Below are 57671 nucleotides of genomic sequence, written 5' to 3'. Positions count from 1 at the left end.
GCTGGATTTAATCAATTTAGGCATTCCGGAACTAACCAAGCAGAAGTAAATTATTTTCAAGAAATTAGGAGATCACATGAGTAATATCCAACAACAAATTAGTGCAATCAACCAAAGCTTTGACCATGCGTTCAACACCAAAAATGCTGCCGCGATTGGCGCACTGTATGCTGACAGTGCGGTGGTGATGCCAGCGCCAGCAGGCGAGCCTGTGGTAGGCGCTGCTGCAATCCAAACGTTTTTTGCTGGGCTGATTGATGCGGGTGTCATTGAGCATCAACTCACTTTGGCCGATGCCGTAGAAGATGGCAATTTGGCTTATCAACGTGGTAACTGGGCCGGTGCAATGTTGAATGCACAAGGCGAAAAACAAACTTTTGGTGGCAACGTGCATTTGGTTTATCGTAAACAAGCGGATGGCACATGGAAAGCAGTTACGCATATTTGGAACTAAGCAGTTTGTGCAAGCAAATTGATTAAGGCATAGAAAACAGATGGAAAATAGTACAAAAAAAATCATTAGCGCATTTGTTGCGCTAATCGTACTCACCATTATTTGGGGCTACAACTGGGTGGTGATGAAAAGCGCGCTGCAATATGCAGGCCCGTTTCAGTTTGCTGCCTTGCGTGTGTTCTTTGGTGCGGTCGTGCTTTTTGTTGTCATCTATGCCACCAAGCGCCCGTTGGGCCTTAAAGAGTTCCCTACCATGTTGGTATTGGGTTTACTGCAAACGGTAGGTTTTACTGGCTTATTGATTTGGGCGTTGGTGGAGGGTGGCGCAGGTAAAACGGCGGTGCTCACTTACACTATGCCGTTTTGGGTGATGCTGTTTGCTTGGCCGATGCTGGGCGAAAAAGTGCAAGGTTGGCAGTGGTTGGCTGTAATCTCTGCCGTGTTTGGCATGTTGCTGATTTTTGATCCGTTACATATCAAAGCCGATGGTTTCAGTATGTTTCTGGCTATTATTTCAGGGGTGTCTTGGGCGCTGTCTGCCATTATTTCTAAAAAGCTACATCAGCGCAGCCCGCATCTGGATTTATTAAACCTGACAGCTTGGCCGATGTTGCTAGGCTCTGTGCCTATGCTGGCGATTGCCTTTGTCGTACCGGCACAGCCGATTCAATGGACTGGTTATTTTATCGGATCCGTATTGTTCAATGTGTTTCTGAGCGGTGCGCTGGCTTGGTTGTTATGGCTGTATGCTTTGCAGATTTTGCCTGCGGGTGTAGCCAGTATGGCATCTATGCTGGCACCTGTGATTGGCGTGCTGGCGGCATGGATACAGTTAAATGAAGTGCCTAATCGTATGGAGTTGATTGGCATGGTATTGATCGCGTTATCCTTAGTGATTATCTCTTTCGTCAGCATTAAAAAGCACGCCCCTGTTGACCCGGCAATCGGACAAGAGTAAACGTGAGTGAGTAGTATCTAAGCATTTAGTGCTTAGATACTATTGACCTAAGACATTTCCCTAAGCCCCCTCATTTAAAAGCCTGTAATTTGGGTAAACGCATGTGATAAAATTCGCCTTATTTAGTTGGAAATTAGGATCTAAACATGGCAGGTCATAGTAAATGGGCAAATATTCAACACCGCAAAGGTCGCCAAGACGCAAAGCGCGGTAAGATTTTTACTAAAATCATCAAAGAAATCACAGTGTCAGCTCGTTTGGGTGGCGGTGATCCTAATATGAACCCACGTTTACGTGCGGCCGTTGCTTTGGCAAAAGAAGAAAACATGCCGTCGGATAACATTACACGTGCGATTAAAAAAGGTACGGGTGAGTTAGAAGGCGTCAGCTACGAAGAAATCCGCTACGAAGGCTATGGCATCAACGGTGCGGCTATCATTATTGATTGCTTAACCGACAATAAGCAGCGTGCGGTGATGGATGTACGTCATGCATTGAGCAAGCACGGTGGCAATCTGGGTACCGATGGATCTGTGGCTTTTATGTTTAAACACTGTGGTAGCTTGGTGTATGAGCCAGGTACCTCAGAAGATAAAGTAATGGAAGTCGCACTGGAAGCTGGCGCAGAGGATGTGCTGACTAACGATGATGGCAGTATTGAGGTGATTACACCGCCAGCTGATTTTGTGGCGGTTAAAGAAGCGCTGGAAGCAGCAGGCCTCAAGGCTGTGATGGGTGAGGTCACCATGAAGCCTGATGCTGAGGTGATCTTTACCGGTGACGATGCCGTAAAAATGCAAAAAATTCTGGACGCGTTGGAAGACTTAGATGACGTGCAGGATGTTTATACATCTGCCGTGATTGAAGAATAAGTCTGCATGACTAAACCCACTAAGGGCATGCTGTGAGTGTTACACGAATTCTCGGCATTGACCCGGGTCTGCGGTTAACAGGCTTTGGCGTGATTGAAAAAGTAGGTGAGAAAATCACCTACGTTGCCAGTGGTACTATCAAAACCGCCAGTGGCAAAAAAAGCAAGGTCGAGGGTGACCCTGAACGTGAAGAGTTGCCTGCTCGCCTCAAAATCATCTTAGATGGCTTGTTTGAGGTGATCGATACTTACCAGCCTAATCAGGTAGCGATTGAAAAAGTATTTGTGAACGTTAACCCGCAGTCGACTTTGCTGCTTGGGCAGGCGCGTGGTGCTGCCATCAGTGCTGCCGTTATCCGCAATTTGAGTGTTGCCGAATATACTGCGCTGCAGGTGAAGCAGGCGGTTGTTGGTAATGGGCATGCGCAAAAAGAGCAGGTGCAGGAAATGGTGAAGCGATTGCTCAAGCTACCTGCTGCGCCCAAGCCAGACTCTGCAGATGCGCTGGCCTGTGCCATTTGCCATGCGCATGGTGGTCAAGGGTTGGGGTTGATGGCAACTGCCGGTTTCCGTGTGCGAGGCGGGCGCCTGGTTGGCTGATTACTCGTTTGGATAATCACTTGGTTGGGCTGTCGCCCTCGCGACTATCTGGTTCATTTTTCTCGTTTCATTTCTCCCTATTTACGCTGTGTAGTCAGTAGATATTGGCTGTGTGCGGGCTTGGTTTTAAGATGCTGACTAGTATGCTTAAATCTACGCTTGCTGGGATACGTAGCCATGCGTTATTGTTCGTTATTATTTTGTAATGGAATGCCAGATGATTGGTCGATTAAGCGGTACCTTATTAGAAAAAACGCCTCCATTGGTGTTGATTGATTGTAATGGGGTGGGTTACGAGTGCGAAGTGCCAATGAGCACATTTTATAACCTGCCTGCTATCGGCGATAAGGTCGTCATGCTCACCCACTTTGTGGTGCGCGAGGATGCGCAACTGTTATATGGCTTTGGTACCAGTCAAGAGCGTGCCACATTTCGACAATTGCTAAAAGTTAATGGCATTGGCGCTAAATCAGCGTTATCTATTTTAAGCGGATTGTCCATTGATGATTTGGTGCAAGCGGTGGCCTTGCAAGAGCCCAGCATGCTAACGCGCGTGCCTGGTGTCGGTAAAAAAACAGCAGAACGTTTATTGTTAGAGTTAAAAGATAAGTTCACGATTGATGGTGTAGCTGCCATGAACGAGCACCAGCCTAAATCTGCCACCAGCGATGTGCTGAATGCCTTGTTGGCGCTTGGCTACAACGAGCGCGAGGCGGTTGCTGCTGTGAAATTGCTAGATAAAGAAATCAGTGTGACAGACGGCATTAAGCAAGCATTAAAATTACTTTCAAAGTAGGATGCAGTATGATGTAGTGGCGTGTGGCTTTAATAGGTAGGCCACCCACAATTTGAGGGCTCTGCATGATTAACACTAACCAAATCGCCCGTATCACCACGATATCGCTACTGATAGTAGGCTGTGTTTTTGTGTTGTATCCATTTATGGCCGCAATGCTGTTTGCTGCCATCATTTGTGTGTTTACTTGGCCGCTATACCAGCGCATATGGGAGCTGCTCGGTAAACGCGATATGCTCGCTGCCGTCACCATGACGCTGCTCTTGCTGTTTGCAATGATTCTGCCCATGGCCTATTTGGCAATGAATCTTGCAGACTCTGCTACGTTGTTGCTAGATGAGGCACAGGCTGTGTTGCAAAGTGTGCAGCCAGTTGCGCCATCATGGCTAAAGAACCTACCAATTGTTGGCACTCCCTTAGCTGAATCTTGGCAGCGTGTCGTTGTGAGCCATGAAGAATTAATGCATCTGCTTAACCAGTATGCAGATCCGATTCGTGAGTTTTTGTTGAAGGTCGTGCAGGTCGTCATGGGTGGGTTTGTGCAGTTAGTGCTCGTGGTATTCGTTGCATTTTTCTTTTATCGCGATGGCACAAAGCTGGCAGCCGCGATAACGGCCATAGTACAGCGCTTGGGTGGCGAACTGGGGCAGGAAATGCTGGTCTTGTCATGTAATACGGTGAAGGGTGTGATGCTGGGCGTGTTTGGTACTGCGCTGGCACAAGCCAGTGTCGGACTGTTTGGCTTTTGGCTGGCGGGTGCGCCTGCGCCGTTATTATTAGCGCTGGCTACATTTTTCTTATCGGTGATTCCAGTCGGTCCGCCATTGGTATGGGGCGGAGCCTCATTGTGGCTGTTTAATCATGGCGATCAAGGGTGGGCAATCTTCCTGTTGGTTTACGGGTTGCTAGTGATTAGCATGGTAGATAATGTTGTTAAACCCATTTTGATTAGTCACTCATCACATTTGCCCTTGTTACTGGTTGTGCTGGGCGTATTAGGTGGCATTCTGATGTTTGGTTTTATCGGTATTTTTTTAGGGCCAACCCTGTTAGCGGTTGGATTTACACTGGTTTCACATTGGGTAGTTTTGCAAAATAAGAGAGCAGATGAAGTTGTATGATAGAAACTGATCGTTTAATCGCTCCGGATGTCGTGAGCCCGCAGGAGGATGCGCTAGAACGTGCACTCCGCCCCAAAGTGCTGGATGAGTATATTGGTCAAGAAAAAGCCCGGGCACAACTAGAGATATTTATCAATGCTGCGCGTGGTCGTGGTGAGGCGCTGGATCATGTGTTGCTGTTTGGTCCGCCTGGCTTGGGTAAAACCACGTTGGCGCATATTATTGCTAAAGAAATGGGCGTCAATATGCGCCAAACCTCGGGGCCTGTGTTGGAGCGAGCGGGTGACTTGGCTGCGTTGCTGACTAATTTAGAGCCAAATGATGTGTTGTTTATTGATGAAATACACAGACTGTCCCCAGTGGTGGAAGAAATTCTATATCCCGCGATGGAGGATTACCGCCTGGATATCATGATTGGTGAAGGGCCGGCTGCCCGTAGTGTACGTCTGGATTTGCCACCATTTACCTTGGTGGGCGCCACTACACGTGCTGGCATGCTGACCAATCCGCTACGAGATCGCTTCGGCATTGTTTCCCGGCTAGAGTTTTATACCTCAGATGAACTGGGTCGTATTGTGCAGCGCTCGGCTGGTTTGTTAGATGTGGAAATGGTCGATACTGGCGCTCTGGAGATTGCCAAGCGCTCCCGCGGCACCCCGCGTATTGCTAACCGCTTATTGCGCCGTGTGCGTGACTATGCCCAAGTTAAAGCAGATGGCAAAGTCAGTGCCAATATTGCCGATGCTGCATTGAAAATGCTTGATGTGGATAAGCTTGGTTTTGATGTGATGGATAGAAAGCTGCTGCTCGCGGTGTTGGAGAAGTTCGGCGGTGGGCCTGTGGGTTTAGATAACTTAGCTGCTGCGATCGGCGAAGAGCGCGATACGATTGAAGATGTGCTCGAGCCGTATTTAATTCAACAAGGCTTCTTGATGCGCACACCACGCGGCAGGGTTGCCACCAGCCAGTCATACCAGCACTTTGGTTTGCCAGTACCGGGCGCGATTGCCAGTGGCGAGTCGTGGCAGGAGCCGTGATGCCTCTAGCTAAATTTACTTGGCCAGTGCGGGTGTATTATGAAGACACCGATGCTGGTGGCGTGGTTTACCATTCTAATTATTTGAACTTTATGGAGCGTGCGCGTACTGAGTGGTTGCGCGCTTTAGGTTTTGAGCAGACCGAACTGAAAGACAGCCATGGGGTGATTATCGTGGTACATAGTCTGTCTATTAGCTTTAAGAAACCTGCATATTTTAATGATGTGCTTGAAATCCATTGTGATATCGTTAAAATTGGACACGGTAGTATCGAATTGGCGCAAACGATTACGCGTAATGGCGAGTTGTTGATTAACGCGCATGTGAAAGCGGCTTTTGTGAATGCCGCAACCTTCAAGCCTCTAGGGATTCCAGCACAAATTAAACAAGCGATGCTTAATTAACGTTGTTAACGGCGTGCAGTTTGGCGTGGTTAATAGATTAAAATCATGGCAACAGCCTCTCAGCAATGCCTATAAGCACATTGCTTAACAGCTATTAGATCAAAAGAGCGGTAGATAAAAAGTGGAGAAGTTATGAACGCTAGTAGTGATATGTCTTTTTTCAGCCTAGTGGCAGGTGCAAGTTTACCAGTGCAGTTGGTGATGCTTATTTTGATTATCACCTCTTTATTTTCTTGGTGGTATATTTTTATCAAAGTAGCCACCGTCAAACGCGCAGAGCGGGATGCTGAAGATTTTGAAGATACGTTCTGGAGCGGTGGCGATCTTAATAAACTGTACGATAGCATCACCTCTCATCGCCGTAAACCGCAAGGCATGGCAAGTATTTTTGAAGCAGGTTTTAAAGAGTACGCGCGCCACAAGCAGCAGACACGTATGGATGTATCCGATGTAATGGAAGGCGCACGCCGTGCGATGCGTGCCGCTTACAACCGTGAGATGGATGAGCTTGATGCACACTTACCTTTCCTTGCGTCAGTAGGTTCTGTCAGCCCGTATATTGGCTTGTTTGGTACTGTGTGGGGCATTATGAATGCGTTTAGAGGCTTATCCAGTGTTGGGCAGGCAACTCTCACCCAAGTGGCGCCCGGTATTGCTGAGGCATTAGTAGCCACAGCGATCGGCCTGTTCGCAGCGATTCCAGCTGTGATTGCTTATAATCGTTTTGCCAGTTCTGTGGATAGACTCTCCGTGCGCTACGAAAGCTTTATGGAAGAGTTTACGAATATTTTGCAGCGCAAGTCTTAAATGGCGGCGCGTTTGATGGTTACTTTTAAACTAATTTCAACAGGAGTTGCGTGATGAGCAGAACACGTAAACGCCGGATGATGAATCAAATCAACGTCGTGCCGTACATCGATGTGACCTTGGTGTTGTTGGTTATTTTTATGGTTACCGCACCCATGACCAATCCTGGTATTGTTGAATTGCCGGGAGCCGGGCAAGCGCTCAGTCAGCCTAAATTGCCACCAGTGGTAGTGACTGTGAAAAAAAATGGCAGTATAGAGCTAGATAGTAAAGCCATGCAGCGTGATGAGTTGTTGGTGGCAGTACAGGCTACGCTTACAAAATCTCCGGAACGTTCTGTGGTGATTGCTGCGGATAAAAACGTTAAATACGAAGATGTGATTGGTATTATGGATCTGCTTAAAACTAACCATGTCAATAAAGTTGGTTTGCTGCTAAAACCGGCTTAAGGTGTGCGGTTAGCTCTTAATTACACTATGTTACGTCAGCGCGAAAATCCAGACTCATTCAAAGCCGGTGTGCTCTCTATCACTGTGCATGCCATATTACTGGGTGCTTTGTTGGTCTCATTTAACTGGAAAACGACTCACCCTGTCAGTATTGCCGAGGTTGAGTTATGGGATAGTCTGCCCGCCGTTAACGTGCCCAAGCCTGAAGTGACACCGCCAGTGCCTGTGGTCAAAGAACCCCCTAAGCCAGAAGCGAAGCTGGAGCCAAAACCTGAGCCAGTGGTTGAGCCCAAGCTAGAACCTAAGCCAGAGCCGGAAATTGCGATTAAACATGAGGCGCCTAAAAAGCCGATTAAGAAAGAACCAATTAAAGAGCCGCCAAAAGAGCCAGTGAAGCCGGTCAAAAAAACTGATCAGCTAGCGGAGCTACAAAAGCAGCTATTGCAAGAGCCGGTGGAAAAGCCTAAGAAGCCGCCAGTCAATGATGCTCTGAAAAAGCTACAACAAGAAAGCCTGAGTGATTCTGGTACATCAGCCGAGCCTAAAGTCAGCGCGGCCAAAGCCGGTGTAGTGGATGAGTTTAAGGCCAAGATACAAACTAAAATCCGCAATAACGTGAATAAATCCCTATGCGGTGATGGCAACCCAGAAGTGAAGTTTGAAATCGCTCTCTTGCCTACTGGTGAGTTGGGTGCAGCGCCTAAGCTTACCAAGTCTAGCGGTATTGCTGGTTGCGATGATGCTGTCGAGCGCGCGATCCGTGCCTCCGAGCCTTTGCCGCTACCTGAAGATAAAACTTTATTTCCACAGTTCAGGACATTAAAGCTGACGTTCCACCCCAGCAAAGACTAAGTGCTGTATGGCTGAAATGTAAGCAAGTGTAAATGCGCTGGCATCTATTGCAGATTGCAGTAAAATTTCATGAACTTTTTAAGACCTTACTGACCATACGCTATATGAAAAAAATGCCTAGTTTATTTCAGACTGTGTTGTTTGTTTGCACAGTCGCCGTATCTGCAATGATGACTTCAGTAAGCCATGCCGCCTTGGAAATTGAAATCAGTGGTGGTAATGCGCAGCAGTTGCCTATCGCCATTGTGCCGTTTAATCAGGATGCAGTTAAGAACCAAGAAAATATCGCTAATATCATCAGTGCTGACTTGCGCCGTAGCGGCATGTTTCGTGTGTTAGAAACTGCTGGTGTCGCGAGCAAGCCTAGTGCGATGTCACAAGTGAAGTATAGTGATTGGGCTAGCTTGCAGGCGCAGGCCATTGCCGTAGGTAAAATTGAGGCATTGCCTGGTAACCGCCTTAAGGTAAGTTTCCAGTTGGGTGATGTACTCAAGCAAACCCAGTTGGCCGATATGGACTACAACATCACGCCTAGTCAATTGCGGATGACAGCGCATAAGATTGCGGACGTGATTTACCAGAAGCTAACTGGTGAGTCGGCGATATTTGCTAGCCGTATTGCTTACATTAATAAATCTAAAGGACGCTATGCGCTGCAAGTGGCTGATGCTGACGGGGTTAACCCACAAACGGTAGTGTCATCTAATGAGCCGATTATTTCTCCGGCATGGTCACCAGATGGCACTAAAATCGCTTACGTTTCATTTGAGAAGAAAAAGCCTATTATCTTTGTGCAGTCTTTGATGACTGGGCAACGCATTACCTTAGCCAGCTTCAAAGGCAATAATAGTGCACCTGCATGGTCGCCAGATGGTAGTAAACTTGCTATCGTATTAACGCATGCTGCAAATTCACAGCTTTATTTAATTAACGCTGATGGCAGTGGCTTGAGGCAACTGACCAAAAGCAATGCGATTGATACTGAGCCAGTGTGGTCACCGGATGCTAAATGGGTTTATTTCAGCTCTGATCGAGGCGGCAGTCCGCAAATTTACAAAGTGTCATCTATCGGTGGTGACGCACAGCGCGTTACGTTTGATGGCCCTTACAATTTAAGCCCGCGTTTTTCACCGGATGGTAAGTCATTGGCGATGATTCGTAATGACGGTGGAAGATATCGCGTCGCATTACAAAATTTAGCAACTGGGCAAGTGCAGATTCTAAGCGAAGGTAATCAGGATGAGTCACCTAGCTTTGCGCCTAATGGCCGTGTGCTGCTTTATGCGACCAGAACTGCGGGTCGTGGTGCACTTGCTGCCGTGTCTGCAGATGGTCGCGTGAAGCAGCGTCTGAGCGAGTCTGGCGGAGATATCCGTGAGCCAGCTTGGGGCCCGTTACTGAATTAGTAGTATGTAATAGATAGATTTGTTTTTACTAAAGGAGAGTGTAATGAATAAGGGAATGTTTAATAAAAAAGTATTGGGTGCATTAGTGTTAGCAGCATTATTGTCAGCTTGTAAAAGCACACCAATGACAGATAAACCAGCTGGCGTACAAGATAAAAGTCCAGCAGGTGCATCAACACAATCATCTGCTAACGGTTCAGCAGACACTTCTGGCGTTAAAGAAGTAGTGATTGATAGCAATGCTAACAATGGTAACAACCCATTGAAAGATCCAAACAATATCTTGTCAAAAAGAAACATCTACTTTGACTTTGATAGCGACGCAGTAAAAGCGGAGTTCCGTCCACTAGTGGAAGCGCACGCTAAATACTTGCTAGCTAACAGCAACGCTAAAGTAGTATTGCAAGGTAATACGGATGAGCGCGGTACACGTGAGTACAACGTTTCATTGGGTCAACGCCGTGCAGTAGCAGTTAAAAAATCATTGAACTTGTTAGGCGTGCAAGATAAGCAAATCGAAACAGTAAGCTTGGGTGAAGAAAAAGCAACAGCAAATTGTGCAGATGAAGCTTGCAACCAACAAAACCGTCGCGTAGATGTAGTTTACGAAAACGATTAATTTTTTAGGTATTACGTTTAAAAAATGATGAAAAACCTGATTCTGTCTAGCGTGTTTTTAGCAACGCAATTATTTTCTATTAGCGGCCATTCGGCATTGTTCGATGACGATGAGGCACGAAAGAAAATACTGGAAGTTGAGAAGAACTTGCAAACTCAGAATCAGGCTACGCAATCTGCGATCCGTGATTTAAAGCAATCAAATGAGCAGCGAGATGCTGTCACAAGAAATGGTTTGGCTGATATGCAATCGCAACTAGATGCATTGAAGCAAGAGAATGCAAGATTGAAAGGCGAGCTGGAAGTCGCTAATCATAAAGCTGAAACCGCACTTCAACGCCAAAAAGATTTATATACCGATATCGATGAGCGCTTACGTAAGTTAGAGGCAGCTCCAGTTGCTGAAGCTGTGGCACCTGTGCCAGCGGTGGCTGAGAAAAATACACAAGAATACCAGCTGTTGGAATTAGCCAATGGCCTATCAAAAGAGTCTAAGCATAAAGAGGCTTTTAAAGAGTATGACAAGTTTTTAAAAGACTATCCTAACAGTGCGCAGGCAGCTGATGCGATGTACGGTTTAGGTTACTCGCAATTTGCGTTAAAGAACTATAAGTCGTCCGTCGCTACACAGCAAAAGCTGATTGATACTTATGCGGATAGTCCTAAGGTGCCTGATGCGATGTTTAATATGGCCAATAGTCAGATTCAACTAGGTTTAGTGCCGGGTGCTAAAAAAACATTGCGTGATTTAATCGCCAAATTCCCAAATAGTGAGCTGACGCCAACTGCGCAGAAGCGCCTAAAAGCACTAGAGGCGATTAGATAAGCAATTCAGAAAGTTGTTTATTTGCCTATATTTAGGTAAATAAAGCTTTTAAGTTAAAATAGCGCCCATTCATTATTGGCGCTATTTTTTTGCGTGATTCATTGTTGATGTGCAAAGTATTAGATGAAACTTAAAATCCATGAAATTTTTTATTCGCTGCAAGGCGAGTCCTCACGTGTAGGGCTGCCTACGGTATTTGTGCGTCTGACTGGCTGTCCAATGCGCTGCGTATATTGCGATACTGCCTATGCATTTAGCGGTGGCAGTAATATGGAAATTGATGACATCCTCGCTAAAGTTGCGGAGTTCGGCACACCATATGTCACTGTGACTGGCGGCGAGCCACTTGCACAAAAGGATTGCCATGTGTTGCTCAAAGCTTTGTGTGATCAGGGTTATAGCGTTTCGTTGGAGACGGGTGGCGCCATTGACATTAGCCCAGTAGATGCCCGTGTATCGGTCATTTTAGATATCAAAACACCAGACTCTGGCGAGCTAAAGAACAATGTATGGGGTAACTTAGCCCATCTTAAAAAAGCTGATGAAGTAAAGTTTGTGCTGTGTAGCCGTGCAGATTATGAATGGGCAAGGGATTTGCTGGTGAAAGAACATCTCACAGCAAAGTGCTCGGTACTGTTTTCACCGGTCTACAGTCAGCTGGCGCCTGCAGATTTGGCGGATTGGGTGCTGGCAGATAAGTTGCCGGTGCGCATGCAATTGCAGTTACACAAGATTTTATGGGGCGAGGTGCCTGGAAAATGACGAAGAACGCAGTTGTACTCCTCTCTGGCGGGCTGGATTCCGCCACTGTACTTGCCTATGCACGTAGTCAGGGTTTTGAGTGTTATTGCCTGAGTTTGGATTACCACCAGCGACATATTGCAGAGTTGCACGCCGCTAAAAATGTAGCGAAGGTGATGGGCGCAGCTGCACATAAAACGGCACAGCTAGATTTGTCGCTATTTGGCGGCTCTGCGCTCACTGACGATGCCATCGCCGTGCCGGAAAGTGCAACCGAAGGCATTCCCATTACCTATGTACCAGCACGCAATACGATCATGTTGTCGCTAGCGTTAGCCTGGGCTGAAGTATTACAGGCTCAGGATATTTTTATTGGCGTGAATGCTTTAGATTATTCTGGCTATCCTGATTGCCGCGGTGAGTATGTGAAGGCGTTTCAGGCGATGGCCAACCTCGCCACTAAAAGTGCAGTGGAGGGAAAAACTATTACGATTCATGCGCCATTGATTGATATGACCAAGGCGCAAATCGTAACGCTAGGCACTGAATTGGGTGTCGATTATGCCATGACGGTTTCATGCTATCAGGCTGATAGTGAAGGTGAGGCTTGTGGTTTGTGTGACTCGTGCCGCTTGCGGCGCGATGGCTTTTTAGCCGCAGGGTTAGCGGACCCTACTCGTTATAAAATGCATTTGTAAACTTGGTAGGCAGGCGATTTTTATATAAATCGATTGGTAGATAAGAAATATCGATAAATAGCTTGCCAAGTGGTGCATAAATAACGTAAAATCCGCGCCTTTCTGCTTTAAATTTTTCAAAAGAGAACAAAGATTATGGTTATTATTCGTTTAGCTCGTGGTGGCGCGAAAAAAACTCCTTTCTACAACGTGGTTGTAGCTGATTCACGCAATCGTCGTGATGGCCGCTTTATTGAGCGTGTTGGTTTTTATAATCCATCAGCTAGCGCAAATGCTGAAGGTTTACGTATTGATTTAGCTCGTGTTACTCACTGGCAAAATAACGGCGCACAATTGTCAGAGACAGTTGCACGTTTGGTTAAATTCCACGCTAAAGGCCCAGAAGCTGCTATCGCTGCTAAAGCAAAAGATGCTGCTAAAGTTGAAGCTGCTAAAGCTAAAGCTGCTGCTGAAGAAGCTGCAAAATTAAAAGCAGCTGCTGACGCTGCTAAGGCAGAAGCTGACGCTCAAGCCGCAGAGGCTGCTGCTGCAGCTAAAGCTGCCGAAGCTGCGGCTGCTGAAACACCAGCTGCTGACGCTTAATTTAAAAAGCTTAGGTAATTTACCTAAGCAATTAAAATGGCTGTGAATAACATGGTGGTAATGGGGCGCATTGTTGCGCCCTACGGCGTTTATGGTTGGCTCAAAGTAGTGCCGGACACAGAAGCGATTGATGGTCTGTTTGATTATGACACTTGGTGGCTAGGTAAAGGTGACGACTGGCGCGAAATGGTGGTAGAAACCGCTAAAATTCATAACGATGTGATTGTTGTGAAGTTAGAAGGGATTGATGACCGTGACGCTGCGTTTGCTTGCAAAGGTAAACAAATTGCTGTGCCTAGAGCGCAGTTGCCAGAGCCTGACGAGAATGAATATTACTGGTCAGACTTAGTCGGTTTGCGTGTTACCAACAGTCAGGGTGTTGATTTTGGCTTAATTACTGAAGTGTTTGAAACCGGTGCAAATGATGTGCTAGTGGTTAAACCGGATAATGTAGTTAAGACTGATGTAGCGCCGGCAGATGCAGGGAAAGGTAAGCCGCAAGAGCGCCTGTTGCCGTTTGTTGCAGACGTTGTATTGGCGGTTGATTTGGACGCTAAAACCATGTTAGTTGATTGGGACGAAGACTTTTAGTCTTGGTTAAAATCAACCCATACAAATTGAATCATGGCGTTTAAATTTGACATAGTGACCCTGTTTCCTGAGATGTTTGATGCCATCACTAAGCATGGCATTACCAGCAGGGCGATGCAGCAGGGTATTTATGAGGTTGGCTTCTGGAATCCGCGTGATTTCACTAGTGACAATCATAAGACTGTGGATGATAGGCCATATGGTGGTGGTCCTGGCATGGTGATGCTGGTGCAGCCTCTTGAGCAAGCGATTGGCGCAGCTAAGGCCGCGCAAACCGTAGAGCAAGCCGATAGCTGGGTGGTGCATTTATCTCCTGCAGGTAAACCGCTGACCCATCAAAAGGTCATGGAGTTAAGCAAGAAGCAAGGCTTGGTATTGCTTGCCAGTCGATACGAAGGTGTCGATCAGCGTCTGATTGATGCTGAGGTGGATGAAGAAATATCAATTGGTGATTATGTGTTAAGTGGCGGCGAGCTGCCTGCGATGGCGTTGATGGATGCGATTATCCGCCAGCTGCCAGGTGCATTGGGTGATAGTGATTCTGCGATTGAAGACTCATTTGTAGATGGTTTGTTAGATTGCCCGCACTACACAAGACCAGAAGAATATAACGGTGTGAAAGTACCAGCGGTGTTGATGTCTGGTAATCATGCCAAGATTAAGCAGTGGCGTTTGAAAATGTCATTGCACAGAACCCGGGATCAACGTCCCGATTTATTGGCCGCAAGGCCGTTGACGAAAGAGGAAACACGGCTGCTACAAGAAGATTAGTAGCAGGAACAAGTTTCTTCACAATTAAAAGGAACTCCGACGGGCAACCTGAAGAGATAAAGAAGATGGCAGATATTATTAAAATGTTAGAGCAGGAAGAAATTGCCCGCCTAAACAAAACAATCCCTGACTTTGCACCAGGCGACACAGTAGTAGTTGGCGTAAACGTAGTTGAAGGTACACGTAAACGTGTGCAGTCATACGAAGGCGTTGTTATTGCTAAGCGTAACCGTGGTTTGAACTCATCATTCATCGTGCGTAAAATCTCTTCAGGTGAAGGTGTTGAGCGTACATTCCAAACTTACTCACCATTGATCGCTTCAATCGAATTGAAGCGTCGCGGTGATGTACGTCGTGCGAAACTGTACTACCTACGTGAGCGTTCAGGTAAATCAGCACGTATTAAAGAAAAATTAGTAGCACGTGACAGAGACGTTTTAGCGCCAGTAGAAAAAGCGTAAAACCTAGTTCTGGTGTTGTAAGACACAGCAAACCCCAATTGATGAAAATCATTGGGGTTTTTTGTTATGTGCGTGCGTCAGGTGTCAATTATTGTTAGCTGAGGTATGCACTATCAATATAAGCATTTTGCGGTGGGCAGATTTTTTCTTGCCTGACATTAAGTTGGTGTGGTTGCGCAGGGTTAGCTTGCTTTAGTTTAACTTTGCTTTGGTTTACTATGGCAAGATGAATATTAAGCTCCAAACCGTATGTAATGATACCTTTATTAAAGCGCCTTTTGGTCGGGTACGTATTGCTATACATGATCATCAGCTAATGATTGAACTGTTAGCGCTGCCAGCCGATGTTAAGGTGTTGCCATCGCATGCTGAGGTAACGCTAGAGGCTGCGTCCACTCATCCGCTACTTATCCTCGTCTCTCAGCAGGTTCTGCAATATTTACAGCACGCCAGTTCGACTTTTGACTTAGCGACACAGCAAGACGGCACTGCTTTTCAAAAAAAGGTGTGGCAGGCAATTGCTGCTATTCCATGTGGGCAAACTCGCACTTATAGTGAGTTAGCGCAGCAAATTGGCTCTGGCCCACGTGCGGTCGCCAATGCTTGTGGAGCCAATCGTTTGCCATTGTTGATACCATGCCATCGCGTGGTGGCTAAAAGCGGCTTGGGCGGCTTTATGCAAGGTACACACAATGGGCTGCTTATTAAGCAATGGTTGTTGCAGCATGAGTCATCCATGTCTGGCGGAGGTAGGCATGAGTGAGCGTACGGTTGCACCAGAAGATGCGGCAAGTATTGATGCGTTTATCGATGCCATATGGCTAGAAGATGGTTTATCTAAAAATACATTAGAGAGTTATCGGTTAGATTTAACCGCCTTTGCTATCTGGGCATCGTCACAAAGTCGGCAGTTGCTCAGTGTTGACAAAGCGGATGTTCAGCAATATTTGGCGGTTAAGTTTCCGCTCAGCAAGCCGCGTAGTATCGGTCGCCTAATCGCTACGCTTAGGCGATTTTATCGTTATAGCTTGCGTGAGAACCAAATCGCGATAGATCCCACCCTCCAGATTGAGTCCCCAAAGCTACCGCGTAGTTTGCCTAAGAGCCTAAATGAGGAAGAGGTGGAGGCGCTACTTAATGCGCCGAATGTTGATGATGCACTAGGCTTGCGCGATAAAGCGATGCTTGAGTTGTTGTATGCCAGTGGGTTGCGTGTTTCAGAGTTGGTTTCGATTAAAATAAGCGAAATTAGCATGAGCGACAGCGTAGTTCGTGTGACAGGTAAAGGTAGTAAAACGCGTTTGGTGCCGATGGGTGAAAATGCGGTAGAGTGGATTTCTCGCTATTTAAAAGCAGCGCGACCGCATATTTTGCAAAATCGTTTGTGTGATGCGGTGTTTGTAACAAACCGTGGCGATGCCATGACGCGTCAAACGTTTTGGTACATGATTAAGCGTTATGCCTTGCTGGCTGGCATCACTAAACATATGTCACCGCACGTGTTGCGTCATGCGTTTGCTACGCATTTGCTCAATCATGGAGCGGATTTAAGGGTGGTGCAGATGTTGCTTGGGCATTCTGACATTTCAACGACGCAAATTTATACCTATGTGGCACGGGAGCGATTGAAGCGGTTGCATAGTGTGCATCATCCGCGGGGCTGACGTTTTCTCCCTTTCCGATGGATGCTCCCTCTCCATTTAAGGGAGAGGGTTGGGGTGAGGGTAAAGAGGTGGGGTTTGAGATATGTCGGGGGTAGCCCGACAGCTAGTTACTTTCTTTTAACTGCCTGAAAAAAAAGTAACCAAAGAAAACGGCACCCCACACCACGGGCTACGCCTTCCCTGCGCTACTCAACATAAAGGGCAGCAATCGGAAACTCGCTACGCTCAAACAGCCGATTACTGAAAACTCCCTTTATGTCTGTGTTGCTCGACGTGGCACAAGGGGATGAGTCGGTTACGTAATGTCGAACCTATGAATTTTGCAGAATTTTGATATATTTCCAATTTTTAACTTTTTTTCAGGGTATTTATCCCTGATTTTATTAACTCGATTACCACCGAAATCAATAGCTTGTTTTGTATTGCTCATATGCCAAGCATTATTAATTGCAAAAGCAAATCTGTATTCACTTTGATTTCGATAGCAATCAAGTTTCGATAGAGCAATTTTTTCTGGCAGTGCCCAATCAATAATTGGAGGATTATTGATTGAATAGTAGTTAATCTCACCAAAAATAAGTTGTTTGTCTTTAATGCTTGGCCGTATCGATAAAGCTCCTCGAATGCCTGATATAAATTTCGCAATGTTGGTTATCTCAACACATACATTGCTTTTGAAATTAGTCGCCAATTCATTGCTGAGTTTATTGCTGGTACAAAATATGAAAATATCATCGGTACTTATATGTGATTTAAAAGTAGCTTCTGGTAACAAAATTTTTTCACCTGTCTCAGACTTAGTAATCTCTAAACCAGTTGTGGGCTTATACAGCCTCGCACCTTCAAACATATCTCCTCGGTCTGTATCTTCATAATCTTGAAAGTACGATAAGGAGCGAAATAGCAACTCACCATTTTTTAAAAAGCCATTTAAATATTTCTCAGGCATGTATTTAAATAAACTTGTCAATTTAAATTAACTCAATTTTCTTTCAATCACCACCCCCAAAGCCTTCAACCCTGGCAATATCGTAGGCTTAGCTACTTTAATCTTCACGTTCAATGCGTTAAATTCTTTCAATATCAATTGGCATAGGTGTTCTGCAAGTTTTTCTACTAGTTGGAAACTATTTTCTTGCAGGGTTTCACGTACACGGCTAACCACTGCGCCGTAGTCGATGGTGTCGTTGACATGGTCGCTTTGGCAGGCCTTGCTGAGGTCGTAGCCGATTTCTATATCCAGGATAATGGTTTGCTGTGTCATGCGCTCCCATTCGGGCACGCCGAGCTTGGTTTGTACTTTAACTTCACTTAAAAAAATGGTGTCCATAATGCCTTATTTGTATGTCGTCGTTCCCGCCAAGGCGGTAATCCAGTAATATCTTGAATATTAAACCACAATTTATTGTGGTGTTGCGCTAATAAAAAATGGATTCCCGGTTACATCGGGATGACAATTGGAGAGAGTGTTTAAATGAATGAGTTAGGTTTTATTCCTGTTACTTTGGTGCCTGCTGTGTGGATAGTTGCGGCTTACCTGCTGGGATCTATTGCTTTTGGTATTTTGGTGAGTAAGTTGTTTGGCTTGCCTGACCCACGCACAGTGGGGAGTGGCAATATCGGTGCCACCAACGTTGCGCGTAGTGGTAAAAAGTCAGCCGCCATTCTCACTTTGCTAGGCGATGTGTTTAAAGGCTGGTTTCCTGTCTGGCTGGCTTTGCAGTCTGGTATGACTATGTGGGTAGTAAGCGCTGTAGGCTTGGCGGTATTCTTTGGTCACTTATACCCAATTTACTATGGTTTTAAAGGTGGTAAAGGGGTGGCGACTGCACTAGGCGTGATGCTGGCGATTGATCCTATACTCGCTTTGGCGGCGGTACTAACTTGGATTGTGGTGTTTGCGGTGTCGCGTTACTCGTCGCTTGCGGCACTAGTGGCTGCCGCGTTGGCGCCAGTGTATGCATGGTACTTGCTGGCTAATGCAGATAATGCGCTTGGCGTATCAGATTATGTGCAGATGGTATTGGTGATGTCCGTATTCCTAATATGGCGCCATAGAAGCAATATCAAAAAACTATTGGCTGGTACGGAGTCAGGCTTCGGTAAAAAGAAATAAGCGTGCTTTCATCATGCCTTGCTTGCAAGGCATGATGGTTAAGGTGCTTGTAGCTCGCTTAAGTTCCAGCGTGGTTTCACGCTAAAGCTGTAATTTTTATCCGTATTGCTTTGCATATCTTTCAGGCGCATTGCGCCTGCAAATGCGATCATGGCACCGTTGTCTGTGCAAAATTCTAAACGTGGATAACTGACTTTACATAGCTTGCGTTTGGTAGCGGCGTTGAGTTTCTCGCGCAGTTTTGCATTTGCGCCAACGCCGCCAGACACAATGAGATTATCTAACCCGGTCTCACGTAGTGCACTCATGCACTTGATGGTGAGTACCTCCGTCACGGCTTCCTGAAACTCATAAGCAATATCGGCTTTGGTTTCATCATCCAGTGGTTGATGTTGGTTTACTAATGTTAATACCGAGGTTTTAAGTCCGCTGAAACTGAAGTTCAAGTCACCGCTATTGAGTAATGGACGGGGTAATTTAAAACGCGGTTTACCTGTTTTTGCTAAGTTGGATAGTGCAGGGCCGCCAGGGTAGCCTAGCCCTAATAATTTGGCAGTTTTATCAAATGCCTCGCCAGCAGCATCATCCAAAGTGTCACCAAGTAATTCGTACTGGCCGATGCCATCAACACGCATGAGCTGGCTATGGCCGCCAGAAACTAATAAAGCAACAAATGGAAACGCTGGTGGGTTGTCTTCTAGCAATGGTGCTAATAAATGACCTTCAAGGTGATGGACATTAATAGTGGGAATTTGCAGGCTAAATGCTAATGACTCGGCAAAGCTGGTGCCTACAAGTAGTGCACCAGAAAGACCAGGGCCTTGCGTATAGGCAATCGCATCGATGTCTTGTAATGTTTTATTGGCATCTTTTAAAGCAAGTTCGGTAAGTGGTAATACGCGGCGAATATGGTCGCGCGATGCAAGTTCCGGCACTACACCACCATACTCTGCATGCATTTCCACTTGTGAGTGTAAGGCATGTGATAATAAGCCGTGGTCTGTGTCATATAAGGCGATGCCGGTTTCGTCACACGATGATTCAACGCCTAAAACTAACATTTATTTTGTTCCATTTTTGTCATAAAGTGCATTTTTATAACACAAAGCTATAAAAGTAATTGAATAAAAGTAATTATACGATTAAAATGGTGGACTTTTCTCAAGTTTATGAGCCTTTGTTTGGCGAGCTTGAGCATCACCTAATTAAATTGTTGCAGATAAGAGAGAATAAATGTCTAGTGTACGCGTAAAAGAAAATGAGCCGTTTGACGTTGCTCTACGTCGCTTTAAGCGCCTAATTGAAAAAACTGGTTTGTTGAATGATCTTCGCGCTCGCGAATTTTACGAGAAGCCAACATGGGAGCGTAAGCGTAAAGCTGCTGCTGCTGTTAAGCGTCAATATCGTCGCTTGATGAAGCAAACATTACCAGCAAAATTGTACTAATAGTCTCTAAGTAGAGTTATTAGCATGTCGTTAAAAGCTCAGATATCTGAGGACATGAAAACCGCGATGCGCGCTAAAGATAGCGTGCGTTTGGGTGCAATACGTTTATTACAAGCGGCTATTAAGCAGCGTGAAGTGGATGAGCGTATTGAATTAGATGATAGCAATGTGATTGCTGTGATCGAAAAAATGCTCAAACAGCGTCGCGATTCTATTGCTGCGTATGAGTCAGCAAATCGTCATGATTTAGCTGATGTAGAAAAGTTTGAAGTTACTGTGTTGCAAACGTATTTGCCGCAGCAGCTGACTGAAGATGAGATTAAAGCCATCTTGGAAAAAGTTGTGGTTGATACAGGCGCTTCTGGTATTAAAGACATGGGCAAGGTAATGGCAGAGATTAAGCCGTTAGTCGCTGGCCGTGCTGATATGGGTAAAATATCCGGATTGATTAAAACTCGTCTAGGTTAACCTGTAGCGATAAATGCAAGTAGACATTATAAGGAGCGATATGCTCCTTTTTTGTTTTGAAATTCGCTAGAATTGCTAGCAAATTCTATTCACGTAGTTATTTTTAGCTAAAGCAGACACTTTGATACCTGAGAGCTTTATTCAAGAGTTGCTAAATCGCGTTGATATTGTCGATGTGATTGATAAAAGCGTACCGCTCAAAAAAGCCGGTGCCAATTATTCTGCCTGCTGCCCGTTTCATAATGAAAAATCCCCTAGTTTTACCGTAAGTCCTACCAAGCAGTTCTATCATTGCTTTGGCTGCGGCGCGCATGGCACTTCCATTGGTTTTATTATGGAGTATCAAGGGGTTAGCTTTGTTGATGCGATACATGATCTAGCTAAAATGGTCGGTATGACGGTGCCGCAAGAGGTGCGCGATAACGACAAGCCTGCGCCTAAGGTGGTGGTGGGTTTGCAGGAGGCGCTACAGCAGGCGGCTAATTTTTATAAAGCTGAGCTAAAAAAATCCCCGCGTGCCATTGAGTATTTGAAGGCGCGTGGCTTGAGTGGTCAAGTGGCTGCCAAGTTTCAGGTAGGCTACGCCCCTGCGGGCTGGCAAAATTTACAGAGCGTTTTCCCGCATTATGAGAATGAGGCGCTGAATGTTGCCGGCTTGGTGGTGGAGAATGATCAGGGCAAGCGCTATGACCGCTTTCGTGATCGCATCATGTTTCCGATTCATGATCAAAAAGGGCAGGTGATTGGCTTTGGTGGTCGGGTGATTAACCCGGAAGACACCCCTAAATATTACAACTCGCCAGAAACGCCGTTGTTTCAAAAGGGTCATGAATTGTATGGCTTGTTTTTGGCGCGCAGGGCAATCCGCGATGCAGGCCGTGCTCTAGTGGTTGAGGGTTATATGGATGTGGTGGCACTGGCGCAATACGGCATTGAATATGCAGTAGCAGCGCTTGGTACCGCGACAACGCCTTACCATATTACGAAATTAATGCGCCAAGCAGATGAAATTGTATTTTGCTTTGATGGGGATAATGCCGGCCGCACCGCAGCGTGGCGTGCAGCAATGAATGCCTTGCCAGCATTGACGGATGGCTTGAAGCTTTCATTTCTGTTTTTACCTAAAGAGCATGACCCAGACTCATATGTGCGTGAATTTGGTAAAGAAAAATTTGAAGCTGAAATTAATTCGGCCATGCCGTTGTCTCAGTACATACTGCAGCACTTGAGTGAAGATAATCCTCTGCAAAGTCAGGAAGATCGCGTGCGATTTTTGAACGAGGCCGAGCCTATCATGCAGCAAATCAATGCGCCACGTAGTGCGATGTATTTGCGCAAAAAAGTGGCTGAGCTGGCGCAGCTGTCGCAAGATGAAATGCAGGCGTTGTTAAAATTGCCTAACCTGAATAAGGCGCCGGTAAAGGCTAAGCCAAAATTGACGCGCACCACGATGTCATTGCAAAAGCGCTTTGGCTTGATGCTGCTGATGCATCCAGCGCTGGCGCAACAGGATGATCTAGCTTTGTTGGATGAGCGGGATGATGTAGATGCTTTGTTGCGGCAGGTGATTGAAATCTGCCTGCTACATCCCCATTCTAAACCTGCGGTGCTGTTGCGTGAGTTGGAGAGAAGGGTTGATGTTGGTGTCCTGCAAGAGTTGCAGCGTGAACTAACGTTGCTGGATGATACGCTGGATCAGGCGCAAGAGGTTGCAGGTGCTCGTCAGCAGTTGCAAGCAGTACATACGCAGCGACAAGGTGCCTCGCTGTTAGCGCGAATTAGCGAAAAACCTTTAAGCGCTTTAACGGCGGATGAAATCGCATTATTGAAATCTGTAGGCAATAAACCCCAGCCAAAATAAGGCTATATTCTGTTATAATGCACGGTTACGGTAATCTTATTCACCATATGTGATGTAGGCATCATGGCTGAGCTAAAATTTTAGAGGTAAGACATGGCAAGACCAAAGAAAAGTGATCAACAAGCTGAAAAAAATGCAGAAGACTACGTTCGTCCAGAACAGTTGCAAGAAGTCAGTGCTGAAGAGCGCCGCATTCGTCTAAAAAGCTTAATCGTATTAGGTAAGGAGCGCGGCTACCTCACTTATGCAGAGATTAACGATCACTTGCCAGATGATGTTCAAGGATCTGAGCAGATTGATGGCATCATCGGCATGATTAACGACATGGGTATTCAGGTGTACGAAGAAACGCCTGATGCTGAAGCGTTGTTAATGTCTGATGCACCTCCAGCGGTAACTGATGACGATGCGGTGGAAGAAGCTGAACAAGCGCTTGCCACGGTAGACTCAGAGTTTGGTCGTACTACTGACCCAGTGCGTATGTATATGCGTGAAATGGGTACTGTAGACTTGCTCACACGCGAAAGCGAAATTGAAATTGCACGCCGCATTGAAGACGGCCTAAAACACATGGTGCAGGCGATTGCCGCTTGTCCAACCACGATTGCTGCTTTGTTGGAAATGGTGGACAAAGTTGAACGTGATGAACTGAGTGTAGATGACTTGGTAGACGGCTTGATTGATTCTGATATTGGTCTGGATGACGCAATGACAGAGGATACGCAAGACGATGAAGAGCCAGAAGTTGATGAAGATGAAGACGAAGGCGACGAAGACGGCGCAAAAGCCGCAGCTATTTCTGCAGAAGCATTAGCTAAGCTGAAAGAAGAACTGCTTAAACGCTTCCAAGTAGTACGTGCAGCACACCAAAAAATGACGGTCATCTTGCCGGTTAAAGGCTCGCAAGATCCTGAGTACTTAGCATTGTTGTCTGAAATTTTGGTTGAGTTGACGGCATTCCGTTTCTCACCAAAACAGGTAGAAACGCTATGTGATCAAGTGCGCGGTTTAGTTGAAACAGTGCGTGGCCATGAGCGTAAAGTGTTGGACTTCTGCGTAGAAAAAGCAGGTATGCCACGCCCATACTTTATTAAATCATTCCCAGGCAATGAAAGTAATTTAGCTTGGTTGGAAGAAGAGCTTAAATCTGACAAGCCTTACAATGAAAAATTGGCGCGTTTCAATCACTCAATTTTGGACCAGCAACAACGCATTATTGATTTAGAAGCCAAAGTTGGTATTTCAGCCAAAGAACTGAAAGAAATTAACAAGCAAATGACCACAGGCGAGGCGCGTGCGCGTCGTGCTAAACGTGAAATGATTGAAGCTAACTTGCGTTTGGTGATTTCTATTGCTAAAAAATACACAAACCGTGGTTTACAGTTCTTAGACTTGATTCAAGAAGGTAATATCGGCTTGATGAAAGCGGTAGATAAATTTGAATACCGTCGTGGTTTCAAATTCTCAACCTATGCAACATGGTGGATTCGCCAAGCGATTACACGTTCTATCGCTGACCAGGCACGTACCATCCGTATCCCTGTGCATATGATTGAAACGATTAATAAGATGAATCGTATTAGCCGTCAAATTCTGCAAGAAACTGGTGTTGAGCCAGATCCAGCATTGCTTGCGGAGAAAATGGAAATGCCTGAAGACAAGATTCGCAAAATCTTGAAAATCAGTAAAGAGCCAATTTCAATGGAAACACCAATCGGTGATGACGAAGATTCACATTTAGGCGACTTTATTGAAGACAGCACAACCTTAGCCCCAGTGGATGCTGCGGTTTATGCAAGCTTGCGTGATGCAACTTCTGAAGTGCTGGAGTCACTCACACCACGTGAAGCTAAAGTATTGCGTATGCGTTTTGGTATCGAAATGAACACAGACCATACCTTGGAAGAAGTAGGTAAGCAATTTGATGTAACGCGTGAGCGTATTAGACAAATTGAAGCGAAGGCGCTGCGCAAATTGCGCCATCCAACTCGTTCAGAAAGATTAAGAAGCTTCTTAGAAACTGGACAAGATTAGTTTAAAATAACGACTTCAAAAGTTTAGGCCCCCTAGCTCATGCTTGGTTAGAGCAGCGGACTCATAATCCGTTGGTGCTGTGTTCGACTCACAGGGGGGCCACCAAGAATAAGACGACTTAGGGAGAAATCTCTAGGTCGTTTTTCTTATGTAAGCCGCAAGATTATTAGTCTTAATCTAAAGTAGAGTGAACCATCATGCCTAATCAATTAAATCAGCATGTTTATATATTTTCAAAATGATTTTAGACTATGCAATTAGCAAAATTTAGTTTAAATGATATTCTATAGTATTTAATTATAAGAAAATTTAAAGTATCAATAAGCTTCAGCGCATTTAAAGATAAGAAACTATTAAACCTACACAGTAAAAGCGGACGCATTAGAATCAAAGAAACTAATTTTCCGAAATATGTTTATTGAAGAAAAAGATATTGAGATTGCAGATATTATTAGGCATTACTTTGAAGCTGTAAAAGAAAGATGGCCCACTGCTTGGGACCATAGAGGAGAGGGGTTGATGCTCAATAAGACTAACGGATATAAGGGCTTGATTAAGTTACTGAGACCAGTATATTTGCATCTTGCAAGACCCGGTGAAGTGCCAACAAAGATGCAGTTTTTACAGATTCTGCGCAAAAGTGATTTAGAGGACGAAGACTTTACTATAGATAACTTTAGACCTGGTGCTAGCGGTGAGTTGACGCTTTATACGACACTACTAAATCAATTAAATTTAAAAGATTAATTTCTAATCTAGATTCTTTTGTAGTATTTATCATAATGAATAGCTTGAGTTGAGATGCAATTAGATTACGAAAAAAATACATCACTCGCACCTTTTTTAAGGTGGGCAGGAGGTAAAAGATGGCTAATAAAAAAAGAAAACCATATAGCACCACTCAATTACAACACTTATATTGAGCCATTTTTGGGTAGTGCAGCAGTGTTTTTCTCAATGCCATATAAGCCCTTCATAATATCTGACACCAATAAAGATTTGATTAACTGTTATATCGCTATCAAAGAGGACTATAAAGAAGTTCAGGGGTTATTAGAGGTCCATCAAGCTAAGCATACTAAAGAATATTATTATCAGATCAGAGCAGAGGAGCCTGAAAGCAATGTGACTAGAGCTGCTCGGTTTCTTTATCTAAATCGCACTTGCTTTAATGGCCTATACAGGGTTAATAAACAGGGTAAATTCAACGTGCCAATTGGCACAAGAAATAATGCATTTCTAGATGATGATAAATTCAAAGCTGTAGCTGCAAGACTAGGTCAAGGCAAAATATTAAATCAAGATTTCGAAAAAACTATATCTATGGCTGGTCATGGTGACTTTGTCTTCATTGACCCACCTTACACAGTAAATCACAATTTAAATGGATTCATCGAATACAATGAAAAAATATTTAGTTGGGATGATCAGATTCGTTTAAAAAATTCCATCATTTCTGCATTAGGCAGGGGCGCAATGCTAACAATGAGCAATGCAGACCATGAGTCGATTCATGATCTATATTCAGGACTATGTAAAATCCAAAAGATCGAGCGAAGCAGCGTGATTGCTGGGAAATCATGTAACAGAAAGACTACTAGCGAAGTAATTATGAGATTTGGGTGGGCATCATAGTGGCTAGACATTTGCTCAACATGTAAATGCTAAAGAAGGGAAAAATAATAATATGGCTTTTATAGAGTCTGCTGAGATAGAACAGCTTAAAACTAAATTTACTGAAGACCCTTCCACCCTCGGAAAACTTTATAAGTCAAAGAAAAGCGATTACTACATTCGAAATGTAGATCATAACCTTGCAGATGCAATGATTAAGGATGGCTGGGAAGAAATTGGCCAACTTAAGACAAAAACTAAACTGCGAATACGTAAAAGTCATAGCACAAAATTTGAAGATGATATTTGGTGTCAGTTATATGACTTAGGCTATCGTTGTCTTAATACAGGTAATGACTTCAGATTAAATTTTGGAAAAGACGTATTAGAGAAAAAACAAATAGATGTATTTGCAGTAAATGATGATTCAATACTTCTTATTGAATGTAAGTCTAGCCAGACACTAAGTAAAGCTTCCTCATTCAAAACAGAATTTGAAAGTCTAGAAGTCAAACTTCAGGGTTTCTCAAAAACCCTAGAGCAGTTATTTGGCAGAAGTAGAAAAGTAAAATACATTTTCGCTACTCGAAATCTAAGAATAGAAGAGGATGGGGTAGATATACAGCGTTTAAAATCAACTGGTTCTTTTTTTTATAATGACAATACTTTTGAGTATGTTAATAGCTTGATTAAAGCATATAAAAAAGCAGCTCATTATCAATTCATGTCATTGCTATTCAAAGGTAAGTCAATTAACAAAGACAGAATAGAAGTGCCAGCAATTGAAGGCTTCATGGGTAACAAAAAGTATTATATGTTTTCAATTGAGCCGCATCTGTTGCTCAAAATTGGATTCATTTTGCATAGGACCCGAGCCAATCAGGCAGAGATGCCCACTTATCAAAGGTTGTTAGTACCACAAAGGTTACAAGGGATATCTAAATTTATAGATGACGGTGGTTATTTTCCCAATTCTATCATTTTGAATTTTAGCAATAATGAGCAACTTCAATTCGAGGCATCTCAAAGAGGTGAGGACTCTCGGTCACGTCTAGGCATTTTAAAAATACCTAATGCATACGCCATAGCCTATATTATTGATGGCCAGCATAGAGTTTATGGCTATGCACAGTCAGACTTTAAAGAAAGTAACACCATTCCCGTTGTAGCTTTTTATGGTTTGGAATCTAATGAACAACTTAAGATTTTTATGGATATTAATGAAAATCAAAAAGCTGTTAGTCCAACATTAAGAATTACTTTAGAAAAAGATTTATATTGGAATTCAGACAGAGCCGATTCAAGAATAAAGGCACTTAGGTCATCCATTATTGATGAACTCAGCACTTCAATGTCTGGGCCACTTTATAATAAAATTTCCTTGGGGGAGGATAAAGCAAAACTTTCTGCAAGTCCATTTGGTGACGCTTTGATGGGTTCTGGGTTACTACCCAAGGCAAAAGGTAATAACTACGAAATAAATGGGTCGGAAGCCTCTTTATACAATATCAACAATCATGACAATAATAGTGCAATGCAGCATGCACAAGATAGCATCGTAAAGTTTTTAAGTAAGTGTTACGAGTTTGTTGAAGAAAAATACCCTGATATTTTTACACGTGACCGATATTTCATTATGTCCAATCGTGGAACATTTGCTTTTATCAGATTAATAGGAAGTTTAAATGTTTTTGAATCAAATAATAAGAGTGTAAACGTACTCACAAAACCTGAAGAACGATTTAGGTGTATAAGCAAATATGTTGAAGCTCTTCTGTCTCAAATTCAGAATTTACCAAAAGAAGAAGAAGAGAGGTTATTAGGGAAGCTTGGCGCTGGTGCTGACACTTATTGGTTTAGATACTTCCAATCTTTAGTTCATCAGAAATACCCCCACTTTCTCCCAGACGGCCTAGCGGACTGGATAGAAAGGCAAGATATGGCCCTTCTAGAGGATGGTCGTAGATATGGTACAGAGGTTGAAAAGTATATTAAAAAGAACGTAATACATAATTTAAAAATTCTTTTCAAGGATGATTGGGATCTTGAGATAGGTTCTATTAAAAACGAATGTGTGAATAGGGCAAATGCAGACATAGAGAAACGATATAAAGAAGGATTTGGTAGAAGAGATATTCCATGGACGGATATGTTTCATATTCTTGACTATAAAACAATAATTGAAAAATTCTGGACAAAACTACCTGAGGAATCAAGTGACAGCTTTAGAAATTTTGAAGATATTTTTTCAATCGATGTTGGTCATGGGTTTAACAGTAAATCAGATAAGACTAAATGGCTATCATTGTTGAATACTTACAGAAATAGTTATGCTCATGATGGCTCTAAAGAAAAAGGCTTAACTAAAGAAGAGGTGAAAACTTTAGAGAAAATACATGAACAATTATTGGGAAACAAAATCATGTAATTATGTTTGAAAGGCTGTTCTAGCTAGAACAGACTCAGTACCGCCCGTTAATAATATTAACGGATTTTTTGAATCGCCACTAGTGTTATAGACACTCTATAGCCGTATTCTTGTATTGATTTTCGTAGTCTATCGGAGATAACAAGTTATTGGAATTATGGCGTCGTTTTGAGTTGTAGAACAACTCAATGTAGTCAAAGATATCCTGCCTTGCATCATCACGATGGTTGTATATTTTTCGTTTAATCCTTTCCCGCTTTAGTAGTTGAAAGAAGCTTTCAGCCACAGCATTATCATGGCAGTTGCCTCGTCGGCTCATACTGGATTCCAAGTTGTGAGCTTTTAAAAACACATCCCAATCCTCACTGGTGTATTGGCTTCCCTGATCAGAATGTATCAATACTTTGCTTTTAGGTTTCCTGCGCCACACCGCCATCAGCAACGCATCCAACACCAGCTCTTTGGTGATACGTGATTGCATAGACCACCCCACAATGCGTCTGGAGAACAAATCCATCACAACGGCCAGATAGAGCCAACCTTCATGGGTGCGGATATAAGTAATATCCGTCACCCATGACTGATCTGGGTAAGCGGGATTGAACTGCCTATTTAACGTGTTGGGGCTGGTCAGGTAAGGCTTGCCACCGTAATGCCTTGGTTTACGGTAGCCGACCTGTGCCTTCAAGCAATGCCTATACATCAGGCGGTACACACGGTTAATACCAATTCGTTCACCTAAGGCACGCATGTCGCTATGCACTTTACGGTAGCCATACACACCACCAGACTCCAGCCAACATTGCTTAATCAACCCAGTTTGGCGTTGATCATTCTTAGCGCGTGTTGAATGTGGCTGCTTTAACCAGGCATAAAAGCCACTAGGGTGGACCTCTAGCATTTGGCACAGCCATCTTGTTGGCCAACAGTCCTGATGATCTTTAATGAAGGCATATCTTACTCGGACTGCTTTGCGAAGTATGCCGCGGCTTTTTTTAGGAGATCTCGTTCTTCAGTGACGCGCTTAAGCTCTTTACGTAACTGGATTAACTCCGATTGCTCTGCATGCTTGGTTTGATTTACTAAAGCATTGGGGCCATACTTCTTGACCCAAGCATATAGGCTGTCTACAGTCACATCGAGTCGCTTTGCCACATCGGAGACTGTATATCCGCCTTCTGTGATTTGACGGACTGCTGCTAGTTTGAATTCTTCTGGATATCGTTTACCACTCATTTGTCGCCTTTCTTTGGTTGCCATTATTACGGCTCAAAGGCGTCTAGTAAACTAGTGGCGATTCAACCAATATTTTTTATGCTAATTTAAATTCTATTGGAGATAAATAGATCTACTTGTAAACTGAATAAAATTAGCGCGAGTGGTTGACCGTAGCTAGTAACAACAATACATAAATAATATAGACTTGGACCATTAACGATGACTGATAAACTTGAATCCTCATTTGAGTCGTTTGAAGAAAGCTCAACTCAAACTCAAGATTTATCTACTCCAGAAAACTTCTCTTTTACGTCTCTAGCAGCTATCCGCAGAAGGCTACTCGACCTTAGTGGCCGCAATAACCTTCTTAACTTTAAACACCCCAAGTCCGGTTGCATAAGAATTATTGACGAGTTGCCGGATCAAATTTATTCAGTATTGGAAAGTGGAGCCAAGTTCACATTAATTCCAGTAAGCGAGCCAACCGAGCAAGAATTAATTAATGCTAGTTACATAAAAATTGATACAAAGACTAGGCAGCGTATTGTCAGCGACTACCCGACTGCAGAGCAATGGGCAAAGCATATAGGTTTGACTGTCTCGTATGATTTGCCTGAAATTACAGCATCTAGTAAGCAGGCTAAGCACCTAGACACAAATCTTCAAACCCTTTTTTATGCACCTGAGCTCGAAGCTCGGCTTAGGTCTATACGGGGGGCAGCAGATGTTGCCATAGAGGAGAGTGGCGCGAATATTCTTTATTTGGCTTTAGGCTTTCTCGAGTGGTATGAGTCTAGAGATTCCGATGTGGCAAGGATGTCTCCCTTGTTTACTTTACCTGTTCAGCTTGAAAGGTCCGATTTAGATAAAAAGGCTGGCGCATATCGCTATACTGTGCAGTTAAAGGATGACGGTTTAATCACGAACGTCACTCTTCGGGAGAAGCTGGCTAATGATTTCGATCTTATTCTCCCCCCTATAGACGAGGAAACATCACCTGAATCTTACTTTCAGCAGGTTCAGCGCACTATTCTAAAGCATCAGCCGCGATGGAAGCTACGTAGGCAGGCCTCATTGGTGCTATTGAATTTTACGAAACAGGCCATGTATGAGGATCTTGATCCCGCTAATTGGCCAGCAAATGCAAATATTGAGCAGCATCCTTTAATTCAAATGTTTTTTGCTTCAAATGTAGATAACGGGGATGCCGTCAGTTTTACCTATGAATCTGAACATAAGCTTGATGATATAGCTAACGTTCATGATCAGTATCCATTGATATATGATGCCGACAGCTCTCAACACAGCGCAGTAATTGACATCGTTAATGGCAAAAACCTAGTTATTGAAGGGCCACCAGGTTCAGGTAAGTCTCAGACAATTACAAACCTAATAGCAGCATCTATAGCTAATGGACACAAAGTACTTTTTGTTGCTGAGAAAATGGCTGCTTTGAATGTTGTTAAAAGCCGCCTAGATAAAGCCGGGCTTGGAGATTTTTGCCTAGAGTTACATAGCCATAAAACCAATAAGCAAAAAATTCTAAGTGATCTTAATTCACGACTTTCAAAACAATCTCTGTTTGTCTCTCCACAAGGGATAGAAGCAGATATTGATCGTTATGAAAGCTTGAAATCCAAGTTGAACAACTATGTTAATAAGATTAATGGGATTTGGAAAAATACAGGGCTTTCAATACATGAAATTCTACAGAAAACAACCAGACTCAGGGAGCAGTACTGTATTAACCCATCCACATTAAAAATTGATGGATTAAATGGTAATAACTTGACGCCTGTTCGACAAAATGAACTTAGTGATTATGCTCATATGCTTGGAAGTATTTATAACCAAATTTCTGAGCAAGCCAAAGACGGGGAAATTAGGAATCACTTTTGGTACGGTGTTGAGAATGACTCCTTGACCTCAGATGATCTTAATACTCTCATTAAAGGTTTGCAGGGTTGGTCTAATAGTCTAAGTCAGCTAGAAATCAGTTGGTACAAAACTCTCCAAGACTTTGGGCTTGATGAACCTGATTTGTGCCGCCTTATTGAGGTGGAGTCTTTCGTTTATGCATCATCTAAATTACCCGATCTTTTGGGTGGCGAGACTTTTGATACTCTTGAATCTATTCATCAGAAGCACGATTATTTAAATGGCTGGCTAAATACTTATGAGATTTTGCACAAAGACATTATTGCGCTCTCAACCAATTTCCACATTGACGCTATTTATTCAAAATCAACTCCGGAAATAATACATAAGGTCGTCGACTTTTTAAAGAGGGCAGGTCTCCAGAATAGTGCGCCAATTAGCGTGCTCGCTGAAGATCTCGCTAAACTAGATAAGGCAAATCAGCATGCGTTAGAGCTTGAGGCGACTTTCTCAAGCATTCGACCAAGCGCTCCTTTACCAATACAGTTTCTATTTAATCTAAGCTCTAAAGGATTAGATGAGCTGATTATATTTGTCAAACTATTGGAGAGTTTGCCTTCTGACTTATGGAAGTACCGAGACGATATCTTTGATAATCAAGATTTGGATAACCTTATCCCATTGCTAAAGCAAAGGCTGGACTTCATCGCACCTTACTTCAGCATATTAAAAGATGAGGTTGCTTTTGAGAGGGTCGGCAGCTCTGGTGTTCTAAAAGACTATCAGTCAACGTTGGAAAATGGTGGATTATTTAAGTGGTTTTCATCAGACTGGAGGGCTGCTAGAAAAGCTGTGCTTGGTCTTTCATTGAAGACAAATCCTAATAAAAAAGCCTTTTTGGGTTTGCTCCCTGAAATTATTACTTTTACTGAAGAGCAAGAGAAAATTGCTCGTATTAATAAAGAGAATCCAGTTCTTGGCAATCAGTTTGATGGTCTCGATACGCCTATCGATCGTATTGATGTGCTACGTAAATGGTACAGAGATGTAAGGCAGGAGTATGGGATTGGTTTTGGGGAAAGGGTTGAACTTGGTAGTCAGCTCCTAAAAATCGATAGGCAATTTGGACTATCTTTGATAGATGAGGCTAACAAAAATCTTAGACAAAAAGCTCTCGACATATTAACGACAGTATCTGAGTTAAATAAGCATTACCCTTACCACTCTATAAGCAAAAGTCAGGATAAGCCTCTTATTGGGGATGCTGGCTCGCTAAACCAACTTTCGCGTGAGATAACACTGATACTTGATAAACTCTCAAAAGTTGTAAAGACCAAAGATATGCTCCTTGACGCCCTAAAGCAGCATGGCGAAGATATAGAAAATATATTAGAAAAATCTCTTGGATGGCAATCTAGTGAATTACTAAAGATTATTAAGCCGTTCAATAGAACTTTTAGCATTGCCGCAGGTGAGTTCTCCGAGTTGAATCTAGCAGTTGCTAGAAATATATTAGCCATTGCTAAAGTAATATGTAGTAATAGTCATCTTAAACAGGCTATCGATAAAGATGCTAGTGCACGTCGTTATGAATATATTCGTAAACAATCCAATCAACTCTCTGTGGAATTGAGTGACGTAAATAAGTTATGTGTATCATTCAAAAATTTGGGTAATGTTAATTTAAACCATTGGCTCGCTTCTGCAGGCACTAGAATTACTTCAATAGTAGCTCGTAATAAGTTGGCGCTTGATAACCCTAATTGGCTTAACACTTGGCTCGACTATATTCGCTTAAAAAATAAACTATATGGTGAGGGTTTCAAAAACTTTATAAATGTAATCGAATCTTCAGACATGGGGTCGCAGAATCTTCAAGATATTGTCGGCTTGGTTACTAGTCATCAGTTAGCTAGGGAGATCTTCGATGAACATCCTGATCTTGCCAACTTCACTGGTCTAGAGCAGACGGCAATACAAGAACGATTCAGAGAGTATGATCACAAGCTTTTAACGCTACAGCGCAAGAGGGTTGCATATAAAGCATCGCGAGTTAAACCTCCTGTTGGTGTCTCTTCAGGTAAAGTTGGTGAATACACAGAAATCTCGCTTATTAAGCATGAAGCAACTAAAAAGTCCAAGCATATTGCTGTTAGATCACTTATTAAGCGTGCTGGTAGGGCTATTCAAGATTTAAAGCCATGTTTCATGATGAGCCCTATGTCTGTAGCGCAATATCTAGAGCCAGGTAGGTTTAACTTTGATCTTGTGGTGATGGACGAGGCTTCACAAATTCGTCCAGAAGATGCGCTGGGTGCTATAGCTCGTGGTTCGAGACTTGTTGTTGTGGGGGATCCTAAGCAACTCCCTCCTACTAACTTCTTTAATAAAATGGTCACGGAGGATGCTGAAGAGGAAATCGTTGGCCTTCAAGATTCAGAAAGTATTTTAGAGTCTGTCATGCCTATGTTTAATACCCGTAGACTGAGATGGCATTACCGCTCAAAACACGAGTCTTTAATAGCATTCTCAAACAAACATTTTTATGACTCTGATCTTGTCTTGTTTCCATCACCATTTAAAGTCTCTCCTGATTTCGGCATAAAGCTTTCACTCGTAGGTAACGGTCGATTTTTTAACCGTCGAAATGTTGAAGAGGCGACTGAGCTCGTCAGGTCTGTTGCTGAGCATCTGATGCGTAAGCCCAAAGAATCGGTAGGGTTGGTTGCTATGAACTCTGAGCAAAGGGATGAAATTGAACGTCAATTAGATCAGCTAACCAAAGAAAATCCAGCTTTGTATAAAGCATATGAAGATAATAAGCTGAGTGAAGAGCCCTTGTTCATCAAGAATCTTGAGAATGTTCAAGGCGATGAAAGAGATGTTATCTATATCTCTATGACCTATGGGCCTGAACAAGTCGGCGGTAGGACCATGCAACGATTTGGCCCAATTAATTCAGATGTTGGTTGGCGGAGATTAAATGTTCTATTCACTCGCTCGAAAAAGCGCATGCATATTTACTCTTCTATGACTTCTGGTGATGTTCTTATCGGCTCCGGGAGTAGTAGAGGTGTTAAAGCATTGAAAGCCTTTTTGGAGTTTGCTGAGAGCGGCCATCTTCATAACTCCATCCATACTGGTAAGTCACCAGACAGTGATTTTGAAGTTGCTGTGCTTAAAGCTTTGGAGGAGCATGGCTATGAGTGTGAGCCTCAGTTGGGTGTTGCAGGGTTTTTCTTAGATATTGCTGTGAAAGATCCCGGTAAACCAGGTCGATTCTTATTGGGTATTGAATGTGATGGTGCTACTTATCATTCTGCAAAGTCGGCTCGTGACAGAGATCGATTGAGACAGGATATTCTCGAGGGACTTGGATGGAAGATCCGTCGTATTTGGTCCACTGATTGGTTTAAAAACCCACAGGCTCAAATTCAACCTATTCTTCTTGATCTTGAGTCTTTGAGAACACCTGTAACCTCTGAACCAACCCAGGAGGTTGAGGAAGCATCAGTTGAGATTCTTGCCGAATCGGGTTATGAGAGCATTGATAACGATCACCTCGAAGTGTCTCACAATCAGTCAACAATGAATTTTTCAAAAACTAATGTTGGAGACATTGTTGAAACTGGTGGGGTCAAGTTCAGGAAAATCGAGAATGGCTATGAGAGAGTTCAGGATGAATCTTTTGAGACTGAGGTAATTAGCCTGCGTGATCGACTTATCGCATTTGATAATAGTCACATTCGTGCAATTTATCCAGATACATTAGAAAGCAGCCGCTTGCTAAGACAAGATATGTTAGATGCATTGTTAGAGCATTTACCGTGTTCAAAAGCAGAGTTCTTGGAAAATATCCCTACATATCTCAGAACCGGTACGTCAGTGGACGAAGCTAAGTTGTTGGAACCTGTCTTACGGATTATCGCTGATTACTCCTAATTCTTTACGAACTAACCTTTTGGCTCTCACTTAACTCAGCAATTGGAAGTGGATGTCGAAAGGTAGTTTCGATGGGGCGGGTGCAGTTTCGACTCACCTCGCTAGTTACTTTGAGGCGTACGTGATTTTTGGAACGAGGCGATACTCAGCCTATCCCCGAAGCTTCAACGCGCCATTATGTTGCCTCATTATTGTGAGACTTTAGCTTTAGTGCAAAGAGGGATCATTTTATATTTAGTTTGAATCAATTGTTGCATTGCTGCTAGAAAGTAAATATTATTACTAGTGGTGCGTCTTATTATTTTTGCGTACTGTTTTGGCCAGATTCGATACTGTCGACTGGTTCCCAGTCAGTCCTGACTCAGGCGTATGGGGTTCCCTTAATTATTGGAGCTCGCTATGCCGACAACCTTAATCAAATCCCGTACTAAAGCTTTTAATCTTCAACAAGGTCGCTGCATCTATTGTGAATTACCGATGTGGACGGATGATCCTGAAGCGTTTGCAAAGAAATACAAAATTACTGCCAAAGGTGCAGCTTTATTTAAATGCACTGCCGAACATTTATTAGCTAGACAAGATGGCGGTAAAGACGGTGAAAGTAATATTGTTGCTGCATGTCACTTTTGTAATCAGCATCGCCATAAATGTAAGAATCCTAAAGATCCAATTTCATATAAGCATTACGTAGGCAATCGGGTAGGCAAAGGTGGCTGGAATTCAGTGTTGATTCCAAAGCATCACATATCACTTCATATGTGACTTCTTGTGGGTTTTGCATTTCAACACAGGATCGGGTTAGGTTCGGAGAAAGACAGTCTCAACTGATTGTTTTTAATGGATTTTATTTCATAACTAAGCGTGATTCTTTACAAAAATGTTCGGTATAGGTTCGGTTGGCAGAATACAATGCAGGGTCGGTCAAAAAATTACTTACAATTCTGTGGCTTTCTGAGGTGATAGTGACCACTCACTTGCACTCATAATCCGTTGGTGCTGTGTTCGACTCACAGGGGGCCACCATTTATAGAAAGACTCAAGGCTAATCTCTTGAGTCTTTTTTTTTACTATCTGATTTCTAACATTACGATGTGCTTATCGTAGTGGATTAAGCTCATTACACGATTTTCGCATGATGATTTATGGATGTGACTTATGTCGATCTAACGGCTCCCTCAATCGGGAAGTTGCCTAGATTGGGCTTTGAATCGACCGTTAATCAGCGCGACCTAAATAAAAGTTTACTTGATTGCCCGCAGCTAGATTGTTTGCAGATGCCCCTATCTGTTCATGCGGAACGCCGAGAGTAATGGCGCTGGCTGTATCTAGCCTGTTTATTTGGTTTTCATTCAACACTACATCGAGACTTCTGAGGGTGGCATTTAATTGTTCAGCCGTTCTTGACCCTAATATTGGAATTAACGCTGTGTTTGAGTGCGATGCTTTATAAAGCAACCAAGCGATAGCAATGTGCGTCGCCGTCGCGTTTTCCTCTTTTGCGATATCGAAAATCGTATTGATTAATAAGGTGTCTTTTTGAGTTTTTTCGGTATGGACGAGCATGCCTAATTTGCTTAATCGATTATCCGTAGATGCTTCTCTGTATTTACCCGTTAAGAATCCGCCACCTAGAGGTGACCAAGTGGTGATCGCTAAACCTAGTGCTTCAGCCATTGGAATCAGTTCACGCTCGGCTGTACGTTCTGCCAGACTATATTCTGTTTGAATGGCTACAATTGGCGCCCAACCGCGTAAATCTGCCATGATATCTGCGCGCGCAATGCGCCAAGCTGGAAAGTTTGAGAGCCCCGCATAAAGAATTTTCCCCGCACTGACCAGATCATCAAACCCACGCATGATTTCCTCCATGGGCGTCATGCCATCGCTGATGTGCACCCAGAACAGATCAATATGGTCCGTTTTTAATCGTTTTAGACTTTCTTCTACCGCGCGCATCATATTTTTGCGGTTGTTTCCCTTTTCTGAAATTCTGGCGCTTGAGTCCGTACCGTTGGTGTATTTGGTAGCAATGACAAAGTGATCTCGGTCTGAGGCAATGAAATCCCCTAACAGGGTTTCAGACTGCCCGAATTGATACACGTTAGCGGTATCAATAAAATTGCCACCAGCATTGGCATACATGTCGAAGATTTTTTTAGCTTCTGCTGGTTCTGCGCCATGCCCCCATCCGGTACCAAAATTGCCAGTACCTAAGGCTAATTCGGATACGCGCAATCCTGATTTTCTGCCTAGTGTTGTGTATTTCATATGAGTTCCTTTGTATTACTCTAGGTGAGATGATTTTCTTGCGACTTCTAGAATTTCGTCTGATAATGGGCTGGCGGATGCCGCTCTTGATAAGATGAGTGCACCCAACCATTGCGAGAACATTGCTATCGCATTATTTCGCTTCTCAGCTTCCGATTTACCTTCAACCAGTGTGCTGAGTAGCTCGATTGTGGATTCAACGCCTTGCGCGAACACTTGTTGTACGATAAGGTCGCGTCTAGGTACTTCTGCACCTAATGTTGAGAATATACAGGTGGAGCTTAGGTCGTCACGGTTCTTTGCGGAAAGATAAGAGGAGCCAATACGTTTGAGTGGGTCGGCGATATCCGGATTATCGATATGTGCCTGCCAACGTTGTAATGACTTTACACCAACCTTGTCGCACGCTTTTGCAATGAGGTCTTCTTTTGATTCAAAGTTGTTGTAAAAACCACCCACCGTGAGCCCAGCTTTTTTCATGATGTCAGCAACACCGACACCATCAAAGCCTACTTGTCTGAATAAAGTTGCCGCCGTATCCAGCACTAACTCCCGGTTCTCAACAGCCTTTTCTTTGCTCACTTTCATTGCTTTTCCTCAAATGACTTACTAACTACTGTGCCGAAACTCGCCATACCCTATTCCCTGCATCGTCTGCCACTAGTAAACTACCTGTTTTTTGAACTAACACACCTACTGGGCGGCCTTGCGCATCGCCATTAGCATCAATAAAGTCGGTGAGTACATCGATAGGTTTACCTGATGGCTTACCGCCAGCAAAGGGAATAAAAATCACTCTATATCCGCTGTAAGGTCTTCTGTTCCATGAGCCATGTTGACCAATAAACATGCCTTGCGCATATTGTGCCCCAAGATTATTGCCTTTTGCATCCGCTAAACCTAATGAGGCTGTATGTGCACCAAGCGCATAATCCGGTTTGATGGCTTTAGCAACAAGCTCAGGGTTTTGTGGTTGCACACGTTGATCGACATGCTGACCATAATAACTATACGGCCAACCATAGAATCCATTTTCTTGAACGGAAGTTAAATAATCAGGCACTAAATCGCTGCCGATTTCATCACGCTCATTCACTACGGTCCATAGCTGCTTAGTTTCTGATTCCAAAGCAAGGCCATTAGGGTTACGTAAACCCGATGCGTAAGTGCGATAATTTTTAGCTTGAATATCCACCTCAAGAATGGCTGCTCTATCCTTCTCGATGTCCATGCCGTTTTCGCCAATATTACTATTAGAACCTACAGTGACATACAGTTTAGTGCCATCGGCATTGGCTAAAATATTTTTCGTCCAGTGATGATTAAGCGGTAAGCCTGGCAAATCAATCAACTTGGTGGGCGCTGTTTTGATGTTGGATTCGCCATTTTTATATGGAAAACTCACAATACTGTCTGCATTTGCCACATAAAAGGTATTGCCAATAAGCGCCATCCCAAAGGGGGAGTGCAAGCCCTCTATGAAGGTTGTTTTGGTCTCTGCTTCGCCATTGCCATCGGCATCTCTAAGTAAGCTAATACGGTCAGGGCTGACACCTGTTGCACCAGCTTTAGTCAGAAAGTATTTGGCAAACCAACCTTTAATGCTGCCCTCTAACCCTTGCATCTCAAAGTTGGTTTCAGCCACTAAAATATCACCGTTAGGCAACTCATATAACCAACGCGGATGCTCTAACCCAGCGGCAAACGCACTCACCTTAAGACCTGGTGCTGCGTTTGGTTTGTTTGCGTTATTCCACCCCACTACAGCTGCTACATGCACAGTTGGTATTAGGGTTTTTACTGGCTCTGGGAGTGTAGGCTGAGCACCCATGCCGGTTGAAATATCATGCTTTGCTGATTCTCCACAAGCACTCATAACTAATGCGGATAAGATTGATAGTAGGAGTGGTTTCATGTTCATTTTAGTGGCTCTTATGATTGGTTATTTCAAAAGTGATTTAACAGCGTCGATACCTGCTTGTGCGCATTCGGCATCTTCGTTTGGATAGCCTCCGCTCACGCCAATTGCGCCAAGAAAATCTTTACTCGTTTTAAAAGGAATGCCACCAGCTAATGTAACAAATCCTGGCAACTCTGCTAAACCTGGGGCAAGGCCACCTTTTTTGTCTTTACCATAGGCAAACTCTTCAAATAAAGAAGTAGGCATTTGCATCTTTGCAGAGTTTTCGGCTTTAAGTTGTGAGAGCTCTGCAGATGCAATATATGCGCCATCCATACGTTGGAAATATACAGGGTTGGCACCTGCGTCCACAATCGTGATGCTCATTCTCCACCCCTTTTCCATGGCTTTAGCTTGACAGCCGGCCGCCATTTTTTTTGCTGTTTCTAAGTTTAGCACTGCTGTTGTGTCTAACGCTCTCGCTTGTGTGCTCATTACCGATAGGGTGATAGCTAAGCTCATTATTAAGTGATTTGGTTTCATTTTAGTATCCTTTAGTTTTTGTGTGTGTAGTTAATTGTGTTATATATTATGAATATAATTTAATTATGCGACTTAAAAATTATGGTGTCAAATATATATTATGTTTGTAATATATATTTTTTTGAAGGAAGTTATACTTAAATCCTATGTACAAACCTGATGAGTGATAAGGTTGAAGAGGTATAGTTGATGGGATGGGCAAACGGGGAGCAGGTCATTGGTGGCAGAGTAAAGAAAGTATGCAAAATATTTAAAATACAGTGCATGAAGCAGATTCTTATTTATTCCGATTCACGCTCATGCGGCATCATTCCAATGACGAAGAGACGCCTTATTTTCGAGTAGTGTTGGCCTGGTGTCATGAAAAACAGCTACTAAGCATGGGTAAAGCGGTGCGGGTGATTGAAATTGTCTGAACGGCAGGCGCACTGCTTATGAAGATGCTGTTAAGTCTGGCCGCAATGGTTTGGTGGGCTTGGTGCAGAGAATAGAAGTGAACTAGCCATTAGCATTGGTAAGCTTAAAAACAAGTAGAGTGTATTGGTGTGCCGTTGTGGTTCACAAGCTGACCATGAAATAACGCTTATTTTTTGTATAGTTATTTAAATGGTTATAGTATCGTTTAGTCGTGATGGAATAACCCCTCAATAATGCTTATGGTAGACTAATTTTATGATCGCAGCGCCCATACCTCATGATGAAGACAAACGATTGCAAGCGTTGAGGGCGTTGCTTATTCTGGATACGCCACCTGAAGAGCGGTTTAACCGAATCACGGCATTTGCCGCCTTTGAGTTTGATGTGCCTATTGTGCTACTTTCGTTGATTGATGACGATAGACAATGGTGTAAATCTACGTTCGGCACTGATTTTTGCAGTTCATCCAGAGACATTTCTTTTTGTGGTCATGCCATTTTGCAAGATCAGATTATGGTGATTGAGGATGCAGCCCAAGATGTGCGCTTTCATGACAATCCATTAGTGATAGGAGAGCCGCATATTCGTTTTTATGCCGGGGCACAGTTGGTGCTTCCCACAGGCGAGGCTGTAGGCTCTTTTTGCCTGATAGACAGAAAGCCCAGAACGCTGGATGAAAATGATCTTAGTATTTTGTCTACGCTAAGGCAGATGGTAGTTACTGAGCTTGTGGCAAATAGGGACAAGTCTATCGGTCAGTAATCATTAATTGGTAAAGCCTATGTCACTACATGCCTACAAAGACTCTAAATTACCGTTAGTGTTGTTATACGATTCTGAATATATGATCAGAAGTGTCTTTGCATTGTTAGCGAATCAAACCGCTAAAGCGAGTGTGATGGAAACAGCAAATTTGGCTACAGCCAACAATTTATGTCAGACCAATGCTTTTGAATTAATTATTATTGGCATGGGTCAAGAGCATGAAGAAAAGCACTTTATTGAGCTGATAAGAAATGGCATGACATTAACAGATAAAAGTGTGCCGATAGTTGTAATGACGAGCGCAATTACTGAAGAATTGTTGTACGAACTTAAGTCTCTTAATGTGACGGATATCCTGTTAAAGCCTACCCGGGTTAAAGCCATTCACGATGTATTTCTGCGTAATATCAATTAACGATTTTGTGCCCAGCTTGCTAGTTTAACCAGAACTCTCTTGCTTAACAGCAGTCTTAGTTATTGAGGAGATAGCTTGAGGTAAGTGATTGAATTTGGTCGATAGCTACTTGAATGCTCCTTACCGTAATACCGATTGTAGCTAACGATGAAGAGTGATAAATCTTTCAATGTGCTTACCAATAGCAGATTAAGTGAGAGGTTTATCATGAACACAATGAAAATCAACAAGGTGTTTGTCGGCGAAGCCTTGTATGGTGAGGGCAATGAGGTTGCCCATGTCGACTTAATCATCGGCCCACGCGGCAGCCCAGCTGAAACAGCATTTTGTAATACACTGACTAATCAAAAACGTGGTGTGAATGGTTTATTGGCAGTGCTTGCGCCTAATATGATGGCTAAACCAGCCACGGTGATGTTTAATAAAGTTGATATCAAGAACGCTAAGCAGGCTGTTCAGATGTTTGGTCCCGCTCAGTGTGGGGTTGCGCAGGCCGTCGCTGATAGCGTGAAAGAAGGTTTGATTCCTATTGGTGAAGCAAATGACTTGTTCATTTGTGTTGGGGTTTTTATTCATTGGGATGCAGCCGATGACAATAAAATCCAAGACTGGAATTACGAGGCAACTAAGCTTGCATTGAAACGTGCAATCAACGAGTTACCTTTGCCTGAAGAAGTCGTAATGCAAGATGGTGTAGTGCACCATCCATTAGCTGCGCATGATTACCAAAAAACCGCTTTTGAACTTAGACGCCGCGCCTAAGCTGGCTGTTGGTTCTGTATGCGGAGAGTTGAGCTGACTGTAGGCTGTCGCGGGTGAGTTTCTGGCTTGCGCAGAGTTGATTGATAGCGGCCTTTAGTGCTGAAGGCAGTGGTTGGTGCTTTTGTTGGACGCAACATCATGGGTGATGGATGCGCCGTGTTTTGGCTACTGAGAAGTAGCTATTTTTTTGCAAATAAAACCTATGGTTAATGATTCAAATCATCTTGATACTAAGTTATGCTCTCGTTGTGCTCATTATTTCATTACATATAAGCCAAACTTTCCTTATGGGTGCCGCGCGTTAAATTTTCAAAGCAGGCGCATGCCATGTAGCGAAGTGTTTGAGGCATCCGGTACAAATTGCCTAATGTTTATGAAAAAGCCAGTCCCATAATAGTGTTCTATTGGTCAATAATACTAAGAAGATATGATAAATCCCCAATTACTTGATGTAACAAAGCATGGCGATACCTTAAATGAGCGTTTGAGCCATTTGCATGATCGGATGCTAGAGTCTGTGCCTGTAGTAGATCGAATTGGATGCGCGATTTATGATGCTAAAGAGGATCGGTTAAAAACCTTTGTCAATAGCACTAGGCAAGGCGTGCCGATTTCAGGCTATGAAATTAAGCTGGGCGACAGCATGTCCCTATCAGATATTGCGTTAAGCGGTAGCCCACGCGTGATTGACTCTATTCAAGAGTCCATTCAACCAACTAATCAGCATTCTGCTTGGCTGCTGGAGCAGGGCTATCAATCGTCATTTACGATTCCAATGTATGACCAAGGTGTGCTTCTTGGTTTCTTGTTTTTTGATTCTGCCGCGTCTGCCGCTTTTACCCCACAAACTCAGCGTGACCTGCTGCTGTTTTCAAGTTTGATTAATATGACGCTATCTACTGAGATGACGGCGTTGCGTACGGTGATTGCCTCGGTTGAAATGGCTAAGGAACTGACAAACCTCAGAGATTTTGAGACTGGGGCACATATTGAAAGAATGGCGCGCTACTCTAGGGTGATTGCAAAAGGCGTAGCAAACAAACTGGGGCTGGCAGATGAGTTTGTTGAGCATGTATACCTGTTTGCACCCTTACATGATATTGGCAAGATTGGTATTCCAGACAAAATATTACTAAAAGAAGGTAGGCTAGACCCCGACGAGAAAGAAATCATGCAAACGCATGTTGAAAAAGGTATTGAGATTATTGAGAAGATACTAGGCGACTTTAACTTACAGCAGCTTGCCGAATCTAAGGTGATGCGTAATATTGTGGCATTCCATCATGAGTTGATGGATGGCTCGGGGTATCCTAAAGGAGTTAAAGGTGACGCTATACCTATTGAGGGGCGTATTGTTACAACAGCCGATGTATTGGATGCACTGGTCAGTAGCAGGCCGTATAAGTCAGGCTGGCCACTAGACGATGCATTTGCTGAGCTAAAGCATATGGTAGAACTTGGTAAACTGGACGCAGATTGCGTTGATGTATTGTTAGAGCAGCGTGCAGAAATTCAGGCAATTGTTAATAACTATCAGGATATCCATTACTAAAAAGTATTGGTTTGCGCGGGTGCATTTACCTTTTCGTCTGATGCATAGTTTTGCATAAAAATGAAGCGATGCATGCTTTAGGGTGGTTGCAAAACTGCAGCGCCACGAGGATACTTGTTTGCAGAGGTAGTAAGCGAGGTGTAGCATGATGTGTGCATCTCTCGTTTGTAGAGTGTTGCCACCGTGAGTTGATCGCTCATCATCAATGGCCGCGGTAAGTGGGTGGCAAGTGAGTGAGCTTTGCTTTAGTCCTGATTGGTTAGCGGGGTGTGATGAACGCTAAGTTAAATGATATTAAACCAATTTCAACCCTAGCTATCTTGATAGCTTTAGTGGTTTGGGTGTCACTTTGCTTGGTGGCGCTGTGGGCAGTGGTTAATCTTAATCTCCGCGATGCTGAAAAAAGCTTCACTGAACATGGTGAGGACTACGTAGATAAGCTCAACAGAAGTATGGTGAGTAGCGAAACAGTGTTGAAGGGTTTTTCTGCGCTGTTTGCAGCCATTGGTAATACCAGTCCTGAAAAAGTCTCGGTGTATGTCAGAAGTGTGATTGATACTAATGATCAAATTTTTGCATTAGAAATTATACAAAAAGTAGCAAAGAAACAACTCCAAGATTTCATTATCAGCAGGCGGCTCAGTGGCACTCCTGACTTTACGCTTAAGGCATTTTCTTTTGGTGGGCATCGCGGGTGGGAGCATCCTCAAGATAAGCCATTTTATTACCCAGTCATTTATATGGAGTCGCTGTCATCAAGCTCAAATGAAATTATTGGCTTGGATGTGTCCAGTGTCCCTTTTCTTGAAAGTGCAGTGACTCAGGCAATTACACTGCGGCGTCCAGTCGCGAGTCATCCATTCAGACTGATACAGGGGAATCTTGCTTATGTAGTGTTCTGCCCGATAAAGTCAGAAGAAAACATGATCGTTGATATGATTATCGATGCAGATAAGCTGCAGCGGCCGGGCGATAATCTGATGCGAGATGGCTTTACCGCGACGGTTTATCATAAAGACTTCACCGTGCAAGACTCAAAAGGTCAGCTGTTTTCTGTGGCTGGGCGTACCCGCAGCGCAATCGAGGTGGCGATATTCCCAGTTTTTAAACATCAAAAATCGTTGGCCACTATGGGTGAGCCTTTTTTAATATTAATGACCAGACAAGCCGGCTGGACTGACTTAAGTTATGGCTTGATAGGGTTAATGGCTGTATTGTCATTAGCCTCTTCGGCGATTCTTTACAGGTATTTGCGCGCTATTCAGCGTGGCCGATTAAAACATATTAACCACCAAAATATGTTGTGGAAGCTTGCCAATCAGGATGGACTAACGGGAATCCCTAACCGGATGCTGATGTTAGACCGGCTTGAACAAGCCTTGGCCGTGAGTGAGCGCAGTGGACAGTATGGTGCGGTTATTTTCCTGGATATTGATAACTTTAAGGCGCTTAACGATACAAAGGGCCACGATGCTGGCGATTTGCTTTTGATTGAGGTTGCGAAAAGAATCAAAAGTTGTGTTCGGGATGTAGATACTGCTGCTCGCCTAGGAGGGGATGAGTTCGTTGTTATTCTAAGTGAGTTGGGTCCTGAGCTTACAGAAGCTAATGCGGCAGCCATGCAGGTAGCTGACAAGATTCGTGCAGTTGTAGAACAGCCTTTTAAGTTGCAGTTATTTGAGCACCAAGTGACTGTTAGTTTGGGTATTACGCTATTCAAAGGGAATGAAAAAACAATCAATCAGTTGCTCAAGTCGGCGGATGCTGCCATGTATCAACAAAAGGCAACACACCATTAGCTGCACTGCAATCTACTCAATGGTGGTTGCGTGGTCCAGCTATGCTCGCTTCTGTTTCTTTCAGACGCATTCTGCTTAAGCAAATCGTGTCAGCTTGTTATTTATTAGGCATAATAGAGCCTATTAAATAATTAAATCTGAAGTTAAGAAAAACATGAAAGCAATGATACTTGGGGCTGGTAAAGGTACTAGAGTACAGCCCATCACCCATGAAATTCCTAAGCCAATGATTCCATTGGTACGCAAGCCAGTGATGGAGTATCTGATTGAATTGCTTAAAAAGCATGGTGTTGATCAGATTATGGTCAATACCAGCCATTTGGCACCAATTATCGAGAACTATTTTAGAGATGGCGAGCAGTTTGGTGTGAGTATGGCTTACTCATACGAGGGGTATGTCGAGTCTGGCATTGCTATCAGCTCACCGGTTGGTTCAGCTGGTGGCATGAAAAAGATTCAGGATTTTTCAGGTTTTTTTGATGAAACGTTTATCGTGCTGTGTGGCGATGCCTGGATCGATTTGGATATCAGTAAAGCGCTAGAGATTCATCGCCAGAAAAAAGCGATTGCCAGCATTATTATTCGTGAAGTGCCGAATGATGAGGTGTTTAAATACGGCATCGTGGCGCTGGATGAAGATGATCGCATCTTACAGTTCCAAGAGAAACCGGATCCAGAAGACGCAATTTCTAATCTGGCCAATACCGGTATTTATATCTTTGAACCGGAGATTTTTGACTACATTCCCTCTGGTGTTGCCTATGATATTGGTGGTGAATTGTTCCCTAAACTGGCGCAAGCACACCTGCCTTTTATCGGCATTAACTTGCCGTTTCAATGGCTAGATATTGGCAATGTGCAGGATGTATGGACAGTGACCAGCCAAATATTAAACGGTGAAGTCGCTGGTTTTAAAATGCCGGGGCGCGAGGTGAAACCCGGCGTGCACGTGGGGATTAATCTAAATGTCGATTTTGATCGGGTCAACATTACGCCACCGGTTTATATCGGCGGCAGTACTAAAATTGAGCCAGGCGCCACGATTGTCGGCCCTGCAGTATTGGGCGCAAGTTGTGTGGTTGAGAGCGGTGCAGTAATCAAGAACTGTATCGTGGAAGACTATACGCGCCTGACTAGCCAAGCTAACTTGGAAGGTAAGATTATCTTCGGCAGTAAGTGTATCGACCCGATTATGGATACACAGGTAGATATTGCCGAAGCGCGTTTGGAATTTATGATTGAAGATGCGCGTAAACTTATAGAGCCTGACGCAGATTAGCTTTGACGGTAAGTGAGTGCAAACTTTCTACCCACTAGGTGCAGATCAAATCAGCACCTAGTGGGTAGATGTGTTTAACTATTTAATAGTTAGATCGCCTGAAAATCTCACCTTGTGGCTTTAAATCAAACGCAATGCAAATTCGTTCTTCATTTGAGTTAAACGGAATGGTGCGATGAAACAGCGAGGACGGGAACAGCACAATGTCGCCAACATTAGGTGATGCGACACCCACAGGGAAGTCATTGTGCTTTTGTGGGTAATTGTCACCATGCAGCCCATATTCAAAGCAGCCCTCTAGCGGGTCTTTGCGGTCTTTAGGTAACACCAGATACACAGCGCCACTAATCCAACCCACTTCATGGATATGGCGATCTACATAACCCGCACGGCGTAATCGTACATACCATGAACTGGTAAATTCCAGTTCCTCCGGAAATGATTTAATCAGCTCACAGTCAGCGCCGGCAAAGCGGTTTTTGTAGTTAATAAACTCTTGTTTAACTAACTCCCCCAGCTTTCTGAAGGATGCCTCCGGGCGTTTAAATAAATTGCCGGCTGATTGTTTGCCGTTAATAATCATGCCCTGTGCACGTACTTCAATCGCAGTGTTGTCTATGTCATTAAGCAGGTCTTTGAGAAATTGGCTATTAGGCTCTGCGAGTTCTGCAATGCTGTTTTGGTAAACAAAATCAAAACCGTTCTTACAAAAGTTATACTGGTCTTCTACCCCAAAATTGCGGGCGTAGTGTGAGGATAACGTAGCGAGAAATGGCGCATCATGCTTTTTGTGTGTGCGTACAATTTCATCTAACTTTGTTTTAAATGCATCAAAGTGCTCAGCTTTATAGGTGCAATACAAGGCTCGTTCTTGCCAATCATCCAAGCGTGAGCGTTCAAAGTGCTCAACCGCTTCATCAAAGCGATTCGCCAGATATAAAAACTCGCCCATATTGTAATTTGCACCGGCATGTTCTGGGTTGAGCTTGAGCGTATCTAGGTAGCTCTTAACAGCATCTTCCATATTACCTTGGTCGCGCAAGCATTCACCCAGATAGTTGTGCGCGTCAGCATAGTTAGGAAACAAGCGAATTGCATCTTTAAAGTGTTTAATCGCTTCATCCAGTTTACCTTGATCGCGTAATGCAGTGCCCATATTAAAATGGCCACGCGCATCTTCATGAATGTTGAGTGCTATCTGGTAATTCTTGATCGCATCTTCCAATAAGCCCTGCTTTTGTAATAGCGCGCCTAAGTTGCCGTAGGCTTCAAAGAAGTTTGGCTGTAATGCAATTGCCTGCTGATAATGGCCACTAGCGCCTTGTAAATCTCCAATGTTGGTAAGTGCTATGCCTAAGTTGAAATGCAGGTCCGGCGTATTGGGCTGAATCGATAATGCTTTTTTGTAGCTTTCAATAGCCGCTTGCGGTTTGGATAAGCTATCTTGAGCAATTCCTAGAATCTGATACAGAATAAATGTATTAGGGTAGCGGTTTGCCAGTTTTTTTGCGGCTTGTTCCGCTTCGGCCATTTTTCCAGAGTTGAATAAATGCAGGACAGGTTGCATTTCAGCTTGGCTGGGTTGAGGGGGGAAAGGTGCTTGCTTTGCCATCATTTGTCCTAAACTATATCAAATTCTGTATTGCATGAGAGTGACGTCTATTCGTCTTGTTGTTGCAGACGGATTGCCAATTTGCGTAAAAACTTCATGGCGACTTTAGGCTCGTCTAGCAGTAATGTTTCAATATTATCAGTGCTCATTGTAATGATTTCTGCTTGAGTTGAGGCGGCTTTTGCTTCTGCAACCGTTGGTGTGTTGGATAGCATGGCTATTTCACCAAAATACTCGCCGGCATGCACCGTGCGTAACACTTTGCCATGTTTAATGATATGCACCTCGCCTGACACCAAATAGTACAAGCGGTCGGTTGCTTCCCCATGTTGGAAAACAGTGTCATTTTGCGCATATACCTTGCCATAGCGCTGCATCAGCTTCTTTACATAGTGAGACTGTGTAGCCACATGATGCTCTAATGACTCATCAAACAGTCCCTTGAGGAGCAGGACATCCTTTTTTCTTAAAGTGGCAATCAGTTCTGTGCCGAGTAAGAACACTGCAAAGTTTACATAGAGCCAAGTGATAGAAATGAACAGATTCTTCATGCTGCCAAAAATTGACCCGTATGATTCGTTCATCGATAAAAATAAAGTAAATGCAGGGCGCATCAGCAGCCAGAGTATGGCGGTGAATAAAGAGCCGATTAAGATATGCTTAATATATAAGCGTGCAGGAAAGAATACAAAATAGAAAGCGCTGATTAGCAGCGTGGTTAACACTAGTGAGGTTAACGTTGTGAATGTTTCGTAATGTATAAAGCGGCTGCTAGCCCCTAAAAAGATGATGACCTTCTCGAGCATCAGTCCGGCAAATGTAAATAAAAAGAAGAGTAGCAACATGCCGATAATGGCAAAAATGTCTTTTATCTTTCTTTTAACAAATGATGGCGCCTCTACCAGGCTTGCAATACTGTAAAAAGCCGCGCGCATCGCTCCAGCCAGCGGTGTTACTGTCCAAAGCAGTACGAATAGACCCAAAGCGCCCCATGCGACTTGGTGTTTCGCCGTGCTGTAAACCTCGGTCATGATGGCGTTGCTAAATTGCGGAACCAAGTTGCTGGTAATGATAGCCAGTTTAACAATTGCATAATCTGAGCTGAAAATAATCTGGCTCAATAGAAAAAACATGAGCAGTACTAAAGGAATCAATGCAAACATTGCATAAAAAGATAAGGATGCAGATAAGCCCAATGCGTTGTGCCGTTGAAACGCCTTAAACATTTCATGAAATACAAATAGTGGCGTGTTATATCGTTGGTTAGCGTAAACCTCACTAGGCATATTAATCGCTTTGCGTAAGTTGTCACGTATCGCTAAATTTGGTTTTGGAGTGAAAGTGATCTTCTTCATGCGGCGATGTGTTTAGTTGAATCTTGATGGATAGGCATGACGCTTAAATTTCCATGTATAGATATTGCGGTGAAGTCACCTTGGCATACGATTAATGAGAAAGTATAAGACAAATATCTATTAAGAATCTTAGCACTATACTTTCTCAATATTAATGTATGTTTAATCTAAATTCTTAAATTTCTCAGTCGCGGCAATCAGCGCTGATGTGGTGCCTGACTCCATGGCAGAATGCCCTGCATCATCAACAAATTGTAACTCAGCATGCGGCATTGCGCGCTTTAGCTCCCAAGCCGTGATTGGCGGGCAAACCATGTCATAACGTCCTTGCACGATAATGGTAGGCAAATGGGATAGTTTTTCCTTGGCTTCGGCTAGTAAATCGCGCGCTCCAACAAAACATTGCTGTTGTATATAGTGAATTTGCACTCTGGCACGTGCCAATTCTACAGCCCCATTCACCTCCTGTTCATTGGAGGGTCTAGGCAATAACGTCATGATGCTACTCTCAAACTGGTTCCATTGAATTGCAGCTGGGATGCTAATAGCTGTATCGTCCGAAAAAATGAGTTTCTCGTATGCGTTAATCGGGTTCGCTCTTGAGTGCGCAGGTAAGTAGTCACATAAAGCCTCCCAAGGTTCTGGGTAAAAAGATTTTACATCGTTTAAAAACCAATTAAGCTCACTGTCGCGACTTAAAAAGATGCCGCGTAGAATCAGTCCAGTTACATGTTGTGTATGTTTTAAGGCGTAAGCAATGCCAAGCGTGCTGCCCCATGAGCCACCAAATACTAGCCATCTATCAATACCTAAGTGTGTGCGAATCAAATCAATATCATGCACTAAGTCATCAATGGTATTGTTGCTTGTCTCACCTAAAGGCTTGCTGCGCCCGCAACCACGTTGGTCAAGTAGGATAATGCGGTAATGCTTGGGGTCAAAAAAGCGTCTTTGTGTCGGGTTGCAACCGCTACCGGGGCCGCCATGCAAGAACACTACCGGCACACCCGCAGGGTTGCCGCAAACTTCATAGTAAATTTCATGCAAATCATCCACTTTAATCGTAGATTCTTTAAATGTATCAAGTTCTGGATACAACTTGTAAATATCGGTTTGCATGCGGGAGTTTCTCTTTCTGTTTGATTTTAAATGACTTTTTTAAACTTTGGTATTCTTTGGCCTAATGCTTTGCGGCAGTTGTGAGTGCTAATCGTCAATATGTTAAGTTAAATGTAAATAAATTGTAAACAATGTATTGCAATTCATGATTCACTGGTTTATAGTTCTGTTCAAGCACATTAAGTGTGCTACAAATAGATTCATAAAAGCTAGTAAAAATTTTGAGGAACATCAAAAATTTATTGGCTTTAGATATGAATCTATTTATTTAAACCTTAGTAGTTTAACTTTGGAGATTAATATGCAAATCAACAAAATCAAGTTAGCACTTGGCTTGGTAGCAGGTATGGCGATGCCTTTAGTAGCATCAGCCGCTGCAGATCAAGAAGCAGCAATGAAAGACGCGAACAACTGGGCTCACCCACGTGGTCAGCACAACAACAACGGTTACAGCGCTTTGTCACAAGTGAACAAAGGCAACGTTAAAAATCTTAAAGCAGCTTGGACATTCGCTACTGGTGTAAACCGTGGTCACGAAGGTTCACCAATCGTTGTTGGTAACATGATGTATGTACATACAGCATTCCCAAACAACGTATACGCTTTAGATTTAGACAACAACCAAAAAATCGTATGGTCATATTTCCCTAAACAAGATCCATCAGTACAAGCTGTATTGTGCTGTGACAACGTTTCACGTGGTCTTGGCTTCGGCGACGGTAAAATCTACCTACAACAAAACGATGGTAACTTAGTAGCTTTAGACGCTAAAACTGGTGCTAAAGTATGGTCAACATTGATCAACGATCCAAAAGTTGGCGCGACTAACACTAACGCTCCACACGTAATCAAAGACAAAGTATTGACAGGTTGTTCAGGTGCTGAGTTCGGCGTACGTTGCTTTATCGCAGCATACAACGCTAAAGATGGTTCTTTAGCATGGAAAGCATACTCAACAGGTCCAGATTCTGAAGTGTTGATCGGTGCAGATTTCAACAAAGAAACTCCTGAATACAGTGCATTGTCAGTTTACCAAGACGTAAACGGCGGCAACAAAGAAGGCGGTTCTTTCAAAAAATTACCTAACGACCAAATCAAGTTTGGCGAAAAAGATCTAGGTACACGTACATGGTTGAAACCACAAGCAGTTAAAGATGGTTGGCAACATGGTGGTGGCTCTGTATGGGGCTGGTGGCCATATGATGCACGTACAAACTTAGTTTACTACGGTACAGGTAACCCATCAGTTTGGAACCCAGACGTACGTCCAGGCGACAACAAATGGTCAATGACTGTATTCGCACGTGACTTAGACACTGGCGTTGCAAAATGGGGTATGCAAATGACTCCACATGACGAGTGGGACTACGACGGCATCAACGAAGTAATCTTGTTCGACAAAGGTGGTAAAACATACGCTTGGCACCATGACCGTAACGGCTTCGCTTACACATGGAATGCACACAACGGTAAATTACAAGCTGCTCAAAAAGTTCACCCATTCGTGAACTGGGCAACTGACGTTGACATGAAAACTGGTGTACCAAACAAATTGGCATCAGCTTCTACTCACCAAGACTACAACGCTAAAGGCGTATGTCCAGCTGCATTGGGTACAAAAGACCAACAACCAGCTGCATACTCACCAAAAACTGGCCTAGTATATTCTCCATTGAACCACGTATGTATGACATACGAGCCAGTTGAGTCTAAATACGTTGCTGGTCAACCATGGGTTGGTGCTACATTAACAATGTTCCCAGGTCCTGACGGTGTTATGGGTGGCTTCGGCGCTTATGATCCAATGACAAACAAAAAAGTATGGTACAACAAAGAGAAATTCTCAGCTTGGGGTGGTGCTTTAACTACTGCAACTGACCTAGTGTTCTACGGTACTTTAGATCGTTGGTTCAAAGCTGTTGATGCTAAATCAGGTAAAGAACTTTGGAAATTCCAAGTTGGTTCTGGCGTGATTGGTAACGCATTCACATACGGTAACAAAGGTAAACAATACGTTGGCGTGCTATCAGGTATCGGTGGCTGGGCTGGTGTTGCGATGAACCTTGGTATGACTACTCCAACAGACGCTTTAGGTGCTGCTGGTGGTTATGCTGAACTAGTTAAATACAACGCTGCTCCTGGCGGCGGTGCATTGAACGTATTCAGCCTATAATTGATTGTTGAAAAACAATAAAATTATTAGCTAATATCGTAAGCTAGTATCAAAGTAGTAACTAAAAACACCCCGATTCGTCGGGGTGTTTTTTTATTGAGGACGTGATAGGAATAGCGCATTCTTTGCGGTTGGGCATGCTGAGTTTGTACTCATGTTGATTCAATAAAGAGCCATTAAGAAATAGCTAATATTTAAGCCAGATTCATGAAAATCTGCTGTTTCATGCATAGGCTATCCTGTATAGTCGAATGTCGGTTTTGAGGGATTTAATAGGGAGAACTTTTGATTAAGTTACTACTCTATTACATAGCGCGGTGGAGTAAGAGCCGCATTTTTATGATAAGGAATAAAAATGTTTAAAAGAATGCAATTGCTTGGTCTTATTATGGGTTTTCTTGCAATAGGCAGTGTGCAGGCAGAAGATGTTTACTCTTCAGGCCGGGCTGGCGAAGTGCAGCGTGTGGATGATGGTACAGAGTTTAGAGTCTGTGCAGACCAAGATAACCTACCCTATTCAAATAAGAATTTAGAAGGGTTCGAAAATAAAATTGCTGAAGTGTTGGCAAATGATTTAAATAAGAAACTTGCCTTTACGTTCTGGTACGACAGAATGGGTTTCATCAGAAATACCCTGAGTGCAAAAAAATGTGATGTCATTATGGGTACAACATCAGATTACGATGCATTAAGAACATCAAAACCGTACTATCGCGCAGGCCATGTATTTGTCTACAAAAAAAGCAGCGGTATGAAAATTACTGGTTGGGATAGCCCAGATCTTAAAAAAGCAACTATTGGTATTGTGGGTCAAAGCCCAGCAACGATTGCTTTAAATGATTATGGCCTTATGCCGAATGCTAGACCATATCGTATGCAGCGCGACCTCAACTTACCGCCTAGCTATTTAATTGATGACTTGCTTGCTGGTGATATTGATGTAGCGATTATGTGGGGCCCAATCGGTGGTTACTTCGCTAAACAATCAAAAGAGCCGCTAGAGGTTGTGATGGTGCCAGATTATGAAATGGTGAATGCTAAAGGTAAAACTAACTGGAACATCTCAGTCGGTGTGCGTAAAGCTGATAAAGAGCGTATGGCAATGATTGATGCTGCGCTGGAAAGAAATAAAGACAAAATTAACAAAATTCTAGATGATTACGGTATCCCGCATATGCCTGTTGTTGAAGGTGACAGCATTATGAAAGTTTATCGTAAGGGAAAAGAAGTTAATAAAGAAACTCGCGGTGACGCAATCCCAAAAACAGAGTAAAATGTGCGCTTATTTTGCGTTGTTAAGTCAACCGATATATAAATACCTACGTTGAATGACCATACGTTGAAGAATGCGCTTAGCATGATTAGGACGTAACTCATTTTATGTGAATTAAAATTAGGAGATAACATGTTAGGCAATAAAACTTTAGCGTCAACATTATTAGTTTCTATGTTGGCATTAACAGGTTTAGTATCTGTAAATGTGCAGGCAGCAGACATTAACCTAGTAGCAACGCAAGATGGTGCACCTTTAAATATTAAAAAAGAGTTGTTCGATACGCCAGCTGCAAAAGAGTTCTTAGCAACAGGTAAAAACCCATACATTGGTAATGAAGATGCTATTAAAGCAGGTAAGAAGAAATTCAACCTGTACTCATGTAACGCCTGTCATGGTGGTCACGGTGAAGGTGCAATTGCACCAGGCTTGACCGGTAACATCATGAAGTATGCTAAAAACCTTACAAACAAAGGTATGTTTGAAACGATTTGGCATGGTACTAATGGTGGTATGGGTGCTAAAGGTTTGGGTTTGATGGTGCCGGAAGATCCTTCAGAAGGCTTGAAACCTGATGATTTGTTGAAAGTAATCGCTTGGATTCGTAGCAACAGCAAAATTACTGGCAACGAATAATTAATTGCTTTGTGTCGTAAAAAAACGGTCGCGATTGCGACCGTTTTTTATTATGACCAAATGCGTTATTATTAAACTTTTCATAATTAATCGAGTGAATGATGAATAAACATTTATTTTTAGTGGCGCTCATTTCAATGCTTGCTGCATGTGGTCAAGGTTCAAGCTCTAAAAGTGCAGATGCTGGCGCAGGTTCTGATTCAGAAATAAAGATGATTGATTTGGTAACAACTCAAGATGGTTCAGCGTTAAAAATTGACGCAAAACTGTTTGATACGCCAGCTGCAAAAGAGTTTATTGCAACAGGTAAAAACCCATACATTGGTGTTGAGGCTGAGATTCTGGCAGGCAAAAAGAAATTTAGCTTATATTCATGTGTAGCCTGTCATGGCGGCCGCGCAGAAGGTGCAGTAGGCCCAAGCTTGCAAGGCCCGAATTTCAAATATGCTAAGAATGCGACAAACAAAGGTATGTTTGAAACGATTTGGCATGGTACCAACGGTGGTATGGGGGCTAAAGGCTTTGGTTTAATGCAAGCTGACCCACCTGATGGTCTGAAACCAGATGAAGTATTAAAAGTTATTGCATGGATTCGTAGCAATTCAGCAATCACTGGGAACGAGTAAGTGATTTAAAAATAGAAAACGCTTACTGAGATTCAGTAAGCGTTTTTTTATTTTAAGAGTTTAATAATAGTGTATGCAGGGAGTGCAAAATGGGTAAAGCGGAAGCAGAGCAACTGCATCAAATCGTCATCGTAGGTGGTGGAGCTGGTGGTTTGGAGTTGGCAACTAAGCTGGGCGATAGTTTAGGGCGTAAAGGTAAGGCTGTGATTACTTTGATTGATAAATCAAAGACGCATGTCTGGAAGCCATTGCTGCATGAAATTGCTGCCGGCAGTATGAACCCAGAGAAGCATGAGCTAGTTTATTTAGCGCAAGCACATTGGCATCATTTTAAGTTCCGCCTGGGTAGTATGGATAGTCTGGACCGCGCTAAAAAAGAAATCTCTATTGCGCCAAACTATGATGAAGACGGTGTAGAGGTTATCCCACGCCGCACCATTAAATATGACACCTTGGTGATAGCGGTGGGCAGCACTACCAATGATTTTGGTATTAAAGGTGCGCGTGAGCACTCTATTGCACTGGATACGCAAGATCAGGCTGAAAAATTCCACAGACGTTTACACAATGCGTTATTGCGTGCGCAAACTCAGGCTGAGCCTGTGCAAGCCGGTCAGTTAGAGGTGGTCATTGTGGGTGCTGGTGCAACCGGGGTTGAGCTCTCAGCTGAACTGCATAATACAACACGTGAATTAGCGGCTTATGGGCTGGATAAAATTGATCCAGACCGTGATGTACATATTTCATTAATTGAGGCGAGCGAGCGTGTGTTGCCTGCGCTCCCGGAAAAACTTTCTAATTCTGTAGACTTGGAGCTGAGAAAGCTACGCGTGCACTTGTATATGGGTGAGCGTGTGACTGAGGTGACAAGTAAAGGTGTGCAGACGCATAGTGGCCGCTTTATTCCATCCGCACTTGTGGTTTGGGCTGCAGGTATTAAGGCGCCTGACTTTCTTCGTGAGATTGATGGGCTGGAAACTAACCGCATTAACCAATTGGTAGTTAAACCTACGTTACAAACAACACTGGATGACAATATCTTTGCATTTGGTGATTGTGCGGCATGCCAGTGGGTAGGGCACAGTCAAGGTGTGACCGTGCCACCACGTGCCCAGTCCGCACATCAGCAAGCGAGTATGTTAGTTAAAACATTAAAATACCGTGTTGCTGGCAAGGCAGACCTGCCTGAGTTTAAATACAGAGATTATGGTTCTCTTGTGAATCTAGGTAGCTACACAACCGTAGGTAATTTGATGGGCGCATTATCTGGCGGCAGTTTATTTATTGAAGGTTTGATTGCGCGTACGATGTACCAGTCACTCTACAAGCTGCATTTGATGGCACTACATGGGTTCTGGAGCATGGCACTACAAACATTAGCTAGAATGATTGCAAAACGTACTGAAGCACACGTGAAGCTACATTAATCTATATTTGCTTCTAGTCATCACAACGGGCGCATTAA

The 57671-nt window shown here is 43.4% G+C and carries 55 protein-coding genes and 1 tRNA gene (1 of these 56 running past the window's edge); 45 read left to right on the top strand and 11 right to left on the bottom strand.

The features are described from left to right. From C3Y98_RS11435 to xerD, 23 genes are all read left to right on the top strand, one after another. A protein-coding gene (locus C3Y98_RS11435) for a MarR family winged helix-turn-helix transcriptional regulator (protein WP_135278726.1) crosses the window boundary here: on the top strand, nucleotides 1-49 show its 3' end. It extends 464 nt beyond the left edge of the window; 49 of the gene's 513 nt are visible here — the last part of the coding sequence; its start codon lies off the left edge, out of view; it ends in the stop codon at nucleotides 47-49. Between the two features lie 27 nt (nucleotides 50-76). Further along, on the top strand, nucleotides 77-454 hold the full coding sequence (locus C3Y98_RS11430; RefSeq protein WP_135278725.1) for a YybH family protein: 378 nt from the start codon (nucleotides 77-79) through the stop codon (nucleotides 452-454). A gap of 40 nt (nucleotides 455-494) precedes the next feature. Further along, entirely contained in the window at nucleotides 495-1412 is a 918-nt protein-coding gene (locus C3Y98_RS11425; RefSeq protein ID WP_135278724.1) for a DMT family transporter, read from the top strand. A gap of 146 nt (nucleotides 1413-1558) precedes the next feature. Further along, nucleotides 1559-2284: a YebC/PmpR family DNA-binding transcriptional regulator gene (locus C3Y98_RS11420; RefSeq protein WP_135278723.1), complete on the top strand. Its 726-nt coding sequence runs from the start codon at nucleotides 1559-1561 to the stop codon at nucleotides 2282-2284. A gap of 32 nt (nucleotides 2285-2316) precedes the next feature. Beyond that, a complete protein-coding gene (gene ruvC, locus C3Y98_RS11415; protein ID WP_135278722.1) occupies nucleotides 2317-2883 on the top strand; it encodes a crossover junction endodeoxyribonuclease RuvC in 567 nt (188 codons plus the stop codon). Nucleotides 2884-3100: 217 nt separating this feature from the next. Then, a complete protein-coding gene (gene ruvA / locus C3Y98_RS11410) occupies nucleotides 3101-3679 on the top strand; it encodes a Holliday junction branch migration protein RuvA (RefSeq protein WP_135278721.1) in 579 nt (192 codons plus the stop codon). 65 nt (nucleotides 3680-3744) lie between these two features. Next, on the top strand, nucleotides 3745-4800 hold the full coding sequence (locus C3Y98_RS11405; protein WP_135278720.1) for an AI-2E family transporter: 1056 nt from the start codon (nucleotides 3745-3747) through the stop codon (nucleotides 4798-4800). Continuing rightward, a complete protein-coding gene (ruvB, locus tag C3Y98_RS11400; protein ID WP_135278719.1) occupies nucleotides 4797-5837 on the top strand; it encodes a Holliday junction branch migration DNA helicase RuvB in 1041 nt (346 codons plus the stop codon). The genes C3Y98_RS11405 and ruvB overlap by 4 nt, the downstream gene beginning before the upstream one ends. Continuing rightward, nucleotides 5837-6241, top strand: coding sequence for a tol-pal system-associated acyl-CoA thioesterase (ybgC, locus tag C3Y98_RS11395; protein ID WP_135278718.1), 405 nt, complete (start codon nucleotides 5837-5839; stop codon nucleotides 6239-6241). Before ruvB ends, ybgC begins: the two co-directional genes overlap by 1 nt. A 132-nt stretch (nucleotides 6242-6373) precedes the next feature. Further along, nucleotides 6374-7048, top strand: coding sequence for a protein TolQ (gene tolQ, locus C3Y98_RS11390; RefSeq protein WP_135278717.1), 675 nt, complete (start codon nucleotides 6374-6376; stop codon nucleotides 7046-7048). 53 nt (nucleotides 7049-7101) lie between these two features. Next, nucleotides 7102-7497 (top strand): ExbD/TolR family protein, encoded by a 396-nt coding sequence (locus C3Y98_RS11385; RefSeq protein WP_135278716.1) that lies wholly within the window; start codon nucleotides 7102-7104, stop codon nucleotides 7495-7497. Nucleotides 7498-7524: 27 nt separating this feature from the next. Continuing rightward, on the top strand, nucleotides 7525-8349 hold the full coding sequence (gene tolA, locus C3Y98_RS11380; RefSeq protein ID WP_135278715.1) for a cell envelope integrity protein TolA: 825 nt from the start codon (nucleotides 7525-7527) through the stop codon (nucleotides 8347-8349). 104 nt (nucleotides 8350-8453) lie between these two features. Continuing rightward, the gene (gene tolB / locus C3Y98_RS11375) at nucleotides 8454-9755 is read left to right on the top strand and encodes a Tol-Pal system beta propeller repeat protein TolB (protein WP_135278822.1); all 1302 of its coding nucleotides are present in this window, start codon (nucleotides 8454-8456) and stop codon (nucleotides 9753-9755) included. Nucleotides 9756-9798: 43 nt separating this feature from the next. Beyond that, nucleotides 9799-10374: a peptidoglycan-associated lipoprotein Pal gene (gene pal, locus C3Y98_RS11370; RefSeq protein ID WP_135278714.1), complete on the top strand. Its 576-nt coding sequence runs from the start codon at nucleotides 9799-9801 to the stop codon at nucleotides 10372-10374. Between the two features lie 24 nt (nucleotides 10375-10398). After that, nucleotides 10399-11199, top strand: coding sequence for a YbgF trimerization domain-containing protein (locus C3Y98_RS11365; RefSeq protein ID WP_135278713.1), 801 nt, complete (start codon nucleotides 10399-10401; stop codon nucleotides 11197-11199). A gap of 123 nt (nucleotides 11200-11322) precedes the next feature. Next, a complete protein-coding gene (gene queE, locus C3Y98_RS11360) occupies nucleotides 11323-11961 on the top strand; it encodes a 7-carboxy-7-deazaguanine synthase QueE (RefSeq protein ID WP_135278712.1) in 639 nt (212 codons plus the stop codon). After that, nucleotides 11958-12638 (top strand): 7-cyano-7-deazaguanine synthase QueC, encoded by a 681-nt coding sequence (gene queC / locus C3Y98_RS11355; RefSeq protein ID WP_135278711.1) that lies wholly within the window; start codon nucleotides 11958-11960, stop codon nucleotides 12636-12638. The genes queE and queC overlap by 4 nt, the downstream gene beginning before the upstream one ends. 135 nt (nucleotides 12639-12773) lie before the next feature. Continuing rightward, nucleotides 12774-13220, top strand: a complete 447-nt coding sequence (gene rpsP / locus C3Y98_RS11350; protein WP_135278710.1) for a 30S ribosomal protein S16 — start codon at nucleotides 12774-12776, stop codon at nucleotides 13218-13220. A 36-nt stretch (nucleotides 13221-13256) separates the two neighbouring features. After that, complete coding sequence (rimM, locus tag C3Y98_RS11345) at nucleotides 13257-13811, top strand: ribosome maturation factor RimM (protein WP_135278709.1); 555 nt, start codon at nucleotides 13257-13259, stop codon at nucleotides 13809-13811. A gap of 33 nt (nucleotides 13812-13844) precedes the next feature. After that, nucleotides 13845-14582 (top strand): tRNA (guanosine(37)-N1)-methyltransferase TrmD, encoded by a 738-nt coding sequence (trmD, locus tag C3Y98_RS11340; RefSeq protein WP_135278708.1) that lies wholly within the window; start codon nucleotides 13845-13847, stop codon nucleotides 14580-14582. Between the two features lie 65 nt (nucleotides 14583-14647). Further along, nucleotides 14648-15043, top strand: coding sequence for a 50S ribosomal protein L19 (gene rplS, locus C3Y98_RS11335; protein ID WP_135278707.1), 396 nt, complete (start codon nucleotides 14648-14650; stop codon nucleotides 15041-15043). Nucleotides 15044-15269: 226 nt separating this feature from the next. After that, nucleotides 15270-15806 (top strand): methylated-DNA--[protein]-cysteine S-methyltransferase, encoded by a 537-nt coding sequence (locus tag C3Y98_RS11330; protein ID WP_135278706.1) that lies wholly within the window; start codon nucleotides 15270-15272, stop codon nucleotides 15804-15806. Then, a complete protein-coding gene (gene xerD / locus C3Y98_RS11325) occupies nucleotides 15799-16707 on the top strand; it encodes a site-specific tyrosine recombinase XerD (RefSeq protein WP_135278821.1) in 909 nt (302 codons plus the stop codon). Before C3Y98_RS11330 ends, xerD begins: the two co-directional genes overlap by 8 nt. Before the next feature lie 295 nt (nucleotides 16708-17002). Here the strand turns inward: xerD and C3Y98_RS11320 are convergent, their stop codons facing one another. Together C3Y98_RS11320 and folB are read right to left on the bottom strand one after the other, a co-directional pair. Continuing rightward, the gene (locus C3Y98_RS11320) at nucleotides 17003-17656 is read right to left on the bottom strand and encodes a hypothetical protein (protein ID WP_135278705.1); all 654 of its coding nucleotides are present in this window, start codon (nucleotides 17654-17656) and stop codon (nucleotides 17003-17005) included. Nucleotides 17657-17683: 27 nt separating this feature from the next. Further along, nucleotides 17684-18037 (bottom strand): dihydroneopterin aldolase, encoded by a 354-nt coding sequence (gene folB / locus C3Y98_RS11315; protein WP_135278704.1) that lies wholly within the window; start codon nucleotides 18035-18037, stop codon nucleotides 17684-17686. Between the two features lie 144 nt (nucleotides 18038-18181). Here folB and plsY point away from each other — a divergent pair, with 144 nt between their 5' ends. Further along, nucleotides 18182-18823 carry a glycerol-3-phosphate 1-O-acyltransferase PlsY gene (plsY, locus tag C3Y98_RS11310; RefSeq protein ID WP_135278703.1) on the top strand — a complete coding sequence of 214 codons (642 nt, stop codon included), beginning with the start codon at nucleotides 18182-18184 and terminating at the stop codon, nucleotides 18821-18823. A gap of 38 nt (nucleotides 18824-18861) precedes the next feature. Here plsY and tsaD read toward each other — a convergent pair whose 3' ends face one another. After that, a complete protein-coding gene (tsaD, locus tag C3Y98_RS11305) occupies nucleotides 18862-19884 on the bottom strand; it encodes a tRNA (adenosine(37)-N6)-threonylcarbamoyltransferase complex transferase subunit TsaD (protein ID WP_135278702.1) in 1023 nt (340 codons plus the stop codon). A 172-nt stretch (nucleotides 19885-20056) separates the two neighbouring features. Here tsaD and rpsU point away from each other — a divergent pair, with 172 nt between their 5' ends. From rpsU to C3Y98_RS11265, 8 genes are all read left to right on the top strand, one after another. Next, nucleotides 20057-20269: a 30S ribosomal protein S21 gene (gene rpsU / locus C3Y98_RS11300; protein WP_015833002.1), complete on the top strand. Its 213-nt coding sequence runs from the start codon at nucleotides 20057-20059 to the stop codon at nucleotides 20267-20269. Between the two features lie 24 nt (nucleotides 20270-20293). Continuing rightward, on the top strand, nucleotides 20294-20737 hold the full coding sequence (locus C3Y98_RS11295) for a GatB/YqeY domain-containing protein (protein WP_135278701.1): 444 nt from the start codon (nucleotides 20294-20296) through the stop codon (nucleotides 20735-20737). Between the two features lie 121 nt (nucleotides 20738-20858). Next, nucleotides 20859-22598: a DNA primase gene (gene dnaG / locus C3Y98_RS11290; RefSeq protein WP_135278700.1), complete on the top strand. Its 1740-nt coding sequence runs from the start codon at nucleotides 20859-20861 to the stop codon at nucleotides 22596-22598. Between the two features lie 93 nt (nucleotides 22599-22691). Beyond that, nucleotides 22692-24632: an RNA polymerase sigma factor RpoD gene (gene rpoD, locus C3Y98_RS11285; protein ID WP_135278699.1), complete on the top strand. Its 1941-nt coding sequence runs from the start codon at nucleotides 22692-22694 to the stop codon at nucleotides 24630-24632. A 26-nt stretch (nucleotides 24633-24658) separates the two neighbouring features. Next, nucleotides 24659-24737: transfer RNA gene (locus C3Y98_RS11280), tRNA-Ile, on the top strand. 306 nt (nucleotides 24738-25043) lie between these two features. Next, entirely contained in the window at nucleotides 25044-25379 is a 336-nt protein-coding gene (locus C3Y98_RS11275; RefSeq protein WP_135278698.1) for a hypothetical protein, read from the top strand. Between the two features lie 54 nt (nucleotides 25380-25433). Further along, the gene (locus C3Y98_RS11270; protein WP_135278697.1) at nucleotides 25434-26267 is read left to right on the top strand and encodes a DNA adenine methylase; all 834 of its coding nucleotides are present in this window, start codon (nucleotides 25434-25436) and stop codon (nucleotides 26265-26267) included. Between the two features lie 52 nt (nucleotides 26268-26319). Further along, the gene (locus C3Y98_RS11265; RefSeq protein ID WP_135278696.1) at nucleotides 26320-28674 is read left to right on the top strand and encodes a DGQHR domain-containing protein; all 2355 of its coding nucleotides are present in this window, start codon (nucleotides 26320-26322) and stop codon (nucleotides 28672-28674) included. An 85-nt stretch (nucleotides 28675-28759) separates the two neighbouring features. Here C3Y98_RS11265 and C3Y98_RS11260 read toward each other — a convergent pair. Further along, nucleotides 28760-29910 (bottom strand): IS3 family transposase gene (locus C3Y98_RS11260; protein ID WP_425339472.1). Its coding sequence is split into 2 segments (ribosomal slippage): nucleotides 28760-29673 and nucleotides 29673-29910, totalling 1152 coding nucleotides; the frame shifts between segments, so codons are not numbered across the junction. A 201-nt stretch (nucleotides 29911-30111) separates the two neighbouring features. Here C3Y98_RS11260 and hhe point away from each other — a divergent pair. Together hhe and C3Y98_RS11250 are read left to right on the top strand one after the other, a co-directional pair. Continuing rightward, on the top strand, nucleotides 30112-35712 hold the full coding sequence (gene hhe / locus C3Y98_RS11255) for a DUF4011 domain-containing anti-phage protein Hhe (RefSeq protein ID WP_135278694.1): 5601 nt from the start codon (nucleotides 30112-30114) through the stop codon (nucleotides 35710-35712). Nucleotides 35713-36111: 399 nt separating this feature from the next. Further along, nucleotides 36112-36474: an HNH endonuclease gene (locus tag C3Y98_RS11250; protein WP_135278693.1), complete on the top strand. Its 363-nt coding sequence runs from the start codon at nucleotides 36112-36114 to the stop codon at nucleotides 36472-36474. A gap of 453 nt (nucleotides 36475-36927) precedes the next feature. Here C3Y98_RS11250 and C3Y98_RS11245 read toward each other — a convergent pair whose 3' ends face one another. The 4 genes from C3Y98_RS11245 to C3Y98_RS11230 are packed head-to-tail and all read right to left on the bottom strand — an operon-like array spanning nucleotide 36928 to nucleotide 40423. Further along, nucleotides 36928-37980, bottom strand: a complete 1053-nt coding sequence (locus C3Y98_RS11245; RefSeq protein WP_135278692.1) for an aldo/keto reductase — start codon at nucleotides 37978-37980, stop codon at nucleotides 36928-36930. 15 nt (nucleotides 37981-37995) lie between these two features. Further along, the gene (locus C3Y98_RS11240) at nucleotides 37996-38568 is read right to left on the bottom strand and encodes a TetR/AcrR family transcriptional regulator (protein ID WP_135278691.1); all 573 of its coding nucleotides are present in this window, start codon (nucleotides 38566-38568) and stop codon (nucleotides 37996-37998) included. A 25-nt stretch (nucleotides 38569-38593) separates the two neighbouring features. Continuing rightward, nucleotides 38594-39901, bottom strand: a complete 1308-nt coding sequence (locus C3Y98_RS11235; RefSeq protein WP_425339471.1) for a PQQ-dependent sugar dehydrogenase — start codon at nucleotides 39899-39901, stop codon at nucleotides 38594-38596. A 21-nt stretch (nucleotides 39902-39922) separates the two neighbouring features. Next, nucleotides 39923-40423: a GlcG/HbpS family heme-binding protein gene (locus C3Y98_RS11230; RefSeq protein ID WP_135278690.1), complete on the bottom strand. Its 501-nt coding sequence runs from the start codon at nucleotides 40421-40423 to the stop codon at nucleotides 39923-39925. A gap of 672 nt (nucleotides 40424-41095) precedes the next feature. Here C3Y98_RS11230 and C3Y98_RS11225 point away from each other — a divergent pair. From C3Y98_RS11225 to C3Y98_RS11195, 6 genes are all read left to right on the top strand, one after another. Further along, nucleotides 41096-41602, top strand: a complete 507-nt coding sequence (locus C3Y98_RS11225; RefSeq protein WP_135278689.1) for a GAF domain-containing protein — start codon at nucleotides 41096-41098, stop codon at nucleotides 41600-41602. A gap of 19 nt (nucleotides 41603-41621) precedes the next feature. Beyond that, nucleotides 41622-42020 carry a response regulator gene (locus C3Y98_RS11220; protein WP_135278688.1) on the top strand — a complete coding sequence of 133 codons (399 nt, stop codon included), beginning with the start codon at nucleotides 41622-41624 and terminating at the stop codon, nucleotides 42018-42020. A 207-nt stretch (nucleotides 42021-42227) separates the two neighbouring features. After that, entirely contained in the window at nucleotides 42228-42782 is a 555-nt protein-coding gene (fae, locus tag C3Y98_RS11215) for a formaldehyde-activating enzyme (protein ID WP_135278687.1), read from the top strand. A gap of 427 nt (nucleotides 42783-43209) precedes the next feature. Beyond that, entirely contained in the window at nucleotides 43210-44334 is a 1125-nt protein-coding gene (locus tag C3Y98_RS11205; RefSeq protein WP_135278685.1) for an HD domain-containing phosphohydrolase, read from the top strand. 272 nt (nucleotides 44335-44606) lie between these two features. After that, nucleotides 44607-46133: a diguanylate cyclase domain-containing protein gene (locus tag C3Y98_RS11200; protein ID WP_245234371.1), complete on the top strand. Its 1527-nt coding sequence runs from the start codon at nucleotides 44607-44609 to the stop codon at nucleotides 46131-46133. 154 nt (nucleotides 46134-46287) lie between these two features. Beyond that, on the top strand, nucleotides 46288-47412 hold the full coding sequence (locus C3Y98_RS11195; RefSeq protein ID WP_135278683.1) for a nucleotidyltransferase family protein: 1125 nt from the start codon (nucleotides 46288-46290) through the stop codon (nucleotides 47410-47412). An 82-nt stretch (nucleotides 47413-47494) separates the two neighbouring features. Here the strand turns inward: C3Y98_RS11195 and C3Y98_RS11190 are convergent, their stop codons facing one another. From C3Y98_RS11190 to pip, 3 genes are all read right to left on the bottom strand, one after another. Next, nucleotides 47495-49024, bottom strand: a complete 1530-nt coding sequence (locus tag C3Y98_RS11190) for a 2OG-Fe(II) oxygenase family protein (protein WP_135278682.1) — start codon at nucleotides 49022-49024, stop codon at nucleotides 47495-47497. 47 nt (nucleotides 49025-49071) lie between these two features. Then, nucleotides 49072-50379, bottom strand: coding sequence for a YhjD/YihY/BrkB family envelope integrity protein (locus tag C3Y98_RS11185; RefSeq protein WP_135278681.1), 1308 nt, complete (start codon nucleotides 50377-50379; stop codon nucleotides 49072-49074). 162 nt (nucleotides 50380-50541) lie between these two features. Continuing rightward, nucleotides 50542-51498 (bottom strand): prolyl aminopeptidase, encoded by a 957-nt coding sequence (gene pip, locus C3Y98_RS11180; protein ID WP_135278680.1) that lies wholly within the window; start codon nucleotides 51496-51498, stop codon nucleotides 50542-50544. Nucleotides 51499-51799: 301 nt separating this feature from the next. On the opposite strand from pip, the gene C3Y98_RS11175 reads away from it, so the two are divergent. From C3Y98_RS11175 to C3Y98_RS11155, 5 genes are all read left to right on the top strand, one after another. Then, entirely contained in the window at nucleotides 51800-53671 is a 1872-nt protein-coding gene (locus C3Y98_RS11175) for an outer membrane protein assembly factor BamB family protein (RefSeq protein ID WP_135278679.1), read from the top strand. 355 nt (nucleotides 53672-54026) lie between these two features. After that, complete coding sequence (locus C3Y98_RS11170; protein ID WP_135278678.1) at nucleotides 54027-54944, top strand: quinoprotein dehydrogenase-associated putative ABC transporter substrate-binding protein; 918 nt, start codon at nucleotides 54027-54029, stop codon at nucleotides 54942-54944. Between the two features lie 132 nt (nucleotides 54945-55076). Continuing rightward, entirely contained in the window at nucleotides 55077-55580 is a 504-nt protein-coding gene (locus C3Y98_RS11165; protein ID WP_135278677.1) for a c-type cytochrome, read from the top strand. Between the two features lie 101 nt (nucleotides 55581-55681). Then, complete coding sequence (locus C3Y98_RS11160) at nucleotides 55682-56206, top strand: c-type cytochrome (protein WP_135278819.1); 525 nt, start codon at nucleotides 55682-55684, stop codon at nucleotides 56204-56206. A gap of 89 nt (nucleotides 56207-56295) precedes the next feature. After that, the gene (locus C3Y98_RS11155) at nucleotides 56296-57633 is read left to right on the top strand and encodes an NAD(P)/FAD-dependent oxidoreductase (RefSeq protein ID WP_135278676.1); all 1338 of its coding nucleotides are present in this window, start codon (nucleotides 56296-56298) and stop codon (nucleotides 57631-57633) included. Nucleotides 57634-57671 lie beyond the last annotated feature (38 nt).

Source organism: Methylotenera oryzisoli, assembly GCF_004661485.1.
Lineage (GTDB): Bacteria > Pseudomonadota > Gammaproteobacteria > Burkholderiales > Methylophilaceae > Methylotenera > Methylotenera oryzisoli.
Note: the sequence above shows the minus strand (reverse complement) of the source record. Positions and strands in the feature narration are given on the sequence as shown.

Bases quoted from the DNA above. Each gene is read 5' to 3' on its own strand.
- C3Y98_RS11430 (WP_135278725.1), top strand. From the start codon at position 77: ATGAGTAATATCCAACAACAAATTAGTGCAATCAACCAAAGCTTTGAC.
- C3Y98_RS11425 (WP_135278724.1), top strand. From the start codon at position 495: ATGGAAAATAGTACAAAAAAAATCATTAGCGCATTTGTTGCGCTAATC.
- C3Y98_RS11420 (WP_135278723.1), top strand. From the start codon at position 1,559: ATGGCAGGTCATAGTAAATGGGCAAATATTCAACACCGCAAAGGTCGC.
- ruvA (WP_135278721.1), top strand. From the start codon at position 3,101: ATGATTGGTCGATTAAGCGGTACCTTATTAGAAAAAACGCCTCCATTG.
- C3Y98_RS11405 (WP_135278720.1), top strand. From the start codon at position 3,745: ATGATTAACACTAACCAAATCGCCCGTATCACCACGATATCGCTACTG.
- ruvB (WP_135278719.1), top strand. From the start codon at position 4,797: ATGATAGAAACTGATCGTTTAATCGCTCCGGATGTCGTGAGCCCGCAG.
- ybgC (WP_135278718.1), top strand. From the start codon at position 5,837: ATGCCTCTAGCTAAATTTACTTGGCCAGTGCGGGTGTATTATGAAGAC.
- tolQ (WP_135278717.1), top strand. From the start codon at position 6,374: ATGAACGCTAGTAGTGATATGTCTTTTTTCAGCCTAGTGGCAGGTGCA.
- C3Y98_RS11385 (WP_135278716.1), top strand. From the start codon at position 7,102: ATGAGCAGAACACGTAAACGCCGGATGATGAATCAAATCAACGTCGTG.
- tolA (WP_135278715.1), top strand. From the start codon at position 7,525: ATGTTACGTCAGCGCGAAAATCCAGACTCATTCAAAGCCGGTGTGCTC.
- tolB (WP_135278822.1), top strand. From the start codon at position 8,454: ATGAAAAAAATGCCTAGTTTATTTCAGACTGTGTTGTTTGTTTGCACA.
- pal (WP_135278714.1), top strand. From the start codon at position 9,799: ATGAATAAGGGAATGTTTAATAAAAAAGTATTGGGTGCATTAGTGTTA.
- C3Y98_RS11365 (WP_135278713.1), top strand. From the start codon at position 10,399: ATGATGAAAAACCTGATTCTGTCTAGCGTGTTTTTAGCAACGCAATTA.
- queE (WP_135278712.1), top strand. From the start codon at position 11,323: ATGAAACTTAAAATCCATGAAATTTTTTATTCGCTGCAAGGCGAGTCC.
- queC (WP_135278711.1), top strand. From the start codon at position 11,958: ATGACGAAGAACGCAGTTGTACTCCTCTCTGGCGGGCTGGATTCCGCC.
- rpsP (WP_135278710.1), top strand. From the start codon at position 12,774: ATGGTTATTATTCGTTTAGCTCGTGGTGGCGCGAAAAAAACTCCTTTC.
- rimM (WP_135278709.1), top strand. From the start codon at position 13,257: ATGGCTGTGAATAACATGGTGGTAATGGGGCGCATTGTTGCGCCCTAC.
- trmD (WP_135278708.1), top strand. From the start codon at position 13,845: ATGGCGTTTAAATTTGACATAGTGACCCTGTTTCCTGAGATGTTTGAT.
- rplS (WP_135278707.1), top strand. From the start codon at position 14,648: ATGGCAGATATTATTAAAATGTTAGAGCAGGAAGAAATTGCCCGCCTA.
- C3Y98_RS11330 (WP_135278706.1), top strand. From the start codon at position 15,270: ATGAATATTAAGCTCCAAACCGTATGTAATGATACCTTTATTAAAGCG.
- xerD (WP_135278821.1), top strand. From the start codon at position 15,799: ATGAGTGAGCGTACGGTTGCACCAGAAGATGCGGCAAGTATTGATGCG.
- C3Y98_RS11320 (WP_135278705.1), bottom strand. From the start codon at position 17,656: ATGCCTGAGAAATATTTAAATGGCTTTTTAAAAAATGGTGAGTTGCTA.
- folB (WP_135278704.1), bottom strand. From the start codon at position 18,037: ATGGACACCATTTTTTTAAGTGAAGTTAAAGTACAAACCAAGCTCGGC.
- plsY (WP_135278703.1), top strand. From the start codon at position 18,182: ATGAATGAGTTAGGTTTTATTCCTGTTACTTTGGTGCCTGCTGTGTGG.
- tsaD (WP_135278702.1), bottom strand. From the start codon at position 19,884: ATGTTAGTTTTAGGCGTTGAATCATCGTGTGACGAAACCGGCATCGCC.
- rpsU (WP_015833002.1), top strand. From the start codon at position 20,057: ATGTCTAGTGTACGCGTAAAAGAAAATGAGCCGTTTGACGTTGCTCTA.
- C3Y98_RS11295 (WP_135278701.1), top strand. From the start codon at position 20,294: ATGTCGTTAAAAGCTCAGATATCTGAGGACATGAAAACCGCGATGCGC.
- rpoD (WP_135278699.1), top strand. From the start codon at position 22,692: ATGGCAAGACCAAAGAAAAGTGATCAACAAGCTGAAAAAAATGCAGAA.
- C3Y98_RS11275 (WP_135278698.1), top strand. From the start codon at position 25,044: ATGTTTATTGAAGAAAAAGATATTGAGATTGCAGATATTATTAGGCAT.
- C3Y98_RS11270 (WP_135278697.1), top strand. From the start codon at position 25,434: ATGCAATTAGATTACGAAAAAAATACATCACTCGCACCTTTTTTAAGG.
- C3Y98_RS11265 (WP_135278696.1), top strand. From the start codon at position 26,320: ATGGCTTTTATAGAGTCTGCTGAGATAGAACAGCTTAAAACTAAATTT.
- hhe (WP_135278694.1), top strand. From the start codon at position 30,112: ATGACTGATAAACTTGAATCCTCATTTGAGTCGTTTGAAGAAAGCTCA.
- C3Y98_RS11250 (WP_135278693.1), top strand. From the start codon at position 36,112: ATGCCGACAACCTTAATCAAATCCCGTACTAAAGCTTTTAATCTTCAA.
- C3Y98_RS11245 (WP_135278692.1), bottom strand. From the start codon at position 37,980: ATGAAATACACAACACTAGGCAGAAAATCAGGATTGCGCGTATCCGAA.
- C3Y98_RS11240 (WP_135278691.1), bottom strand. From the start codon at position 38,568: ATGAAAGTGAGCAAAGAAAAGGCTGTTGAGAACCGGGAGTTAGTGCTG.
- C3Y98_RS11235 (WP_425339471.1), bottom strand. From the start codon at position 39,901: ATGAACATGAAACCACTCCTACTATCAATCTTATCCGCATTAGTTATG.
- C3Y98_RS11230 (WP_135278690.1), bottom strand. From the start codon at position 40,423: ATGAAACCAAATCACTTAATAATGAGCTTAGCTATCACCCTATCGGTA.
- C3Y98_RS11225 (WP_135278689.1), top strand. From the start codon at position 41,096: ATGATCGCAGCGCCCATACCTCATGATGAAGACAAACGATTGCAAGCG.
- C3Y98_RS11220 (WP_135278688.1), top strand. From the start codon at position 41,622: ATGTCACTACATGCCTACAAAGACTCTAAATTACCGTTAGTGTTGTTA.
- fae (WP_135278687.1), top strand. From the start codon at position 42,228: ATGAACACAATGAAAATCAACAAGGTGTTTGTCGGCGAAGCCTTGTAT.
- C3Y98_RS11205 (WP_135278685.1), top strand. From the start codon at position 43,210: ATGATAAATCCCCAATTACTTGATGTAACAAAGCATGGCGATACCTTA.
- C3Y98_RS11200 (WP_245234371.1), top strand. From the start codon at position 44,607: ATGAACGCTAAGTTAAATGATATTAAACCAATTTCAACCCTAGCTATC.
- C3Y98_RS11195 (WP_135278683.1), top strand. From the start codon at position 46,288: ATGAAAGCAATGATACTTGGGGCTGGTAAAGGTACTAGAGTACAGCCC.
- C3Y98_RS11190 (WP_135278682.1), bottom strand. From the start codon at position 49,024: ATGGCAAAGCAAGCACCTTTCCCCCCTCAACCCAGCCAAGCTGAAATG.
- C3Y98_RS11185 (WP_135278681.1), bottom strand. From the start codon at position 50,379: ATGAAGAAGATCACTTTCACTCCAAAACCAAATTTAGCGATACGTGAC.
- pip (WP_135278680.1), bottom strand. From the start codon at position 51,498: ATGCAAACCGATATTTACAAGTTGTATCCAGAACTTGATACATTTAAA.
- C3Y98_RS11175 (WP_135278679.1), top strand. From the start codon at position 51,800: ATGCAAATCAACAAAATCAAGTTAGCACTTGGCTTGGTAGCAGGTATG.
- C3Y98_RS11170 (WP_135278678.1), top strand. From the start codon at position 54,027: ATGTTTAAAAGAATGCAATTGCTTGGTCTTATTATGGGTTTTCTTGCA.
- C3Y98_RS11165 (WP_135278677.1), top strand. From the start codon at position 55,077: ATGTTAGGCAATAAAACTTTAGCGTCAACATTATTAGTTTCTATGTTG.
- C3Y98_RS11160 (WP_135278819.1), top strand. From the start codon at position 55,682: ATGAATAAACATTTATTTTTAGTGGCGCTCATTTCAATGCTTGCTGCA.
- C3Y98_RS11155 (WP_135278676.1), top strand. From the start codon at position 56,296: ATGGGTAAAGCGGAAGCAGAGCAACTGCATCAAATCGTCATCGTAGGT.